58 protein-coding genes, 1 pseudogene and 1 riboswitch (2 of these 60 running past the window's edge) are annotated in these 53,831 nt (G+C 73.2%); of the genes and pseudogenes, 31 read left to right on the top strand and 28 right to left on the bottom strand.

Features of this window, described 5'->3' with window-relative positions; genetic code table 11:
* The 4 genes from ftsR to ACZ56V_RS18690 all read left to right on the top strand — a co-directional run.
* Positions 1 to 409 carry the 3' portion of a transcriptional regulator FtsR gene (gene ftsR, locus ACZ56V_RS18705; RefSeq protein WP_398912130.1) on the top strand. Its footprint begins 329 nt before the window's first position, so the window shows 409 of its 738 coding nt (coding positions 330-738); its start codon lies beyond the left edge, outside the window; it ends in the stop codon at positions 407 to 409.
* 108 nt (positions 410 to 517) lie between these two features.
* The gene (locus ACZ56V_RS18700; protein ID WP_030189411.1) at positions 518 to 991 is read left to right on the top strand and encodes a bifunctional nuclease family protein; all 474 of its coding nucleotides are present in this window, start codon (positions 518 to 520) and stop codon (positions 989 to 991) included.
* 161 nt (positions 992 to 1,152) lie between these two features.
* On the top strand, positions 1,153 to 1,839 hold the full coding sequence (locus tag ACZ56V_RS18695; protein WP_356372043.1) for a MerR family transcriptional regulator: 687 nt from the start codon (positions 1,153 to 1,155) through the stop codon (positions 1,837 to 1,839).
* Between the two features lie 72 nt (positions 1,840 to 1,911).
* A complete protein-coding gene (locus tag ACZ56V_RS18690; RefSeq protein ID WP_468943468.1) occupies positions 1,912 to 3,351 on the top strand; it encodes a DNA polymerase IV in 1,440 nt (479 codons plus the stop codon).
* Here the strand turns inward: ACZ56V_RS18690 and ACZ56V_RS18685 are convergent.
* Complete coding sequence (locus ACZ56V_RS18685; RefSeq protein WP_174855013.1) at positions 3,261 to 3,644, bottom strand: PRC-barrel domain-containing protein; 384 nt, start codon at positions 3,642 to 3,644, stop codon at positions 3,261 to 3,263. The two genes, ACZ56V_RS18690 and ACZ56V_RS18685, sit on opposite strands and share 91 nt — an antisense overlap.
* Positions 3,645 to 3,797: 153 nt before the next feature.
* Positions 3,798 to 3,893: riboswitch (glycine riboswitch) on the top strand.
* A 178-nt stretch (positions 3,894 to 4,071) separates the two neighbouring features.
* Here ACZ56V_RS18685 and gcvP point away from each other — a divergent pair.
* Positions 4,072 to 6,957 carry an aminomethyl-transferring glycine dehydrogenase gene (gcvP, locus tag ACZ56V_RS18680; protein ID WP_468943464.1) on the top strand — a complete coding sequence of 962 codons (2,886 nt, stop codon included), beginning with the start codon at positions 4,072 to 4,074 and terminating at the stop codon, positions 6,955 to 6,957.
* 66 nt (positions 6,958 to 7,023) lie between these two features.
* Here the strand turns inward: gcvP and ACZ56V_RS18675 are convergent, their stop codons facing one another.
* The 8 genes from ACZ56V_RS18675 to ACZ56V_RS18640 all read right to left on the bottom strand — a co-directional run bounded on the left by ACZ56V_RS18675 (position 7,024) and on the right by ACZ56V_RS18640 (position 13,242).
* On the bottom strand, positions 7,024 to 7,443 hold the full coding sequence (locus ACZ56V_RS18675) for a TOBE domain-containing protein (protein ID WP_356372040.1): 420 nt from the start codon (positions 7,441 to 7,443) through the stop codon (positions 7,024 to 7,026).
* A 26-nt stretch (positions 7,444 to 7,469) separates the two neighbouring features.
* Positions 7,470 to 8,537, bottom strand: coding sequence for an ABC transporter ATP-binding protein (locus ACZ56V_RS18670; protein WP_398912148.1), 1,068 nt, complete (start codon positions 8,535 to 8,537; stop codon positions 7,470 to 7,472).
* A gap of 26 nt (positions 8,538 to 8,563) precedes the next feature.
* Positions 8,564 to 9,424, bottom strand: a complete 861-nt coding sequence (gene modB, locus ACZ56V_RS18665; protein ID WP_398912126.1) for a molybdate ABC transporter permease subunit — start codon at positions 9,422 to 9,424, stop codon at positions 8,564 to 8,566.
* On the bottom strand, positions 9,421 to 10,254 hold the full coding sequence (gene modA, locus ACZ56V_RS18660) for a molybdate ABC transporter substrate-binding protein (RefSeq protein ID WP_398912147.1): 834 nt from the start codon (positions 10,252 to 10,254) through the stop codon (positions 9,421 to 9,423). Before modA ends, modB begins: the two co-directional genes overlap by 4 nt.
* Positions 10,255 to 10,460: 206 nt before the next feature.
* Entirely contained in the window at positions 10,461 to 10,856 is a 396-nt protein-coding gene (locus ACZ56V_RS18655; protein WP_398912125.1) for a molybdopterin-binding protein, read from the bottom strand.
* 29 nt (positions 10,857 to 10,885) lie between these two features.
* On the bottom strand, positions 10,886 to 11,938 hold the full coding sequence (locus ACZ56V_RS18650) for a LacI family DNA-binding transcriptional regulator (RefSeq protein ID WP_468943460.1): 1,053 nt from the start codon (positions 11,936 to 11,938) through the stop codon (positions 10,886 to 10,888).
* 229 nt (positions 11,939 to 12,167) lie between these two features.
* Positions 12,168 to 12,371, bottom strand: coding sequence for a DUF5999 family protein (locus tag ACZ56V_RS18645; RefSeq protein ID WP_030189388.1), 204 nt, complete (start codon positions 12,369 to 12,371; stop codon positions 12,168 to 12,170).
* 286 nt (positions 12,372 to 12,657) lie between these two features.
* Positions 12,658 to 13,242, bottom strand: coding sequence for a hypothetical protein (locus ACZ56V_RS18640; RefSeq protein ID WP_398912123.1), 585 nt, complete (start codon positions 13,240 to 13,242; stop codon positions 12,658 to 12,660).
* Between the two features lie 560 nt (positions 13,243 to 13,802).
* Here ACZ56V_RS18640 and ACZ56V_RS18635 point away from each other — a divergent pair.
* Positions 13,803 to 15,320, top strand: a complete 1,518-nt coding sequence (locus ACZ56V_RS18635) for a glutamate-cysteine ligase family protein (protein WP_104635147.1) — start codon at positions 13,803 to 13,805, stop codon at positions 15,318 to 15,320.
* 81 nt (positions 15,321 to 15,401) lie between these two features.
* Positions 15,402 to 16,229: a CPBP family intramembrane glutamic endopeptidase gene (locus ACZ56V_RS18630; RefSeq protein ID WP_467384774.1), complete on the top strand. Its 828-nt coding sequence runs from the start codon at positions 15,402 to 15,404 to the stop codon at positions 16,227 to 16,229.
* A gap of 46 nt (positions 16,230 to 16,275) precedes the next feature.
* On the opposite strand, the gene ACZ56V_RS18625 is transcribed toward ACZ56V_RS18630, so the two are convergent.
* Positions 16,276 to 17,085, bottom strand: a complete 810-nt coding sequence (locus ACZ56V_RS18625; RefSeq protein ID WP_467384773.1) for a PhzF family phenazine biosynthesis protein — start codon at positions 17,083 to 17,085, stop codon at positions 16,276 to 16,278.
* Between the two features lie 133 nt (positions 17,086 to 17,218).
* Positions 17,219 to 17,383: pseudogene (locus ACZ56V_RS18620) on the bottom strand (LuxR C-terminal-related transcriptional regulator); the annotation flags it as partial.
* A 118-nt stretch (positions 17,384 to 17,501) separates the two neighbouring features.
* On the opposite strand from ACZ56V_RS18620, the gene ACZ56V_RS18615 reads away from it, so the two are divergent.
* A complete protein-coding gene (locus ACZ56V_RS18615; RefSeq protein WP_467384772.1) occupies positions 17,502 to 18,152 on the top strand; it encodes a PadR family transcriptional regulator in 651 nt (216 codons plus the stop codon).
* A 76-nt stretch (positions 18,153 to 18,228) separates the two neighbouring features.
* Here ACZ56V_RS18615 and ACZ56V_RS18610 read toward each other — a convergent pair whose 3' ends face one another.
* Positions 18,229 to 18,396, bottom strand: coding sequence for a hypothetical protein (locus ACZ56V_RS18610; protein ID WP_189744339.1), 168 nt, complete (start codon positions 18,394 to 18,396; stop codon positions 18,229 to 18,231).
* Positions 18,397 to 18,612: 216 nt separating this feature from the next.
* On the opposite strand from ACZ56V_RS18610, the gene ACZ56V_RS18605 reads away from it, so the two are divergent.
* The 3 genes from ACZ56V_RS18605 to ACZ56V_RS18595 all read left to right on the top strand — a co-directional run bounded on the left by ACZ56V_RS18605 (position 18,613) and on the right by ACZ56V_RS18595 (position 21,404).
* Complete coding sequence (locus ACZ56V_RS18605; protein ID WP_398912118.1) at positions 18,613 to 19,161, top strand: Clp protease N-terminal domain-containing protein; 549 nt, start codon at positions 18,613 to 18,615, stop codon at positions 19,159 to 19,161.
* 99 nt (positions 19,162 to 19,260) lie between these two features.
* Positions 19,261 to 20,265 carry an EamA family transporter gene (locus tag ACZ56V_RS18600; RefSeq protein ID WP_398912117.1) on the top strand — a complete coding sequence of 335 codons (1,005 nt, stop codon included), beginning with the start codon at positions 19,261 to 19,263 and terminating at the stop codon, positions 20,263 to 20,265.
* 188 nt (positions 20,266 to 20,453) lie between these two features.
* A complete protein-coding gene (locus tag ACZ56V_RS18595; protein ID WP_468943451.1) occupies positions 20,454 to 21,404 on the top strand; it encodes a DMT family transporter in 951 nt (316 codons plus the stop codon).
* A 57-nt stretch (positions 21,405 to 21,461) separates the two neighbouring features.
* Here ACZ56V_RS18595 and ACZ56V_RS18590 read toward each other — a convergent pair whose 3' ends face one another.
* Positions 21,462 to 22,148: a pyridoxamine 5'-phosphate oxidase family protein gene (locus ACZ56V_RS18590; RefSeq protein WP_356369007.1), complete on the bottom strand. Its 687-nt coding sequence runs from the start codon at positions 22,146 to 22,148 to the stop codon at positions 21,462 to 21,464.
* Between the two features lie 35 nt (positions 22,149 to 22,183).
* On the opposite strand from ACZ56V_RS18590, the gene ACZ56V_RS18585 reads away from it, so the two are divergent.
* Positions 22,184 to 23,521: an aminotransferase class I/II-fold pyridoxal phosphate-dependent enzyme gene (locus ACZ56V_RS18585; protein ID WP_398912115.1), complete on the top strand. Its 1,338-nt coding sequence runs from the start codon at positions 22,184 to 22,186 to the stop codon at positions 23,519 to 23,521.
* A 40-nt stretch (positions 23,522 to 23,561) separates the two neighbouring features.
* Here ACZ56V_RS18585 and ACZ56V_RS18580 read toward each other — a convergent pair whose 3' ends face one another.
* Positions 23,562 to 24,554, bottom strand: a complete 993-nt coding sequence (locus ACZ56V_RS18580; RefSeq protein WP_468943447.1) for a DMT family transporter — start codon at positions 24,552 to 24,554, stop codon at positions 23,562 to 23,564.
* 74 nt (positions 24,555 to 24,628) lie between these two features.
* Between ACZ56V_RS18580 and ACZ56V_RS18575 the strand changes: the two genes are divergently transcribed.
* A complete protein-coding gene (locus ACZ56V_RS18575) occupies positions 24,629 to 25,540 on the top strand; it encodes a LysR family transcriptional regulator (protein ID WP_356369014.1) in 912 nt (303 codons plus the stop codon).
* Positions 25,541 to 25,624: 84 nt separating this feature from the next.
* Here the strand turns inward: ACZ56V_RS18575 and ACZ56V_RS18570 are convergent, their stop codons facing one another.
* The 3 genes from ACZ56V_RS18570 to ACZ56V_RS18560 all read right to left on the bottom strand — a co-directional run bounded on the left by ACZ56V_RS18570 (position 25,625) and on the right by ACZ56V_RS18560 (position 27,727).
* Positions 25,625 to 26,092 carry a pyridoxamine 5'-phosphate oxidase family protein gene (locus ACZ56V_RS18570; protein WP_468943444.1) on the bottom strand — a complete coding sequence of 156 codons (468 nt, stop codon included), beginning with the start codon at positions 26,090 to 26,092 and terminating at the stop codon, positions 25,625 to 25,627.
* Positions 26,089 to 26,586, bottom strand: coding sequence for a Rieske (2Fe-2S) protein (locus tag ACZ56V_RS18565; RefSeq protein ID WP_398912111.1), 498 nt, complete (start codon positions 26,584 to 26,586; stop codon positions 26,089 to 26,091). The genes ACZ56V_RS18570 and ACZ56V_RS18565 overlap by 4 nt, the downstream gene beginning before the upstream one ends.
* Before the next feature lie 157 nt (positions 26,587 to 26,743).
* Positions 26,744 to 27,727 (bottom strand): LuxR family transcriptional regulator, encoded by a 984-nt coding sequence (locus ACZ56V_RS18560; protein ID WP_468943441.1) that lies wholly within the window; start codon positions 27,725 to 27,727, stop codon positions 26,744 to 26,746.
* A 125-nt stretch (positions 27,728 to 27,852) separates the two neighbouring features.
* Here ACZ56V_RS18560 and ACZ56V_RS18555 point away from each other — a divergent pair, with 125 nt between their 5' ends.
* The 3 genes from ACZ56V_RS18555 to ACZ56V_RS18545 all read left to right on the top strand — a co-directional run bounded on the left by ACZ56V_RS18555 (position 27,853) and on the right by ACZ56V_RS18545 (position 30,674).
* Entirely contained in the window at positions 27,853 to 29,265 is a 1,413-nt protein-coding gene (locus ACZ56V_RS18555) for an aminopeptidase P family protein (RefSeq protein ID WP_468943438.1), read from the top strand.
* A 273-nt stretch (positions 29,266 to 29,538) separates the two neighbouring features.
* Entirely contained in the window at positions 29,539 to 30,294 is a 756-nt protein-coding gene (locus tag ACZ56V_RS18550) for a HipA family kinase (protein ID WP_467384765.1), read from the top strand.
* Complete coding sequence (locus ACZ56V_RS18545; protein WP_061445885.1) at positions 30,291 to 30,674, top strand: DUF3037 domain-containing protein; 384 nt, start codon at positions 30,291 to 30,293, stop codon at positions 30,672 to 30,674. Before ACZ56V_RS18550 ends, ACZ56V_RS18545 begins: the two co-directional genes overlap by 4 nt.
* A gap of 48 nt (positions 30,675 to 30,722) precedes the next feature.
* On the opposite strand, the gene ACZ56V_RS18540 is transcribed toward ACZ56V_RS18545, so the two are convergent.
* Positions 30,723 to 31,472 (bottom strand): hypothetical protein, encoded by a 750-nt coding sequence (locus tag ACZ56V_RS18540; RefSeq protein WP_467384764.1) that lies wholly within the window; start codon positions 31,470 to 31,472, stop codon positions 30,723 to 30,725.
* Positions 31,473 to 31,737: 265 nt separating this feature from the next.
* On the opposite strand from ACZ56V_RS18540, the gene fabG reads away from it, so the two are divergent.
* The 5 genes from fabG to ACZ56V_RS18515 all read left to right on the top strand — a co-directional run bounded on the left by fabG (position 31,738) and on the right by ACZ56V_RS18515 (position 36,484).
* Complete coding sequence (gene fabG, locus ACZ56V_RS18535) at positions 31,738 to 32,499, top strand: 3-oxoacyl-ACP reductase FabG (protein ID WP_104635131.1); 762 nt, start codon at positions 31,738 to 31,740, stop codon at positions 32,497 to 32,499.
* 43 nt (positions 32,500 to 32,542) lie between these two features.
* Complete coding sequence (locus ACZ56V_RS18530; RefSeq protein ID WP_104635130.1) at positions 32,543 to 33,304, top strand: SDR family oxidoreductase; 762 nt, start codon at positions 32,543 to 32,545, stop codon at positions 33,302 to 33,304.
* A 209-nt stretch (positions 33,305 to 33,513) separates the two neighbouring features.
* A complete protein-coding gene (locus ACZ56V_RS18525) occupies positions 33,514 to 35,100 on the top strand; it encodes an ABC transporter substrate-binding protein (protein ID WP_467384762.1) in 1,587 nt (528 codons plus the stop codon).
* A gap of 73 nt (positions 35,101 to 35,173) precedes the next feature.
* Positions 35,174 to 35,857, top strand: a complete 684-nt coding sequence (ung, locus tag ACZ56V_RS18520) for a uracil-DNA glycosylase (RefSeq protein ID WP_467384761.1) — start codon at positions 35,174 to 35,176, stop codon at positions 35,855 to 35,857.
* An 84-nt stretch (positions 35,858 to 35,941) separates the two neighbouring features.
* Complete coding sequence (locus ACZ56V_RS18515) at positions 35,942 to 36,484, top strand: hypothetical protein (protein WP_468943432.1); 543 nt, start codon at positions 35,942 to 35,944, stop codon at positions 36,482 to 36,484.
* Positions 36,485 to 36,522: 38 nt separating this feature from the next.
* Here ACZ56V_RS18515 and ACZ56V_RS18510 read toward each other — a convergent pair whose 3' ends face one another.
* From ACZ56V_RS18510 to ACZ56V_RS18500, 3 genes are all read right to left on the bottom strand, one after another.
* Positions 36,523 to 37,023, bottom strand: a complete 501-nt coding sequence (locus ACZ56V_RS18510; RefSeq protein ID WP_468943513.1) for a hypothetical protein — start codon at positions 37,021 to 37,023, stop codon at positions 36,523 to 36,525.
* 103 nt (positions 37,024 to 37,126) lie between these two features.
* Entirely contained in the window at positions 37,127 to 37,639 is a 513-nt protein-coding gene (locus ACZ56V_RS18505; RefSeq protein WP_104633100.1) for a DinB family protein, read from the bottom strand.
* 43 nt (positions 37,640 to 37,682) lie between these two features.
* A complete protein-coding gene (locus ACZ56V_RS18500) occupies positions 37,683 to 38,303 on the bottom strand; it encodes a TetR/AcrR family transcriptional regulator (RefSeq protein WP_468943428.1) in 621 nt (206 codons plus the stop codon).
* Between the two features lie 101 nt (positions 38,304 to 38,404).
* Here ACZ56V_RS18500 and ACZ56V_RS18495 point away from each other — a divergent pair, with 101 nt between their 5' ends.
* Together ACZ56V_RS18495 and ACZ56V_RS18490 are read left to right on the top strand one after the other, a co-directional pair.
* Entirely contained in the window at positions 38,405 to 39,595 is a 1,191-nt protein-coding gene (locus ACZ56V_RS18495; protein ID WP_468943425.1) for an FAD-dependent monooxygenase, read from the top strand.
* 13 nt (positions 39,596 to 39,608) lie between these two features.
* On the top strand, positions 39,609 to 40,514 hold the full coding sequence (locus tag ACZ56V_RS18490) for a Gfo/Idh/MocA family protein (protein WP_467384754.1): 906 nt from the start codon (positions 39,609 to 39,611) through the stop codon (positions 40,512 to 40,514).
* Here ACZ56V_RS18490 and lnt read toward each other — a convergent pair.
* Positions 40,438 to 42,012: an apolipoprotein N-acyltransferase gene (gene lnt / locus ACZ56V_RS18485; RefSeq protein WP_467384752.1), complete on the bottom strand. Its 1,575-nt coding sequence runs from the start codon at positions 42,010 to 42,012 to the stop codon at positions 40,438 to 40,440. The two genes, ACZ56V_RS18490 and lnt, sit on opposite strands and share 77 nt — an antisense overlap.
* Positions 42,013 to 42,183: 171 nt before the next feature.
* Here lnt and ACZ56V_RS18480 point away from each other — a divergent pair, with 171 nt between their 5' ends.
* Positions 42,184 to 42,924, top strand: coding sequence for an SDR family oxidoreductase (locus tag ACZ56V_RS18480; RefSeq protein WP_467384751.1), 741 nt, complete (start codon positions 42,184 to 42,186; stop codon positions 42,922 to 42,924).
* Positions 42,925 to 42,995: 71 nt separating this feature from the next.
* Here the strand turns inward: ACZ56V_RS18480 and ACZ56V_RS18475 are convergent, their stop codons facing one another.
* The 3 genes from ACZ56V_RS18475 to ACZ56V_RS18465 form a co-directional block, all read right to left on the bottom strand.
* Entirely contained in the window at positions 42,996 to 43,175 is a 180-nt protein-coding gene (locus tag ACZ56V_RS18475; RefSeq protein WP_104633106.1) for a hypothetical protein, read from the bottom strand.
* Between the two features lie 63 nt (positions 43,176 to 43,238).
* A complete protein-coding gene (locus ACZ56V_RS18470; protein WP_398912099.1) occupies positions 43,239 to 44,114 on the bottom strand; it encodes an undecaprenyl-diphosphate phosphatase in 876 nt (291 codons plus the stop codon).
* A gap of 299 nt (positions 44,115 to 44,413) precedes the next feature.
* Positions 44,414 to 45,190 carry a TVP38/TMEM64 family protein gene (locus ACZ56V_RS18465; protein ID WP_356369061.1) on the bottom strand — a complete coding sequence of 259 codons (777 nt, stop codon included), beginning with the start codon at positions 45,188 to 45,190 and terminating at the stop codon, positions 44,414 to 44,416.
* Between the two features lie 49 nt (positions 45,191 to 45,239).
* On the opposite strand from ACZ56V_RS18465, the gene ACZ56V_RS18460 reads away from it, so the two are divergent.
* The 3 genes from ACZ56V_RS18460 to ACZ56V_RS18450 all read left to right on the top strand — a co-directional run bounded on the left by ACZ56V_RS18460 (position 45,240) and on the right by ACZ56V_RS18450 (position 48,298).
* The gene (locus tag ACZ56V_RS18460) at positions 45,240 to 45,962 is read left to right on the top strand and encodes a DNA alkylation repair protein (protein ID WP_468943419.1); all 723 of its coding nucleotides are present in this window, start codon (positions 45,240 to 45,242) and stop codon (positions 45,960 to 45,962) included.
* Positions 45,963 to 46,236: 274 nt separating this feature from the next.
* Positions 46,237 to 47,427: an elongation factor Tu gene (tuf, locus tag ACZ56V_RS18455; protein WP_468943417.1), complete on the top strand. Its 1,191-nt coding sequence runs from the start codon at positions 46,237 to 46,239 to the stop codon at positions 47,425 to 47,427.
* Between the two features lie 25 nt (positions 47,428 to 47,452).
* On the top strand, positions 47,453 to 48,298 hold the full coding sequence (locus ACZ56V_RS18450) for a spermidine synthase (RefSeq protein WP_398912096.1): 846 nt from the start codon (positions 47,453 to 47,455) through the stop codon (positions 48,296 to 48,298).
* 31 nt (positions 48,299 to 48,329) lie between these two features.
* Here the strand turns inward: ACZ56V_RS18450 and ACZ56V_RS18445 are convergent, their stop codons facing one another.
* Positions 48,330 to 49,352, bottom strand: coding sequence for a DUF8017 domain-containing protein (locus ACZ56V_RS18445; protein ID WP_398912095.1), 1,023 nt, complete (start codon positions 49,350 to 49,352; stop codon positions 48,330 to 48,332).
* Between the two features lie 76 nt (positions 49,353 to 49,428).
* On the bottom strand, positions 49,429 to 50,388 hold the full coding sequence (locus ACZ56V_RS18440) for a DUF8017 domain-containing protein (protein WP_467384742.1): 960 nt from the start codon (positions 50,386 to 50,388) through the stop codon (positions 49,429 to 49,431).
* Positions 50,389 to 50,472: 84 nt separating this feature from the next.
* Here ACZ56V_RS18440 and ACZ56V_RS18435 point away from each other — a divergent pair, with 84 nt between their 5' ends.
* On the top strand, positions 50,473 to 50,910 hold the full coding sequence (locus ACZ56V_RS18435; protein WP_398912144.1) for a DUF4442 domain-containing protein: 438 nt from the start codon (positions 50,473 to 50,475) through the stop codon (positions 50,908 to 50,910).
* A gap of 82 nt (positions 50,911 to 50,992) precedes the next feature.
* Positions 50,993 to 51,628, top strand: coding sequence for a DedA family protein (locus ACZ56V_RS18430; RefSeq protein ID WP_398912093.1), 636 nt, complete (start codon positions 50,993 to 50,995; stop codon positions 51,626 to 51,628).
* An 86-nt stretch (positions 51,629 to 51,714) separates the two neighbouring features.
* Here the strand turns inward: ACZ56V_RS18430 and ACZ56V_RS18425 are convergent, their stop codons facing one another.
* Positions 51,715 to 52,251 (bottom strand): gamma carbonic anhydrase family protein, encoded by a 537-nt coding sequence (locus tag ACZ56V_RS18425; RefSeq protein ID WP_468943412.1) that lies wholly within the window; start codon positions 52,249 to 52,251, stop codon positions 51,715 to 51,717.
* A 107-nt stretch (positions 52,252 to 52,358) separates the two neighbouring features.
* Between ACZ56V_RS18425 and ACZ56V_RS18420 the strand changes: the two genes are divergently transcribed.
* Together ACZ56V_RS18420 and ACZ56V_RS18415 are read left to right on the top strand one after the other, a co-directional pair.
* A complete protein-coding gene (locus tag ACZ56V_RS18420) occupies positions 52,359 to 53,165 on the top strand; it encodes an acyltransferase (RefSeq protein WP_468943409.1) in 807 nt (268 codons plus the stop codon).
* Between the two features lie 157 nt (positions 53,166 to 53,322).
* Positions 53,323 to 53,831, top strand: partial view of a helix-turn-helix domain-containing protein gene (locus ACZ56V_RS18415; RefSeq protein ID WP_468943406.1) — the 5' portion only. It continues 64 nt past the right edge of the window; the window shows 509 of its 573 coding nt (coding positions 1-509); its start codon is at positions 53,323 to 53,325; its stop codon lies off the right edge, out of view.

The raw sequence follows: 53,831 nt of genomic DNA, 5'->3' as shown, positions 1-53,831 counted from the left end.
GGACGGCGAGGCCGTACCGGAACCCGTCGAGAGCCCCACGGTGGCCCGGATCGGGCGGGACGAGCTGCTCGCCACGGCCGGGATCGGCGACCAGGAGCTGAAGGAGTGGGAGTCCTACGGACTCCTCGCCCCGCTGCCCGACGGGGCGTACGACGCCGAGGCGGTCACGGTGGCGTCCCTGGTGGTGCAGCTGGGGCGGTTCGGGATCGAGCCGCGGCACCTGCGGGTGATGAAGGCCGCCGCCGACCGGGAGGCCGGGCTGGTGGACCAGGTGGTGGCCCCGCTGAAGCGGCACCGCAACCCGCAGACCAGGGCGCACGCGGAAGCCCGCACCAAGGAGCTGGCCGGGCTGGCGGTGCGGCTGCACGCCGCCCTGGTACAGACCGCCCTGGGCGTGCGGCTGCCCTGAGACGAGCGGGCCCGCGGTTCCGGATCACCCGCCCGATCGGGACCCGGATCGCCCACCCGATCCCGGCCCGACTACCCAAACGTCCCGGGCACGGCCTAGGGTTGCTGTGTGAACGAGCTCGATGTCGTAGGTGTCCGGGTCGAGATGCCCTCCAACCAGCCGATCGTGCTGCTGCGCGAGGTGGGCGGCGACCGTTACCTTCCCATCTGGATCGGACCGGGGGAGGCGACGGCGATCGCCTTCGCCCAGCAAGGCATGGCTCCCGCGCGGCCGCTGACCCACGACCTGTTCAAGGACGTGCTGGAAGCCGTCGGCCAGGAGCTCACGGAAGTGCGCATCACCGACCTGCGCGACGGGGTCTTCTACGCCGAGCTGGTCTTCGCGAGCGGGGTCGAGGTCAGTGCCAGGCCGTCCGACGCCATAGCGCTGGCCCTGCGCACCGGTACGCCGATCTACGGCAGTGACACGGTCCTCGACGACGCCGGTATCGCCATTCCGGACGAGCAGGAGGACGAGGTGGAGAAGTTCCGCGAGTTCCTCGACCAGATCTCGCCCGAGGACTTCGGGACCAGCAACCAGTGAGACGCGGCCCGTCCGCGCACATCCGGCTAGCCTTTCCCGCAACAGGGCACGGGAAACCACTCGTAGGGTGATTATCACTCGGCGTGCCGAGTGTGGCGATCGTTGACGCACCCTTGGTGACTGCCTACCTTCGAGGAGGCAGGTCAAGGACGGAGGTCGGCGTGAGAATCAGCGGCGACGGTACGGTTGGGGGTGGCCCCGGGCACAGCCTCGGGGCAGGCGGTCCGTACCCGCCCCCGGGTTCCCGGTTGCGCGCGAGCGCGGGCCACGCCCAGCACGGTGGCGCGGCCGATCCCGGTCCGCAGCGACCGGCAGCCGTGCCGACCAGCGGAGGGGCGACGTCCATGGCGTCCGAGCAGATCGGCTATCGCGGCCCGACGGCCTGCGCGGCCGCCGGCATCACCTACCGGCAACTCGACTACTGGGCCCGCACCGGCCTCGTCGAGCCCAGCGTGCGGCCCGCGCACGGGTCCGGAACGCAGCGCCTGTACAGCTTCCGCGACGTGGTCGTGCTGAAGATCGTCAAGCGCTTCCTCGACACCGGTGTGTCCCTGCAGAACATCCGCACCACCGTCCAGCACCTCAGGGAGCGCGGCTTCCGCGACCTGGAGCGCATGACGCTGATGAGCGACGGTGCCACCGTCTACGAGTGCACGTCTCCCGACGAGGTGCACGCCCTGCTCCAGGGCGGTCAGGGCGTCTTCGGGATCGCCGTCGGCGTGGTGTGGCGGGACGTGGAGAGCGCGCTGTCCCAGCTGCACGGGGAGCGGATCGACACGGGCGAGACCCTGGTCGGGCACAATCCGGCCGACGAGCTGGCCCGGCGGCGGAACAACCGGGCGGTCTGAACCGCACAGCGCCGGGGCGTCCTCCTGCCGGTGATGACGGGATTGTCAGTGGCGTAGGGCAGCATCGGAGATGTGAGAACCGCGCCCACGATCCTGCATCTCGACATGGATGCCTTCTTCGCCTCGGTGGAGCAGGCGTCCAAGCCGAGCCTGCGTGGGAAGGCCGTGGTGGTGGGCGGCCTCGGACCGCGCGGTGTGGTCGCCACCTGCTCGTACGAGGCGCGGGTGTTCGGCGTGCACTCCGCGATGCCGATGGGCCAGGCCCGCCGGCTCGCGCCGCACGCCGCCTACCTCGTTCCGCGCTTCGAGCTCTACCGGTCGATCAGCGAGCAGGTGATGCGGCTGCTGCGGGAGCTGTCGCCGCTGGTGGAGCCGCTGAGCCTGGACGAGGCCTTCGTGGACCTGGAGGCCGGAGGGACGGCCTGGGACGCGGAGTCGGCGCGCCTGGCCGGGGTGAAGCTGCGGACGGACATCCGCACCGTCACCGGCCTCACCGGGTCCGTGGGGCTCGCCGCCTCCAAGATGCTCGCCAAGATCGCCTCGGAGGAGGCCAAGCCCGACGGGCTGGTGCTCATCCCGCCGGGGACGGAGCGGGCCATGCTGGAGCCGATGACCGTGCGGACGCTGCCCGGGGTGGGACCGGCGACGGGAGACCACCTGCGGCGGGCCGGGATCACCACGGTCGGCGAGATCGCCGAGGCGGGCGAGGACGAGCTGGTGCGGCTGCTGGGCAAGGCGCACGGCCACGCCTTGTACGCCATGGCGCTGGCGCGGGACGAGCGGCCGGTGGTGGCCGAGCGGGAGACCAAGTCGGTGTCGGTCGAGGACACCTACGACGTGGACATCCACGACCGGGTGCGGGTCGGCGTCGAGGTGGCGCGGCTGGCGGACCGCTGCGTGCGGCGGCTGCGCGCCTCCGGTCTGTCCGGGCGCACCATCGTGCTCAAGGTCCGCAGATACGACTTCTCCACGCTGACCCGCTCCGAGACCCTGCGCGGGCCCACCGACGACCCCGCGGTGGTGCGCGAGGCGGCGGCCAGACTGCTGGACTCGGTGGACACCACGGGCGGTGTGCGGCTGCTCGGGGTGGGCGTCAGCGGGCTCGCCGACTACACGCAGGAGGACCTGTTCGCCCAGGCCGCGGGGGAGCGGGCCGAGGAACCGGCCGAGGAGCCGCAGACCGGGCCCGCCGCGGAGCACAGACCCTCGCCCACCGAGCGCCGGTGGCCGGCGGGGCACGACGTGCGGCACACGGAGCTGGGGCACGGCTGGGTGCAGGGCAGCGGTCTCGGACGGGTCACCGTGCGCTTCGAGACGCCGTACTCGGAGGTCGGGCGGGTGCGGACCTTCCCGGTGGACGACCCGGAGCTGATCCCCGCGGATCCGCTGCCGCTGGTCGCCGACGCGGAGGGCGGGGCGGGTCAGCCCTCGTCGGGGCCCTTGCCCTTGCCGGCCAGCTTGCCGAAGTCGTGGTCGGGCGGCGGGGGAGCGGCCGCCACGTCCAAGCCGTAGTGGTGGTAGAGCTGGAGTTCCTGCTCGGGCGAGAGGTGGCGGCCGACACCGAAGTCGGGGGCCTCCTTGATCAGCGCCCGGTCGAAGGGCACGCGCAGGGCGCCGTCGACCAGCTCGCTGGGTTCCAGGGGGACGAAGGCGTCCCTGCTGAAGAGACCGGTCCGTATCGCCGCCCACTCGGGGACGCCGGTGGCATCGTCGAGGTAGACCTCGTCCACGGTGCCGATCCTGGTGCCGTCGCGGTCGAACGCCTTGCGGCCGATCAGGTTCCGCGGATCGATGTCAGTACGCACGGGGGCCCTCCACTTGATCGCACCACTGGGCCGCACTGGGGTCGCACACACCAGCCGCCTAATCATCCGTAAGTACTACAAAAGAGCACAAGTGGCGGGTCGGCCACTCGAAGTCCGTGCGGCGGCCTCGCTGGTACGCTGGCAAACGGCTGCTGACCCCGCGCGGGAGAGTCCTCCGGACACCACCGGAGGCGCCGAAGGAGCAAATCCTCCCCGGAATCTCTCAGGCTCACGTACCGCACGGACGAGGTCACTCTGGAAAGCAGGGCGGGTGTCGACGGCTTCCGCTCTCACCGACGGTGAAAGCCGGGAGAGCCCCCAGGGCTCGCCCGGTGAAGCTCTCAGGTCGAGATGACAGAGGGGGAGGCCGTCCGGGCACCCGCGCCGTGGTGCCCCTCGAAGGTCGTCAGACCAGGAGGCCTCCGCAATGACCGCCCACCGCACTCCGCTCTCCGAACTCGAACAGGCCATGCCCTTCGAGCAGCGCCACATCGGCCCCGACCACGAGGCCAGGGCCAAGATGCTCGCGCAGGTCGGTTACGGTTCGCTCGACGAACTGACGGCCGCCGCGGTGCCGGATGTGATCAAGAACGCCGACCGGCTGGACCTGCCGGGCGCGCGCTCCGAGGCAGAGGTGCTGGCCGAGCTGCGCTCCCTGGCCGACCGCAACCAGGTCCTCGACTCCATGATCGGCCTCGGCTACTACGGCACCTTCACCCCGCCGGTCATCCTGCGCAACGTCATGGAGAACCCGGCCTGGTACACGGCGTACACGCCGTATCAGCCGGAGATCTCCCAGGGCCGCCTCGAAGCCCTGCTGAACTTCCAGACGATGGTCGCCGAGCTGACCGGCCTGCCCACCTCCGGCGCCTCGCTGCTCGACGAGGGCACCGCGGCCGCCGAGGCGATGGCCCTCTCCCGGCGCATGGGCAAGAACAAGAAGGGCCTGTTCCTGGTCGACGCGGACGCGCTGCCGCAGACCGTCGCCGTGATACGGACCCGTGCCGAGCCGACCGGCGTCGAGGTCGTCGTCGCCGACCTGAGCGAGGGCATCCCCGCCGAGATCGCCGAGCGGGAGATCAACGGCGTCCTGATCCAGTACCCGGGCGCCTCCGGGGCCGTCCGCGACATCAAGCCGGTGATCGACCGGGCGCACGAGCTGGGCGCGCTCGTCACCGTCGCCGCCGACCTGCTCGCCCTCACGCTGCTCACCTCGCCCGGCGAGCTGGGCGCGGACATCGCCGTGGGCACCACCCAGCGCTTCGGCGTCCCGATGGGCTTCGGCGGACCGCACGCCGGGTACATGGCCGTGCACGAGAAGTTCGCCCGCAGCCTCCCCGGACGCCTGGTCGGCGTCTCCGTGGACGCCGACGGCAACAAGGCCTACCGCCTGGCCCTGCAGACCCGCGAGCAGCACATCCGCCGCGAGAAGGCCACCAGTAACATCTGCACCGCTCAGGTGCTGCTCGCCGTCATGGCCGGCATGTACGCCGTCTACCACGGCCCCGAGGGCCTGCGGGCCATCGCCCGGCGCACCCACCGGTACGCCACGATCACCGCGGCCGGTCTCGCCGCCGAGGGCGTCGAGATCGTGCACGGCGCCTACTTCGACACGGTCACCGCGCGGGTGCCCGGCCGGGCCGACGCGATCGTCCACGCCGCCCGCGAGAACGGCATCAACCTGCGGCTCGTCGACGCCGACCACGTGTCGTTCGCCTGCGACGAGACCACCACGCGTGCCCAGGTGGGCGGCGTGTGGAACGCGTTCGGCGTCGAGGGCGACGTCGAGGCGTTGGACGCGGAGGCCGGGGACACGCTGCCCGAGGCGCTGCTGCGCACCGACGACTTCCTGACCCACCCCGTCTTCCACCAGCACCGCTCCGAGACCGCGATGCTGCGCTACCTGCGCCGCCTCGCCGACCGGGACTACGCGCTGGACCGCGGCATGATCCCGCTGGGCTCCTGCACCATGAAGCTCAACGCGACCACCGAGATGGAGCCGGTCACCTGGTCCGAGTTCGGCGCGCTGCACCCCTTCGCGCCCGCCGAGCAGGCGCAGGGTTACCTGACCCTCATCCGCGAGCTGGAGGAGCGGCTCGCCGAGGTCACCGGCTACGACAAGGTCTCGCTGCAGCCCAACGCCGGGTCGCAGGGCGAGTTCGCCGGTCTGCTCGCCGTCCGCGGCTACCACCGGGCCAACGGCGACGAGCAGCGCACCGTCTGCCTCATCCCGTCCTCCGCGCACGGCACCAACGCCGCGAGCGCCGTGATGGCCGGCATGAAGGTCGTCGTCGTCAAGACCGCCGGGGACGGCGAGATCGACGTCGAGGACCTGCGCGCCAAGATCGAGAAGCACCGCGACGAGCTGGCCGTGCTGATGATCACGTACCCCTCCACGCACGGCGTGTTCGAGGAGCACGTCGCCGACATCTGCGCGCAGGTGCACGACGCGGGCGGCCAGGTCTACGTGGACGGCGCCAACCTGAACGCCCTGGTCGGACTCGCCAAGCCCGGCCACTTCGGCGGCGACGTCTCCCACCTGAACCTGCACAAGACCTTCTGCATCCCGCACGGCGGCGGCGGTCCCGGCGTCGGCCCCGTGGCCGTACGGTCGCACCTGGCGCCGTACCTGCCCAACCACCCGCTGCAGCCCGCGGCCGGTCCGCAGACCGGGGTCGGACCGATCTCGGCGGCGCCGTGGGGCTCGGCCGGGATCCTGCCGATCTCCTGGTCGTACGTCCGGCTGATGGGCGGCGAGGGCCTCAAGCGGGCCACGCAGGTGGCCGTGCTGTCCGCCAACTACATCGCCAAGCGCCTGGAGCCGCACTTCCCCGTGCTGTACACGGGCCCGGGCGGGCTGGTCGCGCACGAGTGCATCATCGACCTGCGCCCGCTGACCAAGGCGACCGGCGTGAGCGTCGACGACGTCGCCAAGCGGCTGATCGACTACGGCTTCCACGCGCCGACGATGTCCTTCCCGGTGGCCGGCACGCTGATGATCGAGCCGACCGAGTCCGAGGACCTGGCCGAACTGGACCGGTTCTGCGAGGCGATGATCGCCATCCGCGCGGAGATCGAGAAGGTCGGCTCCGGAGTCTGGTCCGCCGACGACAATCCGCTGCGCGGCGCCCCGCACACCGCGGGCGCGCTGGGCGGCGAGTGGGACCACGCGTACACGCGCGAGGAGGCCGTCTTCCCGGCCGGTGTGTCCGCCGCCGACAAGTACTGGCCGCCGGTGCGCCGCATCGACCAGGCCTACGGCGACCGGAACCTGGTCTGCTCCTGCCCGCCGCTGGACGCCTACGAGGACTGAGTCCCGCCGCGGAAGTGAGAGAGGCTCCGTCCGGGCTCCCAGGCCCGGACGGAGCCTCTCCGCGTCTCATGCCGTGGCGAGCGACACCTCCGTCGCCTTGACCAGCGCGACGACGGGAACGCCGACGGACAGCTCCAGCTCGTCGGCGGCCTGCCTGGTGATGGCGGCGGTCAGCTCGATCCCCTCGACGGCGACCGACACGGAGGCCATCGCGGCGCCGGTGGTGAGGGCGGTGACCGTGCCCGGCAGCCGGTTGCGGATGGACAGGCCGTCGACGCGCCCGGTGGCCAGCGCCACCTCCGTGGACTTCACCAGGGCCCGCACGGCGGTGCCGGGGGCGAGCGCGAGGTCCTCGGCGGACTCCCGGGTGATCGCCGCGGTGAGGTCCTGGCCGCCGGAGAGACGGACGCCGACCGTCGCCATGGCCTCGCCCGGGGTGACGGCGGTGACGGTGCCGGGGAGCTGGTTGCGGATGCTCAGGCTCATGGGGGCACCGTAGCCCGGCGCGGCCGTCATGCCGGGTATGCGTGGGTCTGCGTCGCCTTGACCGTCGCCCACACCGGTGCGCCCGGGTGGAGGCCCAGCTCGGCCGCGGCGACCGTGGTGAGGTCGGCGGCGAGCGCGAGTTCGCCGGTGAGGTCCACGCGGATCTGGTCCCCGTGACTCTCCAGTCCCGCGACCTCGCAGCGCCACAGGTTGCGGGCGCTGGAGCCGGTGGGGCGTGCGTCGTACAGGGTCACGGCGCTCGGCGGGAACGCGACGAAGACCGGGCCCGCGAGGTCCTCGGTGGTGGTCAGGCCGGGGCCCGCGTCGAGGCGCACGGTGTGGCCGTCGGCCCGTCCCCGGTACAGGTTCAGGCCGACCAGCTGCGCGATGTAGTCCGTGCGGGGCCGACGGGCGATGTCGGCGGGCCCGCCCTCCTGGACGACCGCGCCGTCCTCGACCACGACCAGCCGGTCGGCCAGCACCATGGCGTCCAGCGGGTCGTGCGTGACCAGTACGGCGACCGCCTCGAACTCGGCGAGATGGCGGCGGAGCTGGGCCCGCACCTCCAGCCGGGTCCGGGCGTCCAGGGCCGCGAGGGGCTCGTCCAGGAGCAGCAGCCGCGGGTGGGTGGCCAGCGCGCGGGCCAGGGCGACGCGCTGGGCCTGGCCCCCGGAGAGGCGGCGCGGTCTGGCACTCGCGTGGTCGGCCAGGCCCATCCGGTCCAGCCACGCGGCGGCCCTCGTCCGGGCCTCCGCCTTGCTCGCGCCTCGGCAGCGCGGTCCGAAGGCGACGTTGTCGAGGGCGGTCAGGTGCGGGAAGAGCAGGTAGTCCTGGAAGACGACGCCGACCGGACGGGACTCCGGCGGCGTACGGTCCAGCTCCGCGCCGTCCAGGCGCAGATGACCGCCGGTGAGCGGGACCAGCCCGGCGAGCGCGCGCAGGGCGGTGGTCTTGCCCGCGCCGTTGGGTCCGAGGAGGGCCACGACCTCGCCGGGCGCGGCGGTGAGCGCGACGTCCAGGCGGAAGGCGCCGCGGTCCACGACGAGCCGGGCGTCCAGGCCCTCCTCGGGCGGGTGGACCTCGGGCGAGTCCATGGCGGCCTTCCGTTCACCGGTGCCGGTCACGACGCACTCATCCAGCGGTCCCGCAGACCGGCCAGGACGGCGATGGAGACGGCCAGCAGGACCAGGCTGAGGGCGATCGCCGCAGCGGGATCGTTCTGCAGGGCGAGGTAGACGGCCAGCGGCATGGTCTGCGTCCGGCCCGGGAAGTTGCCCGCGAACGTGATCGTCGCCCCGAACTCGCCCAGGGCCCGCGCCCAGGCCAGCACGGCGCCCGCCGCGATGCCCGGCGCGATCAGCGGGAGCGTCACCCGGCGGAACGCGGTGAAGCGGGAGGCGCCCAGGGTGGTGGCGGCCTCCTCGTAGCGCGGGTCGGCGGCGCGCAGGGTGCCCTCCACGCTGATGACCAGGAACGGCATCGCCACGAACGTCTCCGCGAGGACGACGCCCGTCGTCGTGAACGGCAGGGTGATCCCGAACCAGGCGTCCAGCCACTGCCCGATGACGCCGTTGCGTCCGAACGCCAGCAGGAGCGCGACGCCACCCACCACCGGCGGCAGCACGAGCGGCAGCGTCACCAGCGCGCGGACGAACCCCCGGCCGGGGAAGTCGGTACGGGCCAGCAGCCAGGCCAGGGGCACGCCCACGAGCAGGCTCAGCGCGGTCGCGGACGTCGCGCACAGCAGCGACAGCCGCAGCGCCTGCCACACCTCGGGGCTGGACAGCTGCTCCGGCAGGCCGCTCCACGGGGCGCGCACCACCAGGGCGAGCAGGGGCAGCAGCAGGAACGCCAGGCCGATCAGGGCGGGCACCAGCAGGGGGACCGGCACCGTGCGCCCCCGACGGCGGGGTCGGCGCGGCCCACCGGCCACGAGGCCGGTGCCGGGGGGTGCGGGCGTCGTTCCGGCGGACTTGGTCATGGCGTGCGGAACCCGGCCCCGGTGAGCACCCGCTGTCCCTCGGCGGATTTCACCAGCTCGATGAACGCCTTGGCCGCGTCGGCGTTGGGGGCGTCCTTGAGGAGGGTGATCGGGTAGTCGTTGACCGCCTTCGCCGACTCCGGGAAGTCGACGCCCGTCACCTTGCCGCCGGCCGCCTTCACGTCGGTCTTGTAGACGACGGCGGCGTCCGCCTCCTTCAGCTCGACCTTGGTGAGGGCGGCCTTGACGTCCTGTTCGTAGGAGACCGGGGCCAGTTCGAGACCGGCGGCGTCCAGCGCCTGCCGGGCCGCGGCGCCGCACGGCACGGTCTTGTCGCACAGCACGACCTTGAGACCGGACTCGGTGAGGTCATCGAGGGAGGAGATGTGCTGGGGGTTGCCGGGCAGCGTGGCGATCTCCAGCTGGTTGCGCACGAAGGTGGCGGGGGTGCCGGCCGCCGCCCCGGCGTCGGTGACGGTGGCCATCGTCTTCGGGCTGGCGGAGGCGAACACGTCCGCCGGAGCGCCGCCGGTGATGCTGGCGGCGAGGGTGTCACTGCCGGCGAAGTTGAAGGTGACCCCGGTGCCCGGGTGCCGCTTCTCGAAGGTCTCGCCGAGCGTCGTGAAGCTCTCCTTGAGCGAGGCCGCGGCGAAGACGGTGACCTGGCCGGAGAGCTTCGCGGAGGAGGACGACGGGGCACCGGCGGAGTCCGAGTCCGAGCCCGTGTCCGACGACGAGCAGGCGCTCAGGGCCAGCAGCGCCGAGACCCCCGCGCCCGCCACCCGCGCGGTACGGCGGATGTGGTGGGTCCTGCGCACGGAACGAGTCATCACGGGCCACTCCCTCGGCGTTCTGGGCAGGGGCCGACGGCTCGGCGGCCGAGTGAACGGTGCCCCCCATTGCGCCGATCATACTTCCGCATCTGCTAGGGCCATGTCTCCTGTCGCATCGCATGAGCGAGCCATGGGTGACGAAAGGTTGGCATGTGCGTTCGCACGGTCGACGAGGTGTCGTCGCGCGTCCGCCGACCGGGCGCTCATGTCCTGTCGATATGGACATTCGTCGACTTCACCCGCGCGGTGGCCTCCACGCCCACCTCCAGACCGAGTTCCTCCACCGCCTCCCTGGTCAGCAGGGAGACGAGCCGGTGCGGACCGGCCTGGATCTCGACCTGGGCCGCGACGTCCCCGAGCTTGATCGCGGTCACGATCCCGGGAAACGCGTTGCGGACCGAGGTGTACGGGGTCTCCTCGTCGGTGCCGCCGGAGCGGGCGAGTTCGACCGAGAACGCGGCCAGGTCGCGCCCGTCGACGACGCGGCGTCCGCCCTCGTCGCGACGGGTGGAGATCCGGCCCGCGTCGGCCCAGCGGCGCGCGGTGTCCGGGCTGACGCCGAGCAGCCGCGCCGCCTGGCCGATCGTGTAGGACTGCATGCCGGTCACCCTAGGCCGAGCGGGAGCGCTCAGAGGGAAGCGGGTGGTGGTGCCGTGCTGGAGCGCAGGACCAGGTCCGTGTCCAGTTCGACCCGTGGCGGGTCCGGCCGCTCGTCGCGGGTCCGGCCGAGCACCGTGCGCGCGGCCGCCCTGCCCATGTCGGCGAGCGGCTGGCGCACGGTCGTCAGGGGCGGCGCCGACCAGCGGACCTCCGGAAGGTCGTCGAAGCCGACGACGCTCATGTCCTGCGGCACCCTCAGTCCCCGCCTGCGCAGCGCCTCGATCGCACCGAGCGCCATCTGGTCGCTGGCCGCGAAGACGGCCGTCGGCGGCTCGGGCAGGCCCAGCAGGGCCTCGCAGGCCGCGAAGCCGGACTCGTGGCGGAAGTCGCCGGGGACGATCAGGGACTCGTCCACGGCGATGCCCGCGCCCTCCAGGGCGGCGCGGTAGCCGTCGTGGCGGGCTCGCGAGCACAGCAGCCGCGGCGGTCCGGCGATCAGGCCGACCCTGCGGTGTCCCAGCGCCAGCAGGTGCTCGGTGGCCGCCAGGCCGCCCGACCGGTTGGCGACGCCGACGGTGGGCACGTCCAGGGCGGGGGAGCCCGCCGGGTCGACGACGACCAGCGGTACGCCGAGGATCCGCAGCTCCTGGTGGAGCACGGGATCCAGGGCCGAGGTGACGAGGACGACGCCGTCGGAGGCCCGTGCCCGCAGATTGCGCATCCACTGACGGGCGTCGCCCGAGCGTCCGTGGACCGCGGAGACCACGGTGCCGGCCCCGGCGGCGTGGGCCACCTCCTCGACCCCACGGATGATCTCCACGGCCCAGGGGCTGTCCAGGTCGTTGAAGACCAGGTCGATCAGGGCGGCGCGGCGGCCGGGTGCCGTGGCGCGCTTGCGGTACCCGTGCCGGCGCAGCAGCTCCTCCACCCGCGCCCTGGTCCCGGGCGACACGTCCGAGCGGCCGTTCACGACGCGGGACACGGTCGGCACCGAGACGCCCGCGCGGCGGGCGATGTCCGTGATCGTGACCCTGCCCCGGCGGCCGGAAGCCGTCACGGCTCTGACCTCGTCTGCTGCCACTTCCCCACCTCCGCCGACACCGACCGCGAAACCTCCAGGAGTCTTCCGGAGACCGGGCGCCCGGGGGAAGGCGTTCCGGACCAGGAAACCGGGCCAGTCGTCGGGGCGGAGCGGGCACGTCACGCGCGGTGACCGGTCCCGGACGCGTGTGAGGGCCGGTGCGCAGCCGTGGCTGCGGGCCGGCCCCGTGCTGCACCGGGCGCGGTGTCCGGCACCGCCCGGCGGGTGGTCAGGCGGCGGTCGTCAGGCCCGCGCCGACGGGGCGGTGCGGGGCGATGGCCTGACCGTCCGGCAGTAGCTCACCGGTGTCCTCGAAGAGGACGACACCGTTGCACAGCAAGCTCCACCCCTGCTCCGGGTGGTGCGCCACGAGACGGGCGGACTCCCGGTCGGCGGAGACGGCTGAGGGGCACGGTGGCTGGTGCTGACACATGAGTGGGGTCTCTCGGTCTGTGGTGATGGATGAGTGCGTCGTCTGGTCTGTCCCGCGGCGTGAAGCCTCGTTCATGGCCGCCCCCCGTTGTATGAGTCGTTCCGAACCCAGTGTTGCCCCACGGGCGTCGATCCGCAGGTATTTCGCAGCACCGCTTCTCACAGGTTGATGACGCGTCACCCGCGCGGACGGTTCAGCCCAACTGCACTGTCACTTCGGATGGTTCGGCATGGCCGAATGGGGCTAGTCCGCGCGGGTGGGCGGGGGAGCGGTGCGGCGGGACGGATCAGGCGGGAGAACCCAGCAGCCGCGTCGGCGTCACCCGGTGCGTGAGGACCGGCAGCAGTTCGGCGACCCGGTGCGGCCGGTGCGCCGCGATGCCGGGCGGGGCCGGCGCCAGCGGCACCAGCAGGTCGGTGGCCGCGGGGTGCCCGGCGGAGGCGTCCGCGGTGCAGTCGCCGTGCAGCCACAGCGTGAGCATGTACAGCTCGGGAACCGACAGCAGACGCGGCTGGTAGGGCTGGGCCATCGACTCGGCCTGCCGCAGCGCGCGCTCGGTCGAGGCGACGTAGGGGCCCTCGAAGAAGTGCGAGAACGCCCAGCCGTCAGGGGTCAGCATCGTTTCCGCCGCCGCCACCGCCCGGTCGCCGCACCGGATGTGGAACCGCCATCCGGCCAGTCGCGTCGCCGCCACGCCCTGCGCCGTGACCCGGTCGAGCACGTGGACGGGAAGCGGCAGTTCGGGTGTGGCGGGTCCCTGGGCGCCGAGCAGCGCGGGGGTCCGGGCCTCGCGGACCGCGGTGGGCGAGGAGAGGGCGGTGAGGACGGAGCGCAGGGCGGGCGCGGGGGCCGGGGGGACACGCAGGGGCATGATGGGTCGCCTCTCATTCGAAGGCACGATGGCGCGAGGGCGGAGCAGGGCGGACGACGCTGTCGGCTCACAGGGCTGGGGAAGGCAGGGGCCGGGTCCGGGAACCGAGATGCGGGAGAGGCCTGCCGCGCGTCGGCGCGACGGCAGGATCCTTCGACCGTGGGCGCCGATCCGCTGCCTTGTCCGCGGAGTTTATACGACATGTGTTCAGACTGTGTTTCGGCTAGCCGATTCCGGCAACCAGTACAAGGTTGAATTCGGCCGCCGAGATGCGGTAATCCTCCGCATTTCGGGCCAGGTGTACGGCGATGACCTCGGGGAATGTTCACCGAGCGGTCGGCCAATTGTCGTCGGCGTTTTTCACGAGTTGTCGGCCCGGGAAACTGCTCGACGTGCCATGCCCGGTGAATGTGCCACCGGTCACATCGGCACAGCGTAGCGGCTGCCGGGTCGGCGCGGGGACGTTATCGATCGCTTCGGCGGGGCATCATCCCACCTGACCGGCCACCGGACGGCGGCGGCCGGATCTTCCACTCATCGCTCCGAGAAGGGACTCTTCCATGGGGGAGAAGGTCGTGGCAGGTCAGTACGACCTGTCCGATCGCCAGCGCTACCGCGAGAAGCTCCAGCGGTGCCTGACGGGCCTGGAGCGACTTCTGGCGGAGAAGCGGTTCGACCGTCCGAAGAACCTGATGGGGCTGGAGATCGAATTGAATCTCGTCGGTGCCGACGGGATGCCGAAAATGTTGAATGCGCAAGTCCTCGAACGCATCGCGAGCCGGGACTTCCAGACGGAGCTCGCCATGTTCAACCTGGAAGTCAACATCGCGCCCCACCGCCTGGGCGGCCGGGTATTCGACCGGCTCGCCGAGGAGATCCGCACCTCCTTGGCATATGCGGACCGCAAGGCGGGCGAGGTGGACGCGGGAATCGCGATGATCGGCATTCTGCCGACGCTGGACCGGGACGACCTGGTCTCGTCCAATCTCTCCGCCGTCGACCGCTACGCCCTGCTCAACGAACAGATCGTGGCCGCCCGCGGAGAGGACTTCACCCTCGACATCGAGGGCGTCGAGCGCCTGACCTGCACCTCCAAGTCGATCGCCCCGGAGGCCGCCTGCACCTCGGTGCAACTCCACCTCCAGGTCACCCCGGACCGCTTCGCCGACGTGTGGAACGCGGCCCAGGCCGTCACCGCCGCCCAGATCGCCCTCGGGGCCAACGCGCCCTTCCTCTTCGGCCGCGAGCTGTGGCGCGAGTCCCGGCCCCCGCTGTTCCAGCAGTCCACCGACACCCGCCCGCCCGAACTGCAGGCCCAGGGCGTCCGGCCACGCACCTGGTTCGGCGAGCGCTGGGTGACCTCGGCGTACGACCTCTTCGAGGAGAACCGGCGCTACTTCCCGGCACTGCTGCCGATCTGCGACGACGAGGACCCGCTGGAGGTCCTGGACGCGGGCGGTGTGCCCTCGCTGTCCGAACTCGTCCTGCACAACGGCACCGTCTACCGCTGGAACCGCCCCGTCTACGACATCGCCGACGGCGTCCCGCACCTGCGCGTCGAGAACCGGGTCCTGCCCGCCGGCCCCACCGTCACCGACGTCATCGCCAACGCGGCCTTCTACTACGGCGTCGTCCGCGCGCTCGCCGAGGAGCCCCGGCCGGTGTGGACCCGGCTGCCGTTCGAGGCCGCCGCCGCCAACTTCGAGGCCGCGTGCCGGCATGGCATCGACGCCCGCTTCGAGTGGCCCCGGCGCGGCCGCCTCGGCGGCACCACCGAGGTCGACGCCGCCGTCCTCGTACGCGACGAGCTGCTGCCGCTCGCCGAGGCCGGCCTCGACGCGTGGGGGGTGGAGCCCGCCGACCGGGACTTCTACCTCGGTGTGATCGAGGAGCGGTGCCGACGCCGGGTCAACGGCGCGTCCTGGCAGGCGGCCACGTTCCACCGGGCGCTGGAGGCGGGTCTGTCCCGGGAGGCCGCGCTGGCCGCCACGACCCGCCGGTACGTCGAGCTGATGCGCGAGGGCGACCCGGTGCACCTGTGGCCGGTGGGTCTGCCGGAACCCGCGCCGCTGGGCTGATCGCCGCCCGGCCCGCCCCCGCCGCGCGCCGCCCCATACTGATCGGGCAAGCTGTGACGTCCCAGCTGGAGGCAGGTGTGCATGGCGGAGGCGGGCCCGGTGGACGACGCGTTCCCTCAGAAGCGACTCGGCGAACAGCCCTCGACCGAGGAGCGGCTCTCACGGCGGATCCTGCGTGACGAGACGCTGCTCGTCCTCGCGCTGTCGCTCGGTGCGAGCGGCGTGTCCGCACTCATCAGCTTCATCGGCTCGGTCACCCGGCCGGGCGGGCTCAAGGACCAGGCGGCCACCCTCAACGCCTCCGCCGCACCCGGCCGCCCCTGGCTCGACCTGGCCTGGCAGCTCTTCGGGATCACCACGGCACTCGTCCCGGTCGCCCTCGTCGCGCACTTCCTGCTGCGCGAGGGCCGCAGCCTGCGCGCCCTCGGCTTCGACCGCACCCGTCCCTGGCCGGACCTGGGCCGCGGGGCCGCCGTCGCCGCCGTCATCGGCAGCACCGGCATCGCCTTCTACCTCGCCGCCCGCGGCCTCGGCTTCAACCTCACCGTGGTGCCCGAGGCCCTGCCCGACGTGTGGTGGAAGTACCCCGTCCTCGTCCTCTCGGCGGTGCAGAACTCCGTCCTGGAGGAGGTCATCGTCGTCGGCTACCTGCTGCGCCGGCTGGACCAGCTCGGCTGGAGCACGGGCGCGTCGCTGGCGGCCAGCTCGGTGCTGCGCGGCTCGTACCACCTCTACCAGGGCATCGGCGGGTTCATCGGCAACATGGTGATGGGCGTCGTGTTCGTCTACCTCTACCGCCGCTGGGGGCGCGTGGGCCCGCTGGTGGTGGCGCACTCGCTGCTCGACATCGGGGCGTTCGTCGGCTACGGGCTGCTCGCGGGGAAGGTGGACTGGCTGCCGACGGCGTGACCGTGGGGCCCCGCGCCTCCGTGCGGATCGGGGCCTCGGGCGGGGTTCAGGCCAGCAGCTCGCCGTCGACCACCGTCACCGCGTGCCCGCTCAGCAGCGTGCGCCCGCCACGCACCTCCGTGCGCACCAGGCCGGAGCGGGCCGACGCCTGGAGGCCGGTGAGGCCGGGGCGGCCGAGGCGCTCGGACCAGAAGGGCGCCAGGGCCGTGTGCGCGCTGCCGGTGACGGGGTCCTCGTCGATGCCGACGTTGGGGAAGAAGCAGCGGGAGACGTAGTCGTAGCCGCGGGCCGGGTCCTCGGCGCGGGCGGTGGCGATGACGCCGCGCTCGGAGTGGGCGGCCAGTGCCTCGAGGTCCGGCGTCAGGCCGCGGACGGTCCCCTCGTCGGCGACCTCGACCAGCAGGTCCCCGATGTTCGGACCGGTGTCCAGGACGGTACGGGGCTCGGCGCCCAGGGCCGCGGCGACGCCCGCCGGGGTCTCGACGGGGGTGAGCGGCGCGGTCGGGAAGTCCAGGGTGATCGAGCCGTCCTCGTGCGGCGTCGCCACCAGCACGCCGCTGCGGGTGGCGAACCGCACCGGTCCCTCGTGGGCGCCGGTGGTGTGCAGGACGTGGGCCGTGGCGAGCGTGGCGTGGCCGCACATCGCGACCTCGGTGGCCGGCGTGAACCAGCGCAGCGCCCAGTCGGCCTCGCCGCCCGCGGGCAGGCGGTGGGCGAACGCCGTCTCGGGGTGGTTGACCTCCAGGGCGACCCGTTGGAGCCGGTCGTCGTCCGGGAAGGCGTCGAGGAGCAGGACCCCGGCGGGGTTGCCGGCGAAGGGCCGGTCGGTGAAGGCGTCGACGATTCGGATGCGCATGCCCCGACGCTAGAGCCTGCCGGGTGCCGCGGACCAAGGCCAATTCCGGAGTGCTGGACCGCTTTTCGCGGGATCGGCAGCCCTCGTCGCGGGCGCGCCGGGTCTTCGCGGGTGCGGCGAGAGCCGGGTCAGGTCAGCGGCGGATCGGGCCGAGGGAGGTCGTGGTGGCGACGGCGGCGGTGCGTGAGTCGACGCCGAGCTGGGCGCGGACGCGGGCCGGACGGGACTCGACGGTGCCCTCGGTGAGGTGAAGCCGTTGGCCCACGGCCTGGTCGGACAGGCCGTCGGCCACCAGCGCCGACCGCACCCACCTCACGGCCGCACACCGTAGGGCTTCCAAGGTGCTTGCCGTGCGATACGTTCCGATATATCGTTGAGGCATCGCGACTGATCAACGACTGGATGGAGTGATGGCGATGCGCAACCACGGATACGAGCGTGGACACGGTGGACACGGCCCCGGGCACGGAGAAGGTGCCCCCTTCGGGCCCTTCGGCCGGGGTGGCTTCGAGGGAGGACGCGCGGCGTTCGGGCCCTTCGGGCCGGGCGGTCCCGGCGGGCCCTTCGGGCCGGGCTTCGGTCACGGGGGTCCCTGGGGCGGCCGAGGGCGCGGCGGGCCCAGGGGGAGGGCGCGGCGGGGCGACGTGCGGGCGTCGATCCTGGCCCTCCTGAAGGACCGGCCGATGCACGGCTACGAGATGATCCAGGAGATCGCCGAGCGCAGCGGCGGGGCGTGGAAGCCCAGCCCCGGTTCGGTGTACCCCACCCTCCAGCTGCTGGAGGACGAGGGGCTGATCGCCAGTGAGAGCGAAGGCGGCAAGAAGCTCTTCGCGCTCACCGAGGCGGGCCGCACCGCGGCCGAGGAAGGCCCGGAGGCGCCCTGGGAGGAGGCCTCGCGGGGCGTCGACTGGGAGGCTCTCAACGACATCCGGCAGGCCGGGTTCGGCCTGATGGAGGCCTTCGGCCAGGTCTGGAAGACCGGCAGCAAGGAGCAGCGGGAGAAGGCGCTCGCCGTCATCGGCGACGCCCGCAAGAAGCTGTACCTGATCCTCGCCGACGAGGACTGACGGCGACCGGCACGAAGGGGCCCGCGGAGAGGATCCGCGGGCCCCTTCGTGCGCGGGGGAGTGCTCGCGCGGACGGTCAGTCGACCCGCCGTATCACCGCCGCGTCGAAGACGTCCCACGCGCGCGGGAAGGCGCTCTCGTCGTGGCAGTGCCAGGCGTCCCAGAACAGGTCGGCGGGCAGCGCCTCCGCGGGGGCGTCCACCCGGTACACGTACTGCCTGCCGTCGACGGCGGGCAGTGCCACGAGCCAGCACCTGCTCCTCATGCCCTGTTCGACCCGCGAGGCGGCCCTTCGGTTGCCCCGGGGGCGTGGCAAGGCGGCGCGCGCCCGGCCTGCCGGAACGGCCTGATCTCATCCCCAAGGAGGAGATTCCGTCCGGGCGGGTCCACTCTGTGTGGGACGACGAAATGCTTCCCTTCGGGGATGACCGGGCCGCGCGGGACTGATGAGCTGGGAGATGTGCAACCCCGTATCCCCCGGCAGTCGGCCGGCGAGCAAGGCGGCCGGTGGCCGGACGGCACCGACCTCGAGGAGAGTTTCAGCGCGGAACTGGCCTCGGCGGTCTCCGGTGCCCGCCGCCGGGCGGTGCGGGACGGGGACCGGCAGATCGACACGGCCCATCTGCTGCACTCGCTGCTGGAGTCCGACGCGCAGGCCCGTGAGCTGCTCGGGGACGGACCGCGGATCGCCCGCGTCCTCGGCTACCTCGTGCAGCGCAGCATCGGTTACGGCCTGCGCTGGCAGAGCTCCGTCGAGGACTCCGGCGCCGTACCCGTCGTGACCGGCGCCGCCGGGTTCTCCCCGCCGGCCGCGGCGGCCCTGGAGGACGCCTGCGCCCGCGCGGCCCGGCGCGGGGCCGACCGGGCCGGTGGCGTGGACCTGCTCGCCGCCCTGGTCGCGGACCCGCTGACGCGGGCCGCCGAGGTGCTGGCCCGTGCCGCCGTCGAACCGCACACCGTGCTCGCCCGCGTGGAGAGCCACTTCGCGCCGGCCCCTGAGCATCCCTGAGCACGCCTCCCGTCGCTCCCGCCACGGGCGCCACCCGGCCGTCCAGTCGGTGAGACAGGTGTCATTGGGAGTGACGGTCATGTCGACCCCTGTCATCATGTGCCGGTGCATACGTCTGACAGCGCCCGCGGCAACCGCGGCAAGGGCACCGGGCTCGGCCTGGCACTGGCCTCCGCGGTCGCCTTCGGAGGCTCCGGAGTCGCGGCCAAACCGCTGATCGAGGCCGGACTCGACCCCCTCCACGTGGTCTGGCTGCGGGTGGCCGGCGCGGCCCTGGTGATGCTGCCGCTCGCCGTGCGCCACCGCGCGCTGCCGCGCCGCCGCCCCGCGCTGGTCGCCGGGTACGGGCTGCTCGCCGTGGCCGGTGTGCAGGCCTGCTACTTCGCCGCCATCTCCCGCATCCCGGTGGGCGTCGCGCTGCTCGTCGAGTACCTGGCGCCCGCCCTGGTCCTCGGCTGGGTGCGGTTCGTGCAGCGGCGGCCGGTGACGCGGGCCGCCGCGCTCGGAGTGGTCCTGGCGGTCGGCGGCCTCGCCTGCGTGGTCGAGGTCTGGTCGGGTCTCGGCTTCGACGCCCTCGGACTGCTGCTCGCCCTCGGCGCCGCCTGCTGCCAGGTCGGCTACTTCGTCCTGTCCGACCAGGGCAGCGACGCCGGCGAGGAGGCGCCCGACCCGCTCGGCGTCATCGCCTACGGGCTGCTCGTCGGCGCCGCCGTGCTCACCCTCGTCGCCCGGCCCTGGTCGATGGACTGGTCCGTCCTCGCCGGCTCCGCCCCCATGGACGGCACACCCGTCGCCGCCGCCCTGCTGCTGGCCTGGATCGTGCTCATCGCCACGGTGCTCGCCTACGTCACCGGCATCGTCGCCGTACGCCGGCTGTCGCCGCAGGTCGCCGGAGTGGTCGCCTGCCTCGAAGCGGTCATCGCGACCGTCCTGGCCTGGGTGCTGCTCGGCGAGCACCTCTCCGCACCGCAGATCATCGGCGGCGTCGTCGTGCTGGCCGGCGCCTTCATCGCCCAGTCCTCGACCCCGGCGAAGGGCTCCGCCGACCCGGTGGCCGGTGGCGGGCCCGAAAGGGAGTTGTCGAGCCGGGGAACGGCGACCTAGGGTGCGGACCATGCATTCCGACGCACTCGTCCTCCCGCCTCCGGCCGCCTGAGGCGGGCCCCTGTGACGAGCCCGGCGCGCTGTCGCCGGGCCGGACGGTGCTGCCCGCAGACGAAAGTCCCCGCGCCCCGGTCGTCCCGGGCCGCCCCGAACTTCCGCGCCTCGCGCGCGTCTGCGGAGAGAAACTCGTGTCGAATGCCGTCTCCGGCCTGCCCGTCGGGCGTGGCCTCCTCTATCTGATCGTCGCCGGTGTGGCCTGGGGCACCGCCGGTGCCGCCGCCTCGCTGGTCTACCGCGCCAGCGACATGGGCCCCGTCGCCCTGTCGTTCTGGCGCTGCGCTGCGGGGCTCCTCCTGCTGCTCGCCGTCCGTCCGCTGCGCCCGCGGGTGCGCCCGGCCGTCCGCGCGCCGTTCGCCCGCAGGGCGCAGCGCGCCCTCGTCACCGGTATCGGGCTCGCGGTGTTCCAGACCGCCTACTTCGCCGCCGTGCAGTCCACCGGGCTCGCCGTGGCCACGGTCGTCACCCTCGGCGCGGGACCCGTGCTGATCGCCCTCGGCGCGCGCCTCGCCCTCGGTGAGCACCTGGGGGCGGGTGGCGCCGCGGCGGTCGTCGGCGCGCTCGCCGGGCTCGTGGTGCTCGTCCTCGGCGGCGGGGGTACGACCGTCCGCCTGCCGGGGCTGCTCCTCGCGCTGCTGTCCGCCGCCGGGTACTCGGTGATGACGCTGCTCACCCGCTGGTGGGGCCGGGACGGCGGGGCGGACGCGGCCGGTACGTCCGTGGGGGCGTTCGCGGTCACGAGTCTGTGCCTGCTGCCGCTCGCGCTCGTCGAGGGCCTGGTGCCGCACACCGCCGAACCGGTCCGGCTGCTGTGGCTCCTCGCGTACGTCGCCGCCGTCCCGACCGCCCTCGCCTACGGGCTCTACTTCGCCGGCGCGGCCGTCGTCCGGTCCGCGACCGTCTCCGTGATCATGCTCCTGGAGCCGGTCAGCGCCGCGGCGTTCGCCGTCCTGCTGCTCGGCGAGCACCTCACGGCGGCGACCCTGGCCGGCACGCTGCTGATGCTCGGCTCGGTCGCGGGGCTCGCGGTGGCGGAGGCACGGGCGGTGCGGGAGATGCGGGCGCGCCCTGCGCCCGCGTGACGGCGGGGGCCCTCCCGAGGGGTCCCGCGCCTCCCGAGCCTCCCGCGCGGGCCGGTGTCACCCGGCCGACAGGTAGTCGGGCAGCGCCGTGCCGGGGGCCAGGTCCGGGTCGGCGACCGGAGCCCCGTACCCCTTGCGCAACGGGACGAGACCGGCCCAGTGCGGGAGGGCGAGGTCCTCCGGCTCGTCGTTCACCCCGCCGGTGCGGAGCTTGGCGGAGACCTCGTCCAGGTCGAGGCGGATCACGGCGGTGGCGGCCAGTTCCTTCTTGCTGGCCGGCCGCGAGTCGCGGGAACGGCCCGGGACCACGTGGTCGACCAGGGCGTCCAGGGCCGTGCGCCGCTCCTCGGGATCCGTCACCTCGTACGCCGTGCCGTGCACCACCACCGACCGGTAGTTGATCGAGTGGTGGAAGGCCGAGCGGGCCAGCACCAGCGCGTCCACGTGCGTCACCGTCAGGCAGACCGGCAGCCCCGGGTCGGCCGCGCCCGTCATCCGCAGGGGGCGCGAGCCCGTCGAGCCGTGCACGTAGAGCCGCTCGCCCACCCGGCCGTACAGCGTCGGCAGGACCACCGGGGCGCCGTCGCGCACGAAGCCGAGGTGGCAGACGTAGCCCTCGTCGAGTATCGAGTGCACCAGCTCCTTGTCGTACGCGGCCCGGTCGGGGGAGCGGGTGGGGACGGTGCGGTCGGTGGGCGGATAGGTGTCGGTGGGCTGCGACGGCGTCCCCGTGGTCCCCTGCATGGCGCTCTCCATTGCACTAGTGCATAATCGACTTTGTGCTAGGAGAGTATCGGATCACAGGGCGGGGCGCAGCGGAGATTTCCGCGAGCGTCGAGCGGGCGGTGGGTTCGGGAGAGCTGCGACCGGGGCAACCCCTGCCGCCGATGCGGGAGTTGGCGCAGCGGCTCGGGGTCAATCCGAACACCGTCGCCGCCGCTTACCGCACCCTGCGTGAACGCGGGGTCATCGAGACGGCCGGGCGGCGGGGCAGCCGGGTGCGCGCGAAGCCGGCCACCACCGGGCGGGAGTTCATCCGCGTCGACGTGCCCCCGGGCGTGCGCGACCTGTCCGACGGCAATCCCGACCCGGCGCTGCTGCCCGCGCTCGGCCCGGTCTTCGCCGCGGCGGCCGGACAGGGCGACCGCGAACCGGTGCTGTACGGGCACGCGCCCGTGGACCCGGAGCTGGCCCGGGTCGCGCGGGCCGAACTGGACGCCGACGGTGTGCCGGACGGGCCCGTGGAGGTGACGTCCGGCTCGCTGGACGCGATGGAGCGGGTCCTCGCGGCCCATCTCAAGCCGGGTGACGCCGTCGCCGTCGAGGACCCCGGCTGGGGCAGCCTCCTGGACCTGGTGCCCGCGCTGGGGCTGCGCACGGTCCCCGTCGGAGTCGACGACCAGGGACCGCTGCCCGAGGACGTACGCCGGGTCCTCGCGGCCGGCGCCCGCGCCCTGGTGGTCACGGACCGCGCGCAGAACCCGACGGGCGCCGCGGTGGGCCCGGCCCGCGCGCGTGCCCTGCGGTCCGTGCTGCGCGACCACCCCGGGACCCTCCTCATCGAGGACGACCACGGCCACGGCATCGTCGACCTCCCCCTGCACCCGCTCGCCGGTACGACCCGCGGCTGGGCCTTCGTCCGCTCCGCCGCCAAGGCCTGCGGCCCCGACCTGCGGCTCGCCGTGCTCACCGGGGACCCCCTCACGCTCGACCGGGTGCGGGGGCGGCAGCGGCTCGGCCCCGGCTGGGTCAGCCGCATCACCCAGCGGGCCGTGGCCCGGCTGTGGGCCGACGGCGCGGTGGACGCCCGCGCGGTGGCGGGGGTGTACGGGCGGCGCAGGGACGCGCTCCTCGGTGCCCTGGCCGAACACGGGGTCACCGGACACGGGCGCAGCGGCATGAACGTGTGGATCCCGGTGCCGGACGAGACCGGCGCCGTCGCCCGGCTCCTGCACGCCGGCTGGGCCGTGGCCCCCGGCGCGCGCTTCCGCCTGGGCGCGCCGCCCGGCATCCGGATCACCGTCTCGACGCTGGGGGAAGAGGACACCGGACCACTGGCGGCGGCGGTCGCGGCGGCGGTGGGGCCGGGGGCAGGGCCGCCACGCAGCCACGTCTGAGCGGGCTCCACCAGGACGTGGCCCCGAGCGGCCCCGCTCCTCAGACCCGCGACCCCTCACGTACCCCCGGCGACGTCCGCGGTGAAGGTGCGGGCGCGGTGCCGCCCCGGCCGGTCCCGGGGCGGGACTGGGTCAGCGCCGCGCCGGCGAGGACGACGGCCGCGCCGACCGGTGTCGACCAGGACAGCGACTCGCCGAGCAGCGCGACACCCGCGGCCGTGGCGATGACCGGGGTGAAGTACGTGACCATCTGGGCCGTCGTCGGGCCGACCTCGGCGACCAGGTCGTACTGGATCAGGAAGGCGAGCCCGGTGCCGAGGACGCCCAGGGCCGCGACCGCCAGCACGGGGAGCACCGGGAAGCCGGTCGGTACCGAGGTGAACACCGGTGTCACGACGGCCAGTTGCAGCGTGGCCAGACCCAGCTGGGCGCCGGTCAGCGAGAGGTGGGAGTGGCTGGACCCGGCCAGGGTGCGGCGGACGTAGATCCAGCCGACCGGGTAGCTGAACGAGGCCAGCAGGGCCAGCGCCGTGCCCGTGACGTCGAGGCCGTGGAAGCCCTGCCAGACGCCCAGCACCGTCAGGACGCCGAGGAAACCGATGCCGAGACCGGCCACCCGGCGGCGCGTCGGGCGGTCCTCGGACAGGGCGACCAGCGACAGGGCCATGCCCCACAACGGCGAGGTCGCGTTGCAGATGCCCGCGAGCGACGACGGGATCGTCAGCTCCGAGAAGGCGAACAGGGAGAACGGCAGCGCGTTGAGCAGGAACCCGGCGACCGTCAGGTGCACCCACGTCCACGCCCCGCGCGGGAGCCGCTCCCGCTTCACCGCCATCGCCGCGGCCACCACCGCCGTACCGAACGCCAGCCGGCCGAGCGTGACCTGGAACGGGGCGAAGCTCTCGGTGCCCACCTTCATGAAGAGGAAGCTGAAACCCCAGACGAGGGAGAGGAGCCCGAAGCGCAGCCGCCAGTCGAGGACGCGGCGGGGCGAGGAGGGAACGGAGGCGGAGGAGGACGGGACGCTGCTCATGCCGGCAACGATGAAGCAACCGTTCTCGTAGCACAATCGAGATTTCGCACCGAATATCTCGTAGCATCGCTTACATGTTGAACCTGGAGCGCCTGCGGACCCTCGACGCCCTCGCCCGGCACGGATCGGTCAGCGGCGCCGCCGCCGGACTGCACATCACCACCTCGGCCGTCTCCCAGCAGATGGCCAAGCTGGAACGGGAGGCCGGTCAGCGGCTCCTCGCGAAGAACGGGCGCGGCGTGCGGCTCACGGACGCCGGCCGGCTGCTCGCCGAGCACGCGGCCCGCATCCTCTCCCAGGTCGAGCTGGCCCAGGCCGACCTGGAGGCGCAGCGCGGACAGGTGGCGGGCGAGCTGAGGCTGTCCGCGTTCCCGACGGCCGCCCGCGGACTCTTCCCCGCCGCGCTGGCCGCCCTGCGCACCGAGCACCCCGCGCTGCGCATCCGCTCCTCGGAGCTGGAGCCGGAGCGCGGGGTCAACGGCGTGGTGCGCGGCGACCTGGACCTGGCCGTCGTGCTCGACTGGTACAACAAGCCGATGCCGCTGCCCGACGGCCTGGTCAAGGCGCCGCTCCTGGACGACCCCGCCGACGTCGCCATGCCCGTCGGCCACCGGCTGGCCGGCCGGGACGAGGTGGACCTCGCCGAGTTCGCCGAGGACGAGTGGATCACGTGGGGCGAGGGCGAGTTCTGCCACGAGTGGCTGATGTTCACGCTGCGTTCGAAGGGCATCGAGCCGATCGTCGGCCATCGCGCCGCCGAGACCCACACCCAGCTCGGGCTGGTCGCCGCGGGGCTCGGCGTGTGCATCGCGCCCCTGCTCGGGCGCCATCCGATGCCCGCCGCGGTGGTCACCGTGCCGCTGAAGCAGCGGGTGCGCCGGCACGTGTACGTGGTCTGGCGCGCGGACGCCGACCGCCGCCCGTCGATCCGGGCGGCGGTGGACGCGCTGCGGGCGACGGCGCGGGAGGTGGGCCGGACGGGGTGAGCGACGACCGGCGGGGGAGGTGGGCCGGCCGGAGCGGCCGGCCGGGCGCCCCCGGGCCCGCCTCTCGCGGTGGGCGCCGCCGGGCTATCCGGACGCCAGCTTGCGGAAGTCCCAGGAGACGACCTTCTCCGGCGTCAGCCGCAGCCAGGCGTGCCGGCCGTCGTGCGGCATCTCATGGAGGCCGAAGTTCTTGCGGGCGAACAGCGTCTCCGGGAAGTCGAGTTCGGCGCACAGCTCACCGGTGCGCGGCGCCTCGCCCACGAACTCCACCCGGCCGGACAGCTCCGCGCCCCGCAACTCGTCGTACTCCTCACCGGCGTCGACGACGACCGCCACCCGCGGATCGCGCCGCAGGTCCGTCCAGCGCCGGCTGCGCACCACCGAGTAGAGCCACATCGAGGCACCGTCCCAGACGAACCAGAGGGTGCTCACGTGCGGGGCGCCGCCGGCCGAGACGGTGGCGACCCGGCAGGTGCGCTGGGTGGTGAGGAACGCCTCCAGCTCGCCGGGGCTCATCATGATCCGGCGCCCCCGGCGCTGCGTCACGGTCATCCGGCCAGCCGGATCGAGTCCCCGCTGACCGTGATCTGCACGGCCGGCAGCGGCTTGGGCGCGGGACCACCCTGCACGCTGCCGTCGGTGATCGAGAAACTGCTGTTGTGGCAGGGGCAGTTGATAAGACCGTCGGCCACGCTCTTCACGGCGCAGCCCTGGTGGGTGCAGGTGGCGGAGAACGCCTTGAAGTCGCCCGCCGCGGGCTGGGTCACCACCACCTTCTGGTCCGGGAAGACCTTCCCGCCGCCCTCGGGGATGTCGGCCGTCGCCGCGAGGGCGGCCCCGGACCCCGCGTTCTCGCCGCCGCCCGAACCGCTGCCGCCCGCTTCCTGGGAGGGGCTGCCGGAGGGAGCGCTGCCGGTGTCGCCGGACGCGTCGTCGTCCGAGCCTGAGCAGGCGGCCAGCACGGCGGTGAGTCCCGCCGCCCCGGCCGCCGCCACGACGGTACGACGGGCCGGTCCCGCTGCGGGATGAAACGAAGCGCTGGTCATGCTGGGTCCCTTCCGGGGTGGGTGCGTGATGATCTGCCGAGAGGTACGGCCACGCGGCCCGTGTTGTTCAGAGCGGGCAGCCGTGCCCCGCCGGGCAACCGCGTGGGGAACTCCGCGAGTCGCACCGGGTGCCGTGATGACATCGCCGGTCCGGTGTTCACAGCCAGCCCGCGCGCTGGGCCTGCAGGGCCAGCTGGAAGCGGTTCGCGGCGCCGAGGCGGGCCATGAGGACCTGGAGGCGGCGGAACAGCGTACGGCGGCTGATCCCCAGCTCACGGGCGGCGACCTCGTCGGTCGCGCCGCCGGCCAGGAGCCGCAGCAGACGCCGGTCGGCCGGCGGGAGCCCGGCGGGGCGGGGCGCGAGTCCGTGCAGCGGGACGGCGTCGCGCCAGGTCTGCTCGAACAGGGCCGTCAGCGCGGAGAGCAGACCGCAGGGCTGCACCACCAGCATGGTGTTGTGCACGTCGACGTCCCTGATCGACAACGACACCAGCGCGTACGCCTCGTCGATGATCAGCAGCTTGACCGGCACCGACGGCAGCACCCTGGCCTGCTCACCCGCCTCGACGCAGGGTTCGACGACGTGCTCGAGCTGGCCGGGCCGCTCCAGCGCCTCGCGCGCGTAGACGACGCGCTGCGTCACCCCGCGGGCCAGCGTCGCCAGCGCGTCGTCGGTCGCGCCCGCCAGGTGGACGTAGGGCGGGGACTCGAACTGCCGGATCTGCTCGCGGGCACTGGCCCACGCCTGACGCATCCTCGGACCGACGTCCTCCCCGGTCACGACCTCGACGAGGCCGTCGTTGTAGGCGGCGAGCCGCCGGCGCCGGAACGACTCGAAGGCGCCCCCGACGGCGACGCGCGACTCCTCCAGCTCGGCCGCCCGGTGCCGGGCGAGCACCTCCAGGCCCGCCGCGGGCGGCACCGGGGCCACCACGTCCGCGTCCCCGGCCGCGGCACTGGCCAGACCGGTGTCCGCCAGGGTGGCGTACGCCGCGGTGAGCCGGGCACCGCTCAGGCCGGTCGCCGCGCCAATCGCCGCCAGCGGCGCGGGGGACAGCTCCAGCAGGGCCAGATACACCCGGCAGGCCGTGGGATCGAGCCCCAGTACGCGCAGGGACTCGCCGAGTCTCTCGTTCGCCATGAGGCGATTATCGGCCCGACCGGTCCCGTGGTGGCCGATCAGTGCCACTGGCACTCCTGAGCCCCCGAACCTGCCACGAGGCGGTACCGTCCGGGCGGAGGAACCAGCGAAAGAAGGTGCACGACGTGGCGAACCGTCGGAAGAACAGCCTGTACCCGACGCTCTCGGCGGAGCTGTCCGCCCTGATGCGCACGGGCTGGGCGGACACGGAGCGGCACGACCTCACGCCCGCCGAACAGGCCCCGTACGCGGCCCGGCGTCGTGCGGCGCTCTCGGCGCGGTTCCCCGGCGAACGGCTGGTGGTCCCCTCGGGCAACCTCAAGGTCCGCTCGAACGACGACACCTACCCCTTCCGCCCGTACTCCGGCTACGTGCACATGACCGGCGACCAGGCCCGGGACGGAGCCCTGGTGCTCGAGCCCCGCGCGGAGGGCGGACACGACGCCTACTGCTACCAGCTGCCCCGGGACAGCCGGGACGACGACGAGTTCTGGACCGGCGCCCACGCCGAACTGTGGACCGGCCGGCGCCGCTCCCTGGCCGAGTCGGAGCGCGTGCTCGGCCTGCCGTGCCGCGACGTGCGCACCGCGGCCGCCGACCTGGCCGCCACCCGGGGGGTACGGACCCGGATCGTGCGCGGGGTCGACCCCGCCCTGGAGGCGGCCGTCACCACCGACGCCGAGCGGGACGACGAGCTGGAGGACGCGCTCAGCGGCCTGCGCCTGGTCAAGGACGCCTGGGAACTCGGGGAGCTGCGCAAGGCGGTGGACTCCACGGTGCGCGGCTTCACCGACGTCGTGGGCGAGCTGTCCCGGGCCGTCGCCTCCTCCGAGCGCTGGCTGGAGGGCACCTTCTTCCGCCGGGCGCGCCTGGAGGGCAACGCGGTGGGCTACGGCACGATCTGCGCCGCCGGCGAGCACGCCACGATCATGCACTGGACGGACAACGACGGCCCGGTCCGCCCGGGGGACCTGCTGCTCCTGGACGCCGGTGTGGAGACGCGCTCCCTCTACACCGCCGACGTCACCCGCACCCTGCCGATCAGCGGCACCTTCACGCCGCTTCAGCGCGAGGTCTACGACGCCGTGTACGAGGCCCAGGAGGCCGGGATCGCGACGGTCAAGCCCGGCGCCGCGTACCGCGACTTCCACGAGGCCGCCCAACGCCACCTGGCGGCGCGGCTGGTGGAGTGGGGCTTCATCGAGGGCCCGGCCGAGCGGGCGTACGAGCTGGGTCTGCAGCGCCGCTTCACCATGGCCGGCACCGGTCACATGCTGGGCCTGGACGTCCACGACTGCGCGCGGGCCCGCACGGAGGAGTACGTGGAGGGCCTGCTGGAGCCGGGCATGTGCCTGACCGTCGAACCGGGCCTGTACTTCCAGGCGGACGACCTGACCGTGCCCGAGGAGTGGCGTGGCATCGGCGTCCGGATCGAGGACGACCTGGTCGTCACCGAGGACGGCCACGAGAACCTGTCGGCGGGCCTGCCCCGCGGGGCGGACGAGGTCGAGGCCTGGATGGCCCGCTTCGCGGGCTGAGCCCGCGGCACGGACGATCCCCCGGACCTCGAGGACGAGCGGCGTTCCCGTCCCGCACCGTGACGGAGGAGGCCGCTCGGCGACCCGGGGACCGCGACCGCCGTGCGCACATCCGGGCACGGGCGCTGCGGACACGTAGGAAAGGCGTCCCGGAGGGCGTCGGTCCGGGCCCGTCTCGCCGACGGTCACCCGCGGTCACTATGCTCACCCCATGCCCGGGGGAAGTCTCCCCGCGGGAACGGGCAAGGCTGAAGAGACGGGTGGCCCGCACAAGTGTTGAGAGAGGTCCTCGCGACCCGCTACATCACGCCGCTGCGTGAGGGCGGCTCGCTGCCGGGACTCGTCGAGGCCGACGACCTCGGGACCTACGTCCTGAAGTTCACCGGCGCGGGCCAGGGCCGCAAGACGCTCGTCGCCGAGGTGGTCTGCGGCGAGCTCGCCCGCCGGCTGGGTTTCCGGGTGCCGCGGCTGGTGACCGTCGACCTCGACCCGGTGCTCGGGCTCGGCGAACCCGACCAGCAGGTGCAGGAACTGCTCAAGTCCAGCGGCGGCACCAACCTCGGCATGGACTTCCTCTCCGGCGCGCTCGGCTTCGACCCGCTCGCCTTCGAGGTGAGCGCCGAGGAGGCCGGGCGGATCGTCTGGTTCGACGCGCTGGTCAACAACGTCGACCGCTCCTGGCGCAACCCCAACCTGCTGCGCCTGCGCGGCGAGACGTGGCTCATCGACCACGGCGCCACCATGATCTGGCACCACAACTGGCCCGGCGCCGAGACCTCCGCCGCCCGCCCCTACGACGCCGCCGACCACGCCCTCGCGCGCTTCGCGCCGGACGTCCGCTCGGCCGCCGCCGCACTCGCACCGCTGGTCACCGAGGAGCTGCTGGCCGAGGTCACCGCCGAGATCCCGGACGTCTGGCTGCGGGACGAACCCGGCTTCGCCACACCCGACGACCTCCGCAGGGCCTACGCCGGACCCCTGCTCGCGCGGGCCGCCACGATCCACGAACGCGTCAAGGGGGTGCGGTGAGCGACCGCCACGTCTTCGAGTACGCGCTGCTGCGCGTCGTGCCGCGCGTCGAGCGCGGGGAGTGCGTCAACGCCGGCGTGCTCGTCTACTGCCGCGCCAGGTCCTACGTCGGTGCCCGCACCCACCTCGACGAGGGACGGCTGCTGGCCCTCGACCCGCGGGTGGACCTGCCCGGGGTGCGCGCGGCGCTGCGCGCCGTGGAGGGCGTGTGCGCCGGAGGGGACGCGGCGGGCCAGGCGGCCGAGGACGATCCCGGCCGCCGGTTCCGCTGGCTGATCGCGCCCCGGTCGACCATCGTCCAGCCGGGCCCCGTCCACACCGGCCTCACGGCCGATCCGGCGGCCGAGACGGAACGGCTCCTCGACCTGCTGGTGCGGTAGGGGCGGGGCCCGCCCGGACGCTCGGGCACGTGCGGCCCGGGGCGTGTCTCAGGCGCGTCGGCGCCGTCTGATCACGTAACCCGCCGCGAGCGCGGCGCCGGTGACGAAGCTCAGGCCGATGCCGATGTCCCAGTCGCTGGGCCCGGTGCCCGAGGCGCCGCCCAGGCCGCCCTGGGTGCCGAGCGTCGGCGTCACGGCGGGGGAGGTCACGGGCGCCGGTGTGGTCACGGCCGGGGCCGGCACCGTGGTGGCCGGACGCGGCACGGAGGTGGCGGAGATCGTCGGGAGCTGGTCCCGGTCTCCCCGCGCCGCGCCGCCCGCGCCGTCGTCCTCCCGGATCTCACGGATCCCGCCCTGGTCGAAGGGACCCTGGCCGGTGGCGTGCGACTGCCCGGGCCGGTCCTGGTCGATCCGGCCCCCGTCCGGCCGGTCCTGGCCGAGTCCGCCTCCGCCGGGGCCGTTCCCGTCCGGTCGGGCCTGGCCCGCTCCGCTTCCGTCGGGCAGAGCACCGTCGAGTCGCCCGTCGTCGACTCCGCCCCCGTCGAGTCGGCCGTCGTCGAGCGCGCCCTCCTCCAGCGGGGCCTCGTCGGACGGGTCTTCGTACATTCCCTCGGGGCACGACGGGTCCGGGAGGCCCGGATCCTCGTCCAGCCCGATCGGTACCGCTTCCTGGTAGGTGAAGCTCCGGCAGTCCGGCTCCAGGTTCGAGTTGAGGTCCTGGGCGGGTGCGGGGCTGGCCAGCGGCACGATCGCGGCGATCGCGACGGCTATGCCTGCTGCACCGGTGCGACGGCGCATGGACGCCTCCTTTCCGGCCACGAGTGGCTCGCGCTTCGACGCTAGGGGCCCGGCGGCCGGGCGGCCCGCAGCGCTGGGCCGATCGGGCGACCGGGGCGACCCGGCGCACCGGGAGGGCCAGGTAATGGATCACACCGGGCCGGTGTCCCGTTGACACCGGGTGCCAGGGCTTCTAGCGTCACGTCTGCGGAAGGTACTAAGCGGTCGCTCACCCAGGGCGCACGCTCCGCACGGGCCGCATCCCCAGGACGAGGAGAAGCAGCGAATGTCCACCACTGAGCAGCGGGTCGCCGTAGTCACCGGAGCCGCGCGCGGCATCGGTGCCGCCACCGCCGTACGACTGGCCGCCGAGGGCCGTGCCGTCGCCGTCATCGACCTCGACGAGGCCGCCTGCAAGGACACCGTGGAGAAGATCACCGCGGCCGGCGGCAGGGCGATCGCGGTCGGCTGCGACGTCTCCGACGAGGCGCAGGTCGAGGCGGCCGTCGCGCGGATCGCGGAGGAGCTGGGCGCCCCGACCATCCTCGTCAACAACGCGGGAGTGCTGCGCGACAACCTGCTGTTCAAGATGAGCGTCTCCGACTGGGACACCGTCATGAACGTGCACCTGCGCGGTGCCTTCCTGATGTCGAAGGCCTGCCAGAAGCACATGGTGGACGCCAAGTTCGGGCGCATCGTCAACCTGTCCTCCTCCTCCGCCCTCGGCAACCGCGGCCAGGTCAACTACTCCGCCGCCAAGGCCGGTCTCCAGGGCTTCACCAAGACCCTCGCCAAGGAACTGGGCAAGTTCGGCGTCACCGCCAACGCCGTCGCCCCCGGCTTCATCGCCACCGAGATGACCAAGGCCACCGCCGACCGCGTCGGCATGGGCTTCGACGACTTCAAGGCCGCCGCCGCCACCCAGATCCCGGTCGCGCGCGTGGGCGAGCCCGAGGACATCGCCAACGCCATCGCCTTCTTCACCGGCGAGGCCGCCGGCTTCGTCTCCGGCCAGGTGCTGTACGTGGCCGGCGGACCGCTCGACTAGGGCGCGCGGAGACTAGGGAACACTGGGATTAGGGACCACTGACATGACTGAACTCCCCGCCCTCTCCGGCAAGGTCGCGCTCGTCACCGGCGCCAGCCGCGGCATCGGCTACGGCGTCGCCGAGGCGCTCGTCGCGCGCGGCGACCGGGTCTGCATCACCGGCCGCAACGAGGACGCGCTGAAGGAGGCCGTCGACAGGCTCGGCTCCGACCGGGTCATCGGCGTCGCCGGCAAGGCGCACGACGAGGCCCACCAGGCCGTCGCCGTCGAGCGCGTGATGGAGGCCTTCGGCCGCGTCGACTTCCTGGTCAACAACGCCGGTACCAACCCGGTGTTCGGCCCGATCGCCGACCTCGACCTGAACGTGGCGCGCAAGGTCTTCGAGACCAACGTGATCTCGGCGCTCGGCTTCGCCCAGCGCACCTGGCACGCCTGGCAGAAGGACAACGGCGGTGCGATCGTCAACATCGCCTCCGTCGCGGGCCTCTCGCCCTCGCCGTTCATCGCCGCGTACGGCGTCAGCAAGGCCGCGCTGATCAACCTCACCGCGCAGCTGGCGCACGAGTTCGCGCCCAAGGTGCGGGTCAACGCGATCGCCCCGGCGGTCGTGAAGACCAAGTTCGCCGCCGCCCTGTACGAGGGCCGCGAGGAGGAGGCCGCCGCGGGCTACCCGCTGGGCCGGCTCGGCGTGCCGTCCGACATCGGCGGCGCCGCCGCGTTCCTCACCTCGGAGCAGTCCGACTGGGTCACCGGTCAGACGCTCGTCGTCGACGGCGGCATCTTCCTGAACGCCGGCGTGGCCTGATCTCGCCCACGAGGACCCCTCCAGATCGATCCCGGACACGGGCGCCGTCGACGCGAACGGCGCCCGTGTCCGCGTATCGGAGCCCCGTGCACGATGACAACGTAGTCATCCTCAAATGATCAAAACCCCTGTTCAGAAGGGGGTTCAGGGGGCATGGCGCTGCGGTATGGTCTGCCGACCCTTGGTACGGCGGATCGAGGAGCGTGCGCGTGTTCAACCGGAAGCGAGGCCTGCGGCGGGTCGCGGCCATCGTGTCCATATCGTCACTGGTCACCGGATGCGGCATCCTGTCGTCCGACAGTTCGGAGGACGAGGAGCCGATCGTCGTCGGGACCACCAGCGCCCCCAGCACGCTCGATCCGGCCGCGTCCTGGGACGGCTCCTGGGAGCTGTTCCGGAACATCTACCAGACGCTCCTCAGTTACCCCAGCGGGGCCACCGCACCCCAGCCCGACGCCGCCGAGCAGTGCTCGTTCACCGACGGCACGAACCAGGTCTACCGCTGCGAGCTGCGCGAGGGCCTGACCTTCTCCAACGGCGACCGCCTCGACGCCCGGGCCGTCAAGTACTCGATCGACCGGATCAAGGACATCAACGTCAACGGTGGTCCGGCCGGCTTGCTCGGCAGCCTCGAACGGGTCCAGGCGCCGAGCGAGCACGAGGTGGTCTTCCACCTCAACAAGCCCGACGCCACCTTCCCGTTCGTGCTCGCCACGCCCGCCATGTCGATCGTCGACCCCGGCGACTACCCCGCGGACGCCCTGCGCGAAGGCAACGGCGTCGTGGGCTCCGGCCCGTACACCCTCCAGACGTACGAGGACGGCGAACGGGCCGAACTCGTGCGCAACGACCGCTACGAGGGCTTCGCCGAACGGCACAACAAGGCGGTGACCATCCGCTACTTCAAGGACTCCGCCGGCATGGTGAAGGCGCTGCGCGACGGAGACATCCAGGTGACCTACCGCGGCCTCGCCGCCGACGACGTCGTCACGCTCCAGGGCAAGGAGGGCAAGGAGGAGAACCTCCAGCTGGTCGAGGGCAGCGGTACGGAGATCAGCTACCTCGTCTTCAACCCCGGGGACCCGTGGGCGGGACGCAAGGAGGTGCGCCAGGCCGTCGCCCAGGTGATCGACCGGACGCTGATCGCCCACGGGATCTACCAGGACACCGTCGACCCGCTGTACTCGATGGTCCCCAAGGGCCTGACCGGTCACACCACGGGCTTCTTCGACGACTACGGCGACCCCAGCGTCCCCAAGGCCCGCAAGATACTCGAGGACGCCGGCATCACCGACCCGGTCCCGCTCACCCTCTGGTACACCACCGACCGCTACGGCTCCGAGACGGCCAAGGAGTTCGAGGAGATCAAGCGGCAGCTCGACGCCTCCGGCCTGTTCAAGGTCACCCTCAAGAGCCGCCCCTGGAAGACGTACGTCGCCGGCTACCAGAAGGGCGAGTACCCGGTCTTCGGACGCGGCTGGTCCCCGGACTTCCCGGACGCCGAGAACTTCATCGCCCCCTTCGTCGGCAAGCAGAACGCGCTCGGCACGCCCTACCTCACACCGGAGATCACCGGCGAGCTGCTGCCGCGCTCACGCCGGGAGAGCGACCGCGCCAACGTGGAGCGGGAGTTCGAGCAGGCGCAGCAGATCATGGTGAACGACGCGCGGCTGCTGCCGCTGTGGCAGGGCAAGCAGTACGTCGCCGCCAGCACGGACATCTCGGGCGCGGAGCAGGCCCTGGACCCCTCGACGATCATGATGATGTGGCAGCTCGAACGGAAGACGAGCTGGTAGGCGCCCCCGTTGTCAGTGGTCGGCGGTAGGTTCGTGAGCAGTGGAAGCGACCGCACAGCGTAAGGAAGTTGACGTGACCGACATCGCCATGCTGCCCGAGTCCTGGCGCGAGGTGCTGGGCGGCGAGCTGCAACAGCCCTACTTCAAGGAGCTGATGGAGTTCGTCGAGGAGGAGCGGGCGAAAGGCCCCGTCTACCCGCCGCGCGAGGAGGTCTTCGCCGCGCTGGAGGCCACGCCGTTCGACCGGGTGAAGGTGCTGGTCCTCGGCCAGGACCCGTACCACGGCGAGGGCCAGGGCCACGGGCTGTGCTTCTCGGTCCGGCCGGGGGTGAAGGTCCCGCCGTCCCTGCGCAACATCTACAAGGAGATGCACGCGGAGCTGGACACCCCGATCCCGGACAACGGCTATCTGATGCCGTGGGCGAAGCAGGGCGTCCTGCTGCTCAACGCGGTGCTCACGGTCCGGGCCGGTGAGGCGAACTCGCACAAGTCCCGCGGCTGGGAGCTGTTCACCGACGCGGTGATCCGCGCGGTGGCCGACCGCACCGACCCAGCGGTGTTCGTGCTGTGGGGCAACTACGCGCAGAAGAAGCTGCCGCTGATCGACGAGACGCGGCACGTCGTGGTCAAGGGGGCGCACCCCTCCCCGCTGTCCGCGAAGAAGTTCTTCGGCTCCCGCCCCTTCACACAGATCAACGAGGCGGTCGCCGGGCAGGGCCACGAACCGATCGACTGGACCATCCCGAACCTGGGCTGAGCCGGGCCCGGTGCCGCCTGTCGGGCAAAGCGGACGCGTGCGGTTAGCGTCGTCGGGACAGCCGACGAGGGCACGGAGGACGCGGTGGCGAAGGGACAGGAACAGGCGGCGCAGGATGCCGTGCTGACGCGGATCGGCCAGGTCGCCATGCTGCACCACGCGGGCGACCGCGAGGAGGCCCGGCACCGCTTCCTCGGCCTGTGGGCGGAGATCGGCGAGCGCGGTGACGCCCTGCACCGCTGCACGCTGGCCCACTACCTGGCCGACACCCAGGACGACCCCGAGGAGGAGCTGGCCTGGGACCTGCGGGCGCTGGCGGCCGCCGAGGAACTGACTCAGGACCTGCTCGCCGACCGGCACGAGGGCACCTCCGCCGCCCGGGCCCTCTACCCCTCACTCCACCTGAACGTGGCGGCGGACTACGACCGGCTCGGTCACCGCGAGGCCGCCCGGCTGCACCTGAGGCGCGCCCGCGCCGCGGCCGAGTCCCTCGCCCCCGGACATTACGGGGAGGGGGTACGCGCCTCGATCGACCGGCTGGCGCTGCGCCTGGACCGCGCAGGCCGGGGCACGGACGGGCCCGACCGCCCGGGGGAGTGGGGCCGGCCGCCGCGACAGCGGCCCTAGCCCCGGGCTGCCCCGCCCTCGTGCGGCGCGGGCCGGGCTCAGCGGCCGTACGCCTGCTCGCAGATGCGGGCCTCGGGGCTGCCCGGCCGCCAACCGCCGTACTGCTTGCCGAGGGAGCACACGTCCGCCTTCCCGCCGGTGCCGGTGCCGCGGGGCAGATCCGGCACCCGGGGCCGGGCGGGCTCGGGCGCACGGGTGTGCGCCGGCGGCCCAGGGCGGGCGGGCCGCTGCTCGGGGGCGCGGGCGGCCGGGGGGCGGTGCGGCGCGGACGGGGCCGCCGGGGGCCGCGTACGGCGCGGTTCCCCGCCGGTGCGCTCCGGGCTCGGAGAGGGGCCGATCATCTCCAGCGCCTCCCGGGCCGGGGCCTGGACGGCCCGGGGCTCGGCCGGGCCGTCCGGGCGCGGCGCGGACGAGCGGGCCCCGCCCGCCGACGGGTCGGCCGAGGCCGGCCCCCTGACCGTCGTACAGCCGGTCAGGGCCGAGACAGCCACGGTCACCAGAAGCGTTGCGGTGGTCGTCGTTCGATGCACCCGCGCCACTCTGCTGGTTCGGGCGCCCCGGCCGGCGCCGGACGGGCGGAGGTTGCCCCGCACGGGTGATCTCCGGCCCCGTACGGAGGCCCGTGGGCGCCCGGGGGTGACGTCAGTCGCCCGTGGCTCCGTCCAGTCGCTCGCGGAGGAGGTCCGCGTGCCCGTTGTGGCGGGCGTACTCCTCGATCATGTGGGTGTGGATCCAGCGCAGGGTGTAGCGCTCGCCGGTGCGCAGGTGCTTGCCCCGGGTCGGTTCGTCCAGGGGGACGCCGGCCGCGTTCCGGCGGGCCGCCTCGATCTCGGCCTGCCAGGTGGCGTGGGCCTGAGCGAAGGTGTCCGCCTCGGTGAGCCGGAACTCGCCGTCCGGATCCTCGTCGGAGTAGTAGATCGGGCCCGCGTCCTCGGCCGCCAGCACCCTGCGGTACCAGCTGCGCTCCACCTCCGCCATGTGCCGGACGAGTCCCATCAGGGACAGCGTCGACGGTGCCACGGCGGCCGTCCTCAACTGCTCGTCGGTGAGTCCCTCGCACTTCCAGGCGAGGGTCTGCCGGTGGTACTCGAGCCAGCCCTCCAGCATCGCGCGTTCGTCGGCGTCGACGGGGGGTTCACGGCGTTCGGTCGTCATCTCGGCATCCTCGCCCAGAACCGGCCGGTCCCACCAGGGGATTTCAGCTGTCCGGCCCGCCACCCAGTATGCCGTCCAGGAGCTCTCGCAGCCCCGACCGCACCTCCTGGAGGCTCGGCACCTCGGCGTGGAAGGTCCCGGCCACGCAGCTGAACATCAGGCCGTCCGCCCAGGCGACCAGCGAGAGCACGTGCCGGGCCGGTTCGGCCGAGCCCATCGCGGTGACGAGGGCGCCCAGCTGCTCCCGGAAGCGGGCGCCCGCCGTGTCGAAGTGCGCCCGCAGCTCGGGGCGGCGGGTGGCCTCCAGCGCCAGTTCGTACCGGGCCAGCGTCAGCGCGCGGTTGCGGGTCAGGGCGCGGTGCGTCGCCAGCGCCAGCGCGTCCACCAGGGCGTCGAGGCCGGCGCGCGGGTCCGGCATCTCGTGCAGCGCCAGCACCCGGGCCTCCCGGTCGGCCAGCCGCCGCACCGCCAGCTCCAGCAGCGCCTGCCGGGTCCGCGCGACGTTGGACGTGGAGCCCTGGGGGAGTGCGGCCGCCTCGTCGACCGCCCGGTGCGTGAGCCCCCGCATCCCGCGCTCGGCGAGCAGGGCCAGGGCGGCGTCGGCGACCAGGTCGGCGCGGGAGGCACCCGCCGAGGGCCCGGGGGACGCGGTGTGTGCGGACATGGAGATCAACCTACCCGGCTCACTACGGCTGTAGTACAGTCGGCGGCAGGATCTACTACATCTGTAGTGAGTCAAGCGTCGAGGAAGTGCCGAGGAGAGCCATGACACGCACGAAGACGGCCGTCGTGATCGGCGGCGGCATCGGCGGCCTGACCGCGGCGGTCGCCCTGCACCAGAGCGGCCTGCGGGTCACCGTCCTGGAGCGCGCACCCTCGCTCCGGCCGGTCGGCGCGGCCATCTCGCTGTCGCCCAACGCCCTGCGCGCCCTGGACGTGATCGGACTCGGCGAGGAGATCCGCGACCTCGCCGCCTGGCAGGGCGACGGGGGACTGCGCACCCCCGGCGGCCGCTGGCTCTCCCGGACCAGCGCCGAAGCCGCCGCGGCACGCTTCGGCGGTCCGCTGGTGCTGCTGCACCGGTCCACCCTCGTCGAGCGCCTCGCCGCGCTGCTGCCGCCGGACGCCGTCCGCACGGCCGCCGACGCGACGGTCGCCGACCCCGGGGGCCGCGACCGTCCGGCGACGGTCCGCACGCCGGACGGCGAACTGGAGGCCGGCCTGGTCGTCGCGGCCGACGGCATCCACTCCGTCGCGCGCCGCGCGCTCTTCCCGGACCACCCGGGGCCCGTCTACTCCGGCTTCACCACCTGGCGGATCGTGATCCCGGTCCCCGGCGCCGAGTTCGCCTCCCACGAGACGTGGGGCCGGGGTCGCATCTGGGGCACGCACCCGCTGGGGGACGGCCGGGTCTACGCCTACGCCGCCGCCGTCACCCCGGCCGGCGGACACGCGGCCGACGAGAAGGCCGAACTGCTGCACCGCTACGGCGACTGGCACCACCCCGTCCCCGCCGTCCTCGCGGCCGCCCGCCCCGAGGACGTCCTGCGCCACGACGTGCACCACCTCGCCGAACCGCTGCCGGCCTACCACCGCGGCCGGGTCGCCCTCCTCGGGGACGCCGCGCACGCCATGCCGCCCAACCTCGGCCAGGGCGGCAACCAGGCTATCGAGGACGCGGTCGTGCTCGCCCACCACAAGCAGGACCTCGCCGCCTACACGGCCGCCCGGCTGCCCCGCACCACCGCGATCGCCCGGCGGGCCGTCAAGGTCGCCCGCCTCAACCTGATGGGCAACCGCGCCGGGGCCGCGGTCCGCGACGCCGTGATCGTCGCCCTGTCCAAGGCCGGACCCGCCCTGTTCCTGCGCGGCTTCGACGGCATCGCCGACTGGCGGCCACCGCAGCCCCCGTATGCTTCCCGGCGGACCCAGGTCGGCGAGCGTTACGAGCGTTAGAGGAGCACATCCCGTGAAGGTCGGCTGCATCGGACTCGGCGACATCGCGCAGAAGGCCTACCTGCCGGTGCTCGCCGCCCTCCCCGGGATCGAACCGCACCTGCAGACCCGCACCCCCGCCACCCTCACCCGGGTCGCGGACCGGCTGCGCATCCCGCCGGCGCAGCGCCACGCCGACCTCGACGCGCTCCTCGCCCAGGGCCTGGACGCCGCCTTCGTGCACGCGCCGACCGCCGCCCACCCCGAGATCGTGACCCGGCTCCTCGAAGCCGGCGTCCCCACCTACGTCGACAAGCCCCTCGCCTACGAACTCGCCGACTCCGCACGCCTGGTGACGCTCGCCGAGGAGCGCGGCACCAGCCTCGCCGTCGGCTTCAACCGGCGCCACGCCCCCGGGTACGCGCAGTGCGCCGAGCACCCGCGCGAGCTGATCCTCATGCAGAAGAACCGCACCGGACTGCCCGAGGACCCGCGCACGATGATCCTCGACGACTTCATCCACGTCGTCGACACCCTGAGGTTCCTGGTGCCGGGACCGGTCGACGACGTGACCGTGCGCGCCCGTGCCGAGGACGGCCTGCTCCACCACGTGGTGCTCCAGCTCGCCGGGGACGGCTTCACCGCGCTCGGTGTGATGAACCGGCTCAGCGGCTCGGCGGAGGAGATCCTGGAGGTCTCCGGCCAGGACACCAAGCGCCAGGTGGTCAACCTCGCCGAGGTGATCGACCACAAGGGCCAGCCCACCGTGCGGCGGCGCGGCGACTGGGTTCCCGTGGCCCGTCAGCGCGGCATCGAGCAGGCGGTGCTCGCCTTCCTCGACGCGGTGCGCTCCGGCAGGGTGCTCAGCGCCCGGGACGCGCTGGAGACCCATGAGCTGTGCGAGCGCGTGGTGCGGGCCGTGCTCGACCGCTCCGCCTGAGCCGCACCGTCCGCACGCCCTCGGCGGCGCCCCAGGCCGCGAGGGTGAGCAGCGCCGCGTACACCGTCCAGTCGCCGTAGCGGACGTACGGCGTGGTGCCGTGGGTGACGGGGATCTCGTAGACCCGCGAGGTGCTCGCGTCGGTGCCGAGCCAGGAGCCGATCCGCGCGCCGCTCGCGTCGTAGACGGCGGACACGCCGGTCAGCGTCGCGTGCACCATCGGCCGGCCGGTCTCGGCGGCACGCAGCGCGGCGAGCGAGGCGTGCTGCTCGGGTGCCCAGGTGTGCTGGAAGGTCGAGGTCGAGGACTGGGCGACCAGCACCTCGGCACCGTCGGCGGCGAGACTGCGGCTCATGTCGGGGAACGCGCTCTCGAAGCAGACCATCGGCCCGATCCGCAGGCCGTCGCCGACGTCCATCACCACCTGCTCGGTGCCCTGCCTGCGGTCCTCGCCCGCCGCCTTGCCCACGGAGGTGGCCCAGCCGAGCAGCGAGCGGAACGGCACGTACTCCCCGAAGGGGACGAGCCGCATCTTGTCGTACCGGTCGCCGGTCGGGCCCTGGGGGCCGACGAGCACCGAACTCTTGTAGATGCCGGGTTTGTCGGAGCGCCGCGCGTCCACGTTGACCAGGATGTCCGCGCCGGTCTCCCGGGACAGCGCGGCGAGCCGCCGGGCGAGGTCCGGCCGGTCGCCCAGGTCGAAGCCGACGCTGCTCTCGCCCCAGACGATCAGATCGAGGTCCCGGTCCGTGAGCCGCCGGGTCAGCTGCTCCTCGCGGTCGAACCGCCGGTCGGCGCTGTCCGCCCCGGCGACGACGCCCGGCTGCACCACGGCGATCGCGGCCCGCTCGTCGGTGTCGGGGCGCGGTGACCAGACCCAGGCCGCCGAGGTGGCCGCGGCCGTGGCGAGGAGCCCCGCCAGGGCCGGCACCCTCGCCCGGCGCACGGCGACGAGGACGGCGAGCGCGACGTTGACGGCCACGACCAGGAAGCTGAGCAGCCACACACCGCCCACCGAGGCCAGCCGCAGCGCCGGAGCCACCTGCCACTGGCTGGCGCCGAGCATCCCCCAGGGGCCGCCGAGCCCCTGCCAGGAGCGGACCAGCTCCGCCAGCAGCCAGCCCGACGGCAGCACCACCAGGGCCGCCGCGACCCGGCCGGCGGACGGCGCCCCGCCCAGCGTCCGGCGCACCAGCCAGCCCCAGGGGACCCACAGCGCGCCGAGCAGCGCGGCGATGACGAACGTGAACACGTGCAGGTTCGGCAGCAGCCAGTGGTGCATGGCCAGCACGAACCCGAACCCGCCGCACCACCCGTCGTACGCCGCGCGTCTGCCGCCCGGCGCGGTCCGGGCCAGCAGGATCCAGGGGACCAGGGCGAACCAGGCCCACCACCACAGGGCCGGGCCCGGGAAGGCGAGCACGGGCAGGGCCCCGGCGAGCACGGCGACGGCCGAGCGCCGCCACGGGGAGGCGAGCCAGTGGTCGAGCGTCTTCATGGGCTCCTCCCTGTCGATGATCCCTACCCGGTGATCCCTACAGTGTGCGCACGCGACGGGCGCGAATTCAGTTGATCACACCGAAGTCCGTGTCCGTCACCCCGGAGTCTGTCCGGCGCGTGAGACCTCGCCTAGGATGATCGATGATCGATCAAAGTGTGGAGGTAGCTCATGACACGGCCCATCACGGTGGTCACCGGCGGAAGCCGGGGGATCGGAGCGGCGACCTGTCTGCGCCTCGCGGCGGACGGCCACGACGTCGTCGTGGGCTACGCGCGAGACTCCGCGGCCGCCGAGGCGGTCGTGGCAGGGGTGCGCGAGGCGGGCGGCCGCGGGGTCGCGGTGCGCGCGGACACGTCCGTGGAGGCCGACGTCGAGCGGCTCTTCGACGTGGCGGAGGAGCGGCTGGGCCCGGTGACGGGGCTGGTGAACAACGCGGCCGTGACCGGCCCGCTGGGGCGGCTCGCCGACAGCGACACCGCGGACCTGCGACGGGTCCTCGACGTCAACCTGCTGGGCGTGCTGCTGTGCGCCCGGCGGGCGGCGCGGCTGATGACGCCGCGCGGGAGCGGTGCGATCGTGAACGTGTCGTCGGGCGCCGCGACCCTCGGCAGCCCGGGGGAGTACGTGCACTACGCGGCGAGCAAGGCGGGTGTCGACGCGCTGACACTGGGCCTGGCCAAGGAGCTCGGCCCGGACGGGGTCCGGGTCAACGCCGTCGCCCCCGGGGTGATCGACACCGAGATGCACGCGGCGGCGGGCGATGCCGGGCGGGCGGAGCGGATGGGGGCGGCGGTGCCGATGGGGCGCGCCGGCCGGGCGGAGGAGATCGCCGCGGCGATCACCTGGCTGCTGTCGCCCGAGGCGTCCTACACGACGGGGACGGTGCTCCGGGTGGCGGGCGGGCGCTGACCGGGCCAAGGGAGGCGGGGCCGAAGGGGCGGGCCGGGGGTCCGGGGCCGGGGTGTGGGGCGGTGCGCCGCTCAGGCCGCCTCGATGACCTGGCCCCGGATCGCGGTCGCCCACTCGACCACCAGCAACTCGTACTCCACACGCTCCTGCGCGGACAGGGTCCCGCCCGCGCGCCGCCACAGCGCGCGGATCTGCTCGTTCAGTTCCGCGGCGGACCGCACGGAACCAGGGGTCACGTAATCGGGGGACATGCGGACAAGCCTAGGGGCAAGAACTGACACTGCGCTACCGCACGGCTACACAAGCGGTTCGTCTCAGCCGGATGACTCCGCGGCGTGCGGGCTGAGGACACCCGTCGCGACCAGGGCGATGATGACGATGCCGAGCGCGATGCGGTACCAGACGAACGGCATGAAGCTCTTGGTGGAGATGAACTTCATGAACCAGGCGATGACCACGTACCCGGTGGCGAAGGCGATGACCGTGGCGAAGAGCGTCGGTCCCCAGGAGACGTGGTCGCTCTCCATCGCGTCCTTCAGCTCGAAGACGCCGGAGGCGAGCACCGCCGGGATCGCGAGCAGGAACGAGTACCGCGCGGCGGCCTCGCGCCGGTATCCCATGAAGAGGCCGCCGCTGATGGTCGCGCCGGAGCGGGAGACGCCGGGGATGAGGGCCGCCGCCTGGCACAGGCCGTAGATCAGACCGTCCCGCACGCCCAGGTTCTCCAGCTCCTTGCGCTGCTGCGGCGCGCGGTGCCGGCCGCCCTTCTCGTCCCGGGCGGCCATCCGGTCGGCGATGCCGATGACGATGCCGACGACGATCAGCATCGTCGCGGTGATCCGCAGGTCGCGGAAGGGGCCCTCGATCTGGTCCTTCAGCGTCAGGCCGAGCACACCGATCGGGATCGAGCCGACGATCACCAGCCAGCCCATGCGCGCGTCCGGGTTGTGGCGCATCGACTTGTCGGTGAGCGAGCGCGTCCACGCCGCGATGATCCGCCCGATGTCCTTGCGGAAGTAGATGAGCACCGCGGCCTCGGTGCCGATCTGGGTGATCGCCGTGAAGGCCGCGCCCGGGTCGTGCCAGCCGGAGAACGCCGCGGTCAGCCGCAGGTGCGCGCTGGAGGAAACGGGGAGGAACTCGGTCAGTCCCTGGACGAGTCCGAGGACGAGGGATTCAAACCAAGACATGGAGTTACGTCAGTCCAAGCGGCGATCGGGGAACGGCGAGAAACGGTCGGCGGACACGCCGAACCGTCGCGTTGGTGATCGGGACCTGGCGTGCCGAGGGGCAGCGTAGCGCCCCGAAATGAACCCGGGACGGCGGGGGTGAGCAGGCCCCCACGTCACCGCGGGGCCCGCCGCCGTCCAGCCGGCGACGCCATGAGGGTCGTCAGGGCCGGCCCGTTGCCGAGGCTCACCGGCGTCGTGCCGGCCCGGCGGCAGGAGACCGGCGCGGACCAGGATCCTGGAAGCGGTGCAACGCCCCGTCAGTGCCCGCGCAGCCGGTGCCGCTTGCGCCAGGCCACCACCGCGCCCGCGAGCCCAGGCAGGGCGATGCAGGCCAGCGCGATCAGGAAGGCCGGGGAGGTCGGCGTCGAGGCACGGGCGCCCGCGACGACGTAGGCGGCGGTGTTGGGGATCGAGCCGAGCCCGGTCGCCAGCAGGAAGGGCAGCAGGCCCATCCGGGACACGGCGGCGCAGTAGTTGGCGGCGGCGAACGGCACCCCGGGGAACAGCCGCGCCGCCAGCATCGAGCGGAAGCCGTGCCGGCTGAGCTGCCCGTCCGCGGCCTTGAGCCACTTGCCCCGCAGCAGCGGCCGCAGCGCCTCCTGGCCGAGCACCCGGCCGAGACAGAAGGCGATCCCGGCGCCGAGCACCGTCCCCGCCAGCGCGGAGGCCAGCCCCAGCTGCGAACCGAACAGGGCACCGGCCGCCAGGTTGAGCAGCGGGCGCGGCACGAAGGCGACCGTGCACAGCCCGTACGCCACCGCGTACGCGAGGGCCGCCGCCGCACCCCCGAGCTGCGGCGGCCAGCCGTTGGTCAGCAACTGCTGCGGCTGGAACAGCACCACAGTCGTCGCGGCCGAGGCCAGCAGGGCGACCAGCAGGGAGAGCCGCGACCACGGGGACAGCAGCACTCTCGTCACACGTGCGGCGAAGCCGGTCGGCGCGACCGGTCCGGCGGCGGTGGCGACGGCGAGTTCGGCGGCGGCCCGGGGAGAGACCGTGGCGGTGCCCCCAGAGCGGGTGGTGGCATCGAGCATCCGGTGACACTAACCGACACATGTGTGTGATCGCCGTATGGTGCGTCTCATGAGCGTCACAGCCCGGCCGATTCCGGACGCGCCGCACAGCGCCCTCGCCGACACGGTACTGGAGCGGCTCACCGTCGAGTACCCCGCCGCGGCCGACCCCGGGCGGGCCGCCGGGCAGCGGGCGTACATGAAGGACGTGGCCCCGTTCCTGGGCCTGACCTCGCCCGTTCGCCGCTCGCTGTCCCGCACGGTGCTGGCGGGCGTGCCCCGCCCGGACGAGTCGGACTGTGCCGCGGTCGCGCTGCGCTGCTGGCGGCTGCCCGAGCGCGAGTACCACTACTTCGCCGTCGACTACCTGCGCCGGTATGTGACGCACTGCTCGTCCGGTTTCCTGCCCGTGGCCCGGCATCTGCTCACCACGGTCCCGTGGTGGGACACCGTCGACCTGCTCGCCGCGCATGTCGTCGGGGGCCTGGTCGCCGCCGACCGCGGCCTCACGGCCGACATGGACGCCTGGATCGAGGACGAGGACCTCTGGCTGGTGCGCGCGGCGCTCCTCCACCAGTTGCGCTACAGGGAACACACCGACACCGACCGCCTCTTCGGCTACTGCGTGCGCCGGTCGGGCCACGGCGACTTCTTCGTCCGCAAGGCCGTCGGCTGGTGCCTGCGCGAGTACGCCAAGACCGATCCGGACGCCGTGCGCGCCTTCGTGGCCGAGCACCGGACCGGCCTCGCGCCGCTGTCCGTCCGCGAGGCGCTGCGGAGCATCGGCCCGTAGCAAGCGCGACGGCGGACATCGAACTCCCAATCCCGTAAAAACCATTCGACGTGGGACGAAGCGTCGGCGATGATCGGCGTCATGTTCCGGTACGCCTTCCACCTCGCAGCATCCGCGGTCGCGGATGCCCCGAAGGCTGCCGTCGCCCACTTCACCGCCGCAGTCGACGGCGCCCGAAGCTGACCCTCCCCGGATCGTCCGGCGGACCCCGCAGGGGGAGGGTCGGCCGGCCCCCGGGGTCCCCACCACCGCCACGAGGCTTCGAGGTACCGCCATGTCCAAGACGGCGTACGTCCGCACCAAACCGCATCTGAACATCGGCACGATGGGCCATGTCGACCACGGCAAGACCACCCTGACCGCCGCCATCACCAAGGTCCTCGCCGAGCGCGGGGCCGGCAGCACCACCCCGTACGTCTCGTTCGACCGCATCGACCGCGCCCCGGAGGAGGCGGCGCGCGGCATCACCATCAACATCGCGCACGTCGAGTACGAGACCGACACCCGGCACTACGCGCACGTCGACATGCCCGGCCACGCCGACTACGTCAAGAACATGGTCACCGGCGCCGCCCAGCTCGACGGGGCCATCCTCGTCGTCTCGGCGCTGGACGGGATCATGCCGCAGACCGCCGAACACGTGCTGCTCGCCCGGCAAGTGGGCGTCGACCACATCGTGGTCGCGCTCAACAAGGCCGACGCCGTCGAGGACGGCGAGGACACGGTACTGACCGACCTGGTCGAGCTGGAGGTCCGCGAACTGCTCAGCGCGCACGGCTACGGCGGCGACGCCGTGCCCGTCGTACGGGTCTCGGGGCTCAAGGCCCTGGAGGGCGACCCGCGGTGGACGGCGTCCGTCGAGGCGCTGCTCGACGCCGTGGACACGTACGTGCCCATGCCCGAGCGGTACCTGGACGCGCCGTTCCTGCTGCCGGTGGAGAACGTGCTCACCATCACCGGCCGCGGCACCGTCGTCACCGGCGCCGTCGAGCGCGGCACCGTGCGCGTCGGCGACCGGGTCGAGGTGCTCGGCGCGTCCGTCGAGACGGTCGTCACCGGCCTGGAGACCTTCGGCAAGCCGATGGAGGAGGCACAGGCCGGGGACAACGTGGCGCTGCTGCTGCGCGGAGTCGCCCGCGACACCGTGCGCCGTGGACACGTGGTCGCCGCACCCGGCAGCGTCGTGCCCGCGCGCCGCTTCACCGCGCGGGTGTACGTGCTGTCGACGCGCGAGGGCGGCCGCTCCACGCCGCTGACCACCGGCTACCGGCCGCAGTTCTACCTCCGCACCGCGGACGTGGTCGGCGACGTGGACCTCGGCGAGGTGGCCGTCGCCCGGCCCGGGGACACCGTCACCATGACGGTCGAGCTGGGGCGGGACGTGCCCCTGGAGACGGGGCTCGGCTTCGCGATCCGCGAGGGCGGCCGCACCGTGGGGGCGGGGACCGTGACCGCCGTCGGATGAGACCGGCGCTTGGCACAATGGGCAGGTGAACGAAGCCATACCCGTCAGTCGCGTCACCGACCACGGCACCGCCAAGCTCATGCCCGACGTCGACCGGGAACGGGCCTGGCTGCTCACCGTCGACGGGGCGCCGCAGTCGTACGTCGACCTGGACGAGCCGGCGCACCTGGAGTTCGAGTACACGCGCCGGCTCGGCCACGTCCTGGACACGGTCGCCGAGCCGGGGCGTGCGCTGGACGTCCTGCACCTGGGCGGCGGCGCGTTCACCCTGCCCCGGTACGTGGCCGCGACCCGGCCCGGTTCACGGCAGCACGTCGTGGAGGCCGACCGGGGGCTCCTCGGCCTGGTCGCCGAGCACCTTCCGCTGCCACCCGACGCGGGCGTCACCGCACACGGCGCCGACGCCCGCGCCTGGCTCGCGGCCGCGCCCGCGGACTCGGCCGACGTGCTGGTCGCCGACGTCTTCGGCGGCTCACGGGTGCCCGCGCACCTGACCTCCGTCGGCTACGTGCGCGAGGCGGCCCGCGTCCTGCGCGCCGACGGCGTGTACGTCGCCAACCTGGCCGACGGGGCCCCGTTCGGCTTCCTGCGCGGCCAACTCGCCGGATTCGCGGCCTTCTTCCAGGAGCTGGCGCTGATCGCCGAACCGGGCGTGCTGCGCGGGCGCCGCTTCGGCAACGCGGTGCTGGTCGCCGCGCACCGGCCGCTGGACACCGCCGCCCTGGCCCGGCGCACCGCCGCCGACGCCTTCCCGGCCAGGGTCGAGCACGGGGCCGCCCTGCGGGACTTCGTCGGCGACGCCCGTCCGGTGCGCGACGAGGACGCCGTACCGTCGCCCGAGCCGCCCGCCGGGGCTTTCGGCATCGGCTGAGCGGCCTACGAACCCCGGTGTTACGGGGGCGTTACGACTCGGTCGGCGGTTCCTCGGTGAGGCGCACGGTGCTGAGGATCTTCTGGATCGTCGCCTCGGGGACCTCGTCCTTGACGCCCTTGGCGCCGTACAGGTTCCAGGTGACGAAATCGCCAGCGCTGTTCTTGAACGCGAAGGTGATCGCCTTGCCCTCGGTGTCGCACTTGCCCTTCTTGGGAGCGCCCTCCGAGTGCGCCGTGATGACACTCCCCTTGATGCCCGACGCGGTGGTGTACGCCTTCGGCTTGCCGTACTTCACGCTCTTCTTGTCCGGCTCGGTGAAACCGCCGTAGATCCACCACGGCACCCGCGTCTCGGCCGCCTGGTCGGTGGTCTTGGCGCCGCTCTCGCCGCGGGTGCCCGTGGTGGCGAGGGCGGTGGTCTCCTTGCGGCCGTCCTTGTTCTCGTCGGTCGTGCACCACTCGGACTTCAGATAGGCCGGGGCGGTGACCGTGGTGCGGTCGGTCTTCCCGTCCTCCTCCCACTCGAAGCCGACGCTGGTGTCGGTGCTGTCGATCTCCCAGTCCGCGGGCACGTCGAACATGGTGCCGAAGCGCGGATTGGCGACGACCTTCCAGCCGTCGACGGTCGCCTTCGCGCCCTCGCCCCCGCGCGGGTTCTCGTCGGAGCCCGACGCACTCGGGTCCGCGGTGGGGGACCCGGACTTCTCCACGGTCGGGCTCGCCGAGGTCTTCTTGTCCTTGCCGTCGTCCGCCTGGTCGTCCTTGTCACCGCCGAGCACCAGGAATCCGGTGACACCCGCGGCCACCACCACGGCGAGGGACGCGATGATCGCGACCAGCTTCGTCCGGTTGCCGCCACCCCCACCGCCGCCCGTCGCAGGCTGCGGAACGGTGGCCGGCTGCGGCGTACTCCACTGCTGCTGCCCGTACGCGCCGGGCTGCTGCTGGTAGCCGGGCTGCTGATACGGATTCGGCTGCTGGTACCCCGGCTGCTGGTACGGATTGTTCTGCGGGTTCTGCTCGCCCCCGGGCGGCTGCTGTCCTGGCCACATGAGCAGTCACCCTAATGCCGCCCAGGACACGATTCGGTCACCGGGCCTTGTCAGGGGCGTACCGAAACGGCGGGGCTCAGGACTCCGACGGGGTGTACTCCCTGACGGTGGCGAGGATTTCGCGGACGGTGGCGTCGGGTACCTCGTCGGCGACGTCCGCCGCGCCGAAGAACGACCACGAGACGAAGTCGCCGTCGGCGGACTTGAAGGCGAAGGTGGTCGCCTTGCCGTTCACGTCGCACTTGTCCTTCCTCGCCACCCCGGACGACCGGGAGGTGGCCACGCTGCCCTTGATGCCGGAGGCCGTGGTGAACGACGTCACCGGTCCGGTGGCGACCTTGTCCCGGTCCGGCTGGGTGAACGCCCCGTAGACCCAGGTCGCGGAGTCGGTGCGGGCGATCTCCTCGGTGCTCCGGGCGCCGTTGTTGCCGCGGGTGCCCGCACTGGCCAGGGGCGTGTGGTCGACCGAGCCGTCCCGGTCGTCGTCCGACCCGCACCACTTCTCCTTGAGCACGGCGGGGGCCTTCATGGCGACCAGGGGCTTCTCGTCGGGGTCGTCGTCCTCCGCTACGTAGGTGACCCAGTCGCGCGACTGCGGTACCCAGGACGCCGGTACGTCGAAGGCGATGCCGCGGTCGGGGTTGGCCACGACGGTCCAGCCCTCGACGGTGGGCTTCGGGGAGCCGTCACCGCCGCGCGGGTCGCCGGCGGCGGACGCGGCCGGGGAGGAGGCCGCCGGGGAGGAGGAGGCGGGGCCGGGCCGGGCCTCGTCGTCCCCGCCCCCGCCCAGGAGGACGGCCCCGGTCACGGCGGCGGCGACCACCACGACCGCGGCGGCGACGACCGCGACCACCTTCGTTCGGCCGCTGCCGGGCCCCCGTCCCGCCGGACCGCCGGAGGTGACCGTGGGCGCGTTCCAGGGGGCGGGCTGCTGCTGCCCCGCGTACGGCTGCTGCTGCTGGTAGCCCGGCTGCCGGTACGGGTTGGGCTGCCGCGGGTCCGGCCCGCCGGCGGATGACTGCTCTCCTGGCCACATGGGCGCCCAGCATACGGCGATCTTCCCGGGTGCCTGGCCCTGGATGCTACTCGCGGGTAACCTGCCGTCATGAGCGCAGATCAGATGTCGATCGGCGAGTTGCTCGCCGCCACGGTGCCGATGGTCAGGACCCTGAACCTCGAGTACCTGGAGACCACCCCGGAGAAGGCCGTCCTGACCCTCCCGGACCAGAGCGAGTACCGCAACCACGTCGGCGGACCGCACGCCGGAGCCATGTTCACGCTGGGCGAGTCGGCCAGCGGCGCGATCGTGCTGGCCGCCTTCGGCGACCAGCTCTCCCGGGCGGTGCCGCTGCCGGTCACCGCGGAGATCGCCTTCAAGAAGATCGCCCTCGGCCCGGTCACCGCCACCGCGACGCTCGGCCGCCCCGCCGCGGACGTCGTCGCCGAACTGGACGCGGGCAGCCGGCCCGAATTCCCGGTGAGCGTCGCCATCCAGCGCGAGGACGGAGCCGTCACCGGTGAGATGACCGTCATATGGACCCTGCGCCCCAACGGCTGACCCCCGCCGACCCGGTACGCTTCCCGGTGCGCCTCGATCGAGGCGCACCGGGGAACAGGTACGCGAAGCGGAGGATGGGGCGTTGCACGTCCAGGAATGGCTCGACACGGTGCCAGCGGCTGCCGTCTACGCCGTCGTCGCGCTGGTCATCGGTCTGGAGAGCCTGGGCATCCCGTTGCCCGGCGAGATCATCCTGGTGTCGGCGGCCCTGCTGTCGTCGCAGCACGGCGGGATCGACCCGCTGGTCCTCGGCGCCTGCGCCAGCGCGGGCGCGGTGATCGGCGACTCCATCGGTTACGCCATCGGCCGCAAGGGCGGCCGGCCGCTGCTGGCCTGGCTGGGCAGAAAATTCCCCAAGCACTTCAGCGAGGGGCACGTCGCCACCGCCGAGCGGTCCTTCCAGAAGTGGGGCATGTGGGCCGTGTTCTTCGGCCGCTTCGTCGCCCTGCTGCGGATCTTCGCGGGCCCGCTGGCCGGTGTGCTGCGGATGCCGTACTGGAAGTTCCTGATCGCCAACGTCCTCGGCGGCATCGTCTGGGCGGGCGGCACCACCGCCGTCATCTACTACGTCGGCGTCGTCGCGGAGGACTGGCTCAAGCGCTTCTCCTGGCTGGGCCTGGTGGTGGCGGTCCTGATCGGCGTCGCCTCGATGCTGATCGTCAAGCGCAGGGCGAGCAGGGCCCAGCCGGAGCCCGAGCCCGCGACCGCCGGGGAGTGAGGCGTCCCACAGGGGCACGGGGCCGTGTCGATGCGTGGCTCCGCCGCGTGGGCGCGACCAGCCGCGGATGACCGGCAGACGGCGTCTCAGAGCACCTGCCCCACCGCATCCCGATGCTGCCCAGCCAGCGCCGCGTACATCGTGCCGTTCAGCGTGACCCCCTGACGCTCCTCCTCCGTCAGCTCCCGCTTCACCTTCGCCGGCACCCCCGCGACCAGCGACCCCGGCGGCACCCGCATCCCCTGCGGGACCAGCGCCTGGGCCGCGACCAGTGAACCCGTGCCGATCACCGCTCCGTTGAGGACCGTGGCACCCATGCCGATCAGGCAGTCGTCCTCGACGGTGGCGCCGTGCACCACGGCGTTGTGGCCGATGGAGACGCGCTCGCCGACGGTGACGGGGAAGCCGGGGTCGGCGTGGAGCGTGCAGTTGTCCTGGACGTTGCTGCTCGCGCCCACGGAGATCCGCTCGACGTCGCCGCGCAGCACCGCGCCGTACCAGACGCTCGCCCCGGCGTGCAGCGTCACGTCCCCGACGACCGAGGCCGTCGGTGCCACGAAGGCGTCCGCGTCCACCTTCGGGTCCTTGCCGCCGATGCCCGTGATCAGCGCCTTCTGCGTCATCTTCGCCTCCTGCTCGGGTGTTGTACGGCACCGTACGCCACCCGGTGGGGTGAAGATCACAGCACGGTGCGGACCTGTGCGCGGTGCGCGCGGACTACCGTGAGCGGGTGCCCCACCGCAAGAACACGTTCTCGTCCTGGCGGAGCCGCCTCGCGCAGCGGGCCGTCCACGCGGGCTGGGCCTGGGTGCAGCGCACCGGTTCCGTCACCGCCGCCCACCCCGGGCGGTTCCGCTTCGGCGCGCTGGGCACGGGCACCCGGCTGGCCTTCCCGCTCGGCACGGTCTTCGGCGAGCCCTGGATCCACGTCGGCGCCCACTGCATCGTCGGCGAGCAGGTCACGCTGACCGCCGGGCTCATGCCCGATCTCGACCTCGGCCCCGAGCCGATCCTGCGCATCGGCGACGGGGTCGTCCTCGGCCGCGGCAGCCACGTCATCGCGGACACCACCGTCACCATCGGCAGCGACTGCTACTTCGGCCCGTACGTCTACGTCACCTCCACCAACCACTCCTACGACGACCCGCACCAGCCCATCGGCAAGCAGTGGCCGCGGATGGACCCGGTGGAGATCGGCCCCGGCTGCTGGATCGGCACCGGCGCGGTGATCCTGCCCGGCGCGCGGATCGGGCGGAACGTGGTCGTGGCCGCCGGTGCCGTGGTCCGGGGCACGGTCCCCGACCACTCCGTGGTGGCGGGCGCCCCGGCCCGTGTCGTGCGGCGCTGGACACCCGCCGAGGGCTGGCAGCCGCCGCTCAGGACCCCGGCTCCGGTGCCGATTCCCGACGGGATCACGCCGGGGCAGCTGCGGGAGCTGTCGAAGCTGGACGACGAGGCGGTGGCCCGTCTCGCCGCGTTGGACGAAGATCCGCAGCGGACCCCGGGCAGGCTCGCGGAACCGGCCGCGGAGGGCTGACAGGACGGCCTGGAGGCGGCGGCCGGGCGCGCTGTCACGGTCCGGTCGGCTCGCAGTACAGTGCGGTGGACCTTCGGGTGCAGCGGACCGTGGTTCAGTCTGAAGCACCGCGTCATGCACCTCAATGTACGTACCTGTACGAGTCCCTGGACGGAACGTGGCGGACCTCGACCTGCTGACCCAGTCCCTGGCGCGCAACGTCAGGCGCTGGCGCACCGAGCGCGGCTTCACCCTGGAGGCGCTCGCGGCGCGCGCCGGGGTCAGCCGCGGCATGCTCATCCAGATCGAGCAGGCGCGCACCAACCCCAGCCTCGGCACCGTCGTGAAGATCGGCGACGCCCTCGGGGTCAGCATCACCACCCTGCTCGACCGGGAGCAGGGCCCCACGGTCCGCGTCGTCCCCGCCGAAGAGGCCGTACGCCTCTGGCACACCGACGCGGGCAGCTTCAGCCGGCTCCTCGCCGGGGTGGAGGCGCCCGGCCCGCTGGAGATGTGGGAGTGGCGGCTGATGCCGGGCGAGCACAGCCTCTCCGACCCGCACCCCACCGGCACGGTCGAGCTGGTGCACGTCACGTCGGGCGAACTCGCCCTCACCGTCGACGGGGTGACCCACCGGGTGCCGACCGGCGCGAGCGCCTCCTTCGAGTCCGACACCCCGCACACATA

It is taken from the genome of Streptomyces sp. NPDC034099 (assembly GCF_055575415.1).
This window is presented reverse-complemented; position numbering and strand designations above follow the sequence as displayed.

Excerpts from the sequence above, each read along its gene's own strand:
- gcvP (WP_468943464.1), top strand. The coding sequence starts at position 4,072 with ATGACCGCCCACCGCACTCCGCTCTCCGAACTCGAACAGGCCATGCCC.
- ACZ56V_RS18675 (WP_356372040.1), bottom strand. The coding sequence starts at position 7,443 with ATGAGCCTGAGCATCCGCAACCAGCTCCCCGGCACCGTCACCGCCGTC.
- ACZ56V_RS18670 (WP_398912148.1), bottom strand. The coding sequence starts at position 8,537 with ATGGACTCGCCCGAGGTCCACCCGCCCGAGGAGGGCCTGGACGCCCGG.
- modB (WP_398912126.1), bottom strand. The coding sequence starts at position 9,424 with ATGACCAAGTCCGCCGGAACGACGCCCGCACCCCCCGGCACCGGCCTC.
- modA (WP_398912147.1), bottom strand. The coding sequence starts at position 10,254 with ATGACTCGTTCCGTGCGCAGGACCCACCACATCCGCCGTACCGCGCGG.
- ACZ56V_RS18655 (WP_398912125.1), bottom strand. The coding sequence starts at position 10,856 with ATGCAGTCCTACACGATCGGCCAGGCGGCGCGGCTGCTCGGCGTCAGC.
- ACZ56V_RS18645 (WP_030189388.1), bottom strand. The coding sequence starts at position 12,371 with ATGTGTCAGCACCAGCCACCGTGCCCCTCAGCCGTCTCCGCCGACCGG.
- ACZ56V_RS18640 (WP_398912123.1), bottom strand. The coding sequence starts at position 13,242 with ATGCCCCTGCGTGTCCCCCCGGCCCCCGCGCCCGCCCTGCGCTCCGTC.
- ACZ56V_RS18635 (WP_104635147.1), top strand. The coding sequence starts at position 13,803 with ATGGGGGAGAAGGTCGTGGCAGGTCAGTACGACCTGTCCGATCGCCAG.
- ACZ56V_RS18630 (WP_467384774.1), top strand. The coding sequence starts at position 15,402 with ATGGCGGAGGCGGGCCCGGTGGACGACGCGTTCCCTCAGAAGCGACTC.
- ACZ56V_RS18625 (WP_467384773.1), bottom strand. The coding sequence starts at position 17,085 with ATGCGCATCCGAATCGTCGACGCCTTCACCGACCGGCCCTTCGCCGGC.
- ACZ56V_RS18615 (WP_467384772.1), top strand. The coding sequence starts at position 17,502 with ATGCGCAACCACGGATACGAGCGTGGACACGGTGGACACGGCCCCGGG.
- ACZ56V_RS18590 (WP_356369007.1), bottom strand. The coding sequence starts at position 22,148 with ATGCAGGGGACCACGGGGACGCCGTCGCAGCCCACCGACACCTATCCG.
- ACZ56V_RS18580 (WP_468943447.1), bottom strand. The coding sequence starts at position 24,554 with ATGAGCAGCGTCCCGTCCTCCTCCGCCTCCGTTCCCTCCTCGCCCCGC.
- ACZ56V_RS18575 (WP_356369014.1), top strand. The coding sequence starts at position 24,629 with ATGTTGAACCTGGAGCGCCTGCGGACCCTCGACGCCCTCGCCCGGCAC.
- ACZ56V_RS18570 (WP_468943444.1), bottom strand. The coding sequence starts at position 26,092 with ATGACCGTGACGCAGCGCCGGGGGCGCCGGATCATGATGAGCCCCGGC.
- ACZ56V_RS18565 (WP_398912111.1), bottom strand. The coding sequence starts at position 26,586 with ATGACCAGCGCTTCGTTTCATCCCGCAGCGGGACCGGCCCGTCGTACC.
- ACZ56V_RS18560 (WP_468943441.1), bottom strand. The coding sequence starts at position 27,727 with ATGGCGAACGAGAGACTCGGCGAGTCCCTGCGCGTACTGGGGCTCGAT.
- ACZ56V_RS18540 (WP_467384764.1), bottom strand. The coding sequence starts at position 31,472 with ATGCGCCGTCGCACCGGTGCAGCAGGCATAGCCGTCGCGATCGCCGCG.
- fabG (WP_104635131.1), top strand. The coding sequence starts at position 31,738 with ATGTCCACCACTGAGCAGCGGGTCGCCGTAGTCACCGGAGCCGCGCGC.
- ACZ56V_RS18530 (WP_104635130.1), top strand. The coding sequence starts at position 32,543 with ATGACTGAACTCCCCGCCCTCTCCGGCAAGGTCGCGCTCGTCACCGGC.
- ACZ56V_RS18505 (WP_104633100.1), bottom strand. The coding sequence starts at position 37,639 with ATGACGACCGAACGCCGTGAACCCCCCGTCGACGCCGACGAACGCGCG.
- ACZ56V_RS18500 (WP_468943428.1), bottom strand. The coding sequence starts at position 38,303 with ATGTCCGCACACACCGCGTCCCCCGGGCCCTCGGCGGGTGCCTCCCGC.
- ACZ56V_RS18495 (WP_468943425.1), top strand. The coding sequence starts at position 38,405 with ATGACACGCACGAAGACGGCCGTCGTGATCGGCGGCGGCATCGGCGGC.
- lnt (WP_467384752.1), bottom strand. The coding sequence starts at position 42,012 with ATGAAGACGCTCGACCACTGGCTCGCCTCCCCGTGGCGGCGCTCGGCC.
- ACZ56V_RS18480 (WP_467384751.1), top strand. The coding sequence starts at position 42,184 with ATGACACGGCCCATCACGGTGGTCACCGGCGGAAGCCGGGGGATCGGA.
- ACZ56V_RS18475 (WP_104633106.1), bottom strand. The coding sequence starts at position 43,175 with ATGTCCCCCGATTACGTGACCCCTGGTTCCGTGCGGTCCGCCGCGGAA.
- ACZ56V_RS18470 (WP_398912099.1), bottom strand. The coding sequence starts at position 44,114 with ATGTCTTGGTTTGAATCCCTCGTCCTCGGACTCGTCCAGGGACTGACC.
- ACZ56V_RS18465 (WP_356369061.1), bottom strand. The coding sequence starts at position 45,190 with ATGCTCGATGCCACCACCCGCTCTGGGGGCACCGCCACGGTCTCTCCC.
- ACZ56V_RS18460 (WP_468943419.1), top strand. The coding sequence starts at position 45,240 with ATGAGCGTCACAGCCCGGCCGATTCCGGACGCGCCGCACAGCGCCCTC.
- tuf (WP_468943417.1), top strand. The coding sequence starts at position 46,237 with ATGTCCAAGACGGCGTACGTCCGCACCAAACCGCATCTGAACATCGGC.
- ACZ56V_RS18445 (WP_398912095.1), bottom strand. The coding sequence starts at position 49,352 with ATGTGGCCAGGACAGCAGCCGCCCGGGGGCGAGCAGAACCCGCAGAAC.
- ACZ56V_RS18440 (WP_467384742.1), bottom strand. The coding sequence starts at position 50,388 with ATGTGGCCAGGAGAGCAGTCATCCGCCGGCGGGCCGGACCCGCGGCAG.
- ACZ56V_RS18435 (WP_398912144.1), top strand. The coding sequence starts at position 50,473 with ATGTCGATCGGCGAGTTGCTCGCCGCCACGGTGCCGATGGTCAGGACC.
- ACZ56V_RS18425 (WP_468943412.1), bottom strand. The coding sequence starts at position 52,251 with ATGACGCAGAAGGCGCTGATCACGGGCATCGGCGGCAAGGACCCGAAG.